The organism is Pseudomonas sp. ITEM 17296, assembly GCF_028895205.1.
Lineage (GTDB): Bacteria > Pseudomonadota > Gammaproteobacteria > Pseudomonadales > Pseudomonadaceae > Aquipseudomonas > Aquipseudomonas kermanshahensis.
The window spans coordinates 54,655-110,711 of record NZ_WJRS01000021.1 but is presented as its reverse complement, the minus strand read 5'-3'; the positions used below and the strand labels follow the sequence as shown (position 1 = coordinate 110,711).

The window sequence follows — 56,057 nt, the reverse complement described above, 5'->3', positions numbered from 1 at the left end:
TGAATCCACAGTAGATTTACTGCACTTGCACCGGCCTCTTCGCAGCACAAGGCTGCTCCTACACCGACCTCTTCGCAGCACAAGGCTGCTCCTACACCGGCCTCTTCGCAGCGCAAGGCTGCTCCTACAGGACTCGCGTTTGGCTTTACTTGGCCTGGTAGATGATCCCTGGGCTGCACTGCACCATCTGGTAATGGTCCGGCAACCCGTTCAGCGCCTCCGAGGCACCCAGGAACAGGTACCCGCCAGGCTTGAGCGTGCTATGGATGCGCAGCAGGATGTCCTTCTTCACCTGGGCCGAAAAGTAGATCAGCACGTTACGGCAGAACACGATGTCGAACTTGCCCAGGCTCGCGTAGCTGTCGAGCAGGTTGAACGAGCGGAACTCGACGCGGCTGCGAATGGCCGGCTTGACCGCCCAACGCCCCGGCCCTTTGGGGTCGAAGTAGCGCTGCAGGCGCTCTTGCGACAGGCCGCGGGCGATGGCCAGGCTGTCGTACTCGCCGGTCTTGCAGTTGTTCAACATGGTCCCGGACAGGTCGGTGGCGACAATCTGCGCGCCCATCTTCAACTGGCCCAGGTTGCTGCGCTCGAACTCGTCGATGGCCATCGAGATCGAGTAAGGCTCCTGCCCCGACGAGCACGCCGCCGACCACATGCGCAGGCGCTGGCCTGGGTTGGTCTTGATGAACTCGGGGATCACCTTGTTCTTCAACACCTCGAAGGGATAGCTATCGCGGAACCAGAGGGTTTCGTTGGTCGTCATCGCGTCGACCACCTGTTCGCGCAAACCGCTGCGCGGCTGGGCCTGGATGCGCTGCACCAGCTCGCCCAGGCTCTTGATGCCCTGTTGCTCCATCAGCTTGTTGAGACGGCTGGAGACCAGGTACTGCTTATTCTCGCCCAGCAGGATGCCACAGGCTTTCTCCAGGAAGACCCGGAACTGTTCGAAATCCAAATTACCCGTAGACACTCTTGCCGCCTCTTTTCAATCGCTGGTGCCGGGAGCGGGCTCCCGGCTGCTTCAATGCGTTGCCTTGATCCGGTCGACCACGCGCTGGGCCAGGTCGTCCGGCTTGAACTTGGCCAGGAAATCATCGGCGCCGACTTTTTTGACCATCGCCTGGTTGAATACCCCGGAGAGCGAAGTATGCAGGACGATGTGCAATTTTTGCATGCGCGGATCGCTGCGGATCTCTGCGGTGAGCGTATAGCCGTCCATTTCTGGCATTTCAATGTCCGAGATCATCATCAGGAACTCTTCTTCCGGCCGCTTGCCCTCCTCCACCAACTGGCGCAGGTAATTGAGCGCCTGGCGGCCGTCGTTGAGCGCCACCACCTCGACACCGACGGTTTGCAGGCAGCGGCTGACCTGCTTGCGCGCCACCGACGAATCGTCGACGGTCAGCACCCGCAGCAGTACGGCCTTGTCCTGCACCTCGGCATCGACCACCCCCGCAGACACCTGTTCGGACGACGGCGCCACTTCGGCCAACACCTTCTCCACGTCGATAATCTCGACCATGCGGTTGTCCACACGGGTGACAGCGGTCAGGTAATGGTCGCGGCCGGTGCCCTTGGGTGGCGGGTGGATTTCTTCCCAGTTCATGTTGACGATGCGCTCGACCGAGTGCACCAGGAAGCCCTGGGTCTTGGTGTTGTATTCGGTGATGATCACAAAACTGTTGCGCGTGTCTTCCTGCAGCGGCGCCAACCCGGTGGCCATCGACAGGTCGAGGATCGGGATGGTCGCCCCACGAATGTTGGCCACGCCGCGCACCACCGGGTGTGACTTGGGCAACAAGGTCAGCGCCGGGCACTGCAGCACCTCTCTGACCTTGAACACGTTGATGCCGTAGAGCTGACCGCCATTGAGGCGAAACAGCAACAATTCCAGGCGATTCTGCCCCACCAGCTGAGTGCGCTGGTTGACCGAATCCATAACACCCGCCATGCCAGACTCCTTAACGTTTCAGCCTTTCGTTGCAATTCAGGTACCGAGTCGGCACGGGCTTTGCTTTTTTGAGCGCCATGTACACGAAAACGACATTTTTCCGACGATTGACGCACCTGCTGACTGGCTCGCTGGCCACGCTGTGCCTGCTGGCGCCCGGCGTTCGCACGCTGGCGGACGCTTTTACCTTGCCTGAACAGCTTATCGGTGTCACCCAAGGGTTTCTTGAATTCACCGTAGAAGATTATCTGGCCAGCACCCAGACCGCCGGCCGTTACGAGATCCAGGTCAGCACCCTTGACCCGCGCTTGCGCATGCCGCTGTGCAGCCAGCCGCTGGACGCGTCGCTCGAAAGCCCCTCGCAGCCGCTGGGCCGGGTCACGGTGCGGGTCCGCTGCGACAGTGCCGCGCCGTGGACCGTGTTCGTGCCGGCAACGGTGCGGCTGTTCCGCGACGTGGTGGTGGTTACCCGCCCGCTCAAGCGGGACAACGTGGTAGGCGAAGGCGACGTGGCGCTGCGCGAGCGCGATGTCGGCACCCTCGGCCAAGGTTTTCTCAGCGAGCTGGACCAGGCGGTGGGCATGAAGATGCTACGCCCCACGGTCATCGACCAGGTTCTTACCCCACAGCACCTTGAGCAAGCGGAGGTGGTGCGCAAGGGCGACCAGGTGGTGATCATTGCCCGCAGCGGCAGCCTGAGCGTGCGCATGCCCGGCGAAGCGTTGAGCAAGGGCGGCCTGAGCGAACAGATCCGGGTGCGCAACCTGAATTCCAAACGGGTGATCAAGGCCAGGGTGACCGGCCCCGGCCAGGTCGAGGTGACAATGTAGCGGCATTGTGCTGGCGGTGTGGAACCGCTTTTCCTAAACTGTGTCAGAAAGCGGGTTCGCGGGCTTGCTGACAGGCGGCTACGCAATTGGGCCTAAAGTTTCTTTCGGGTTGGCCGAAAACAAGGCAAGCGTCCAAATACCCAGGGGTTTCTGATCATGGTCATCGACTTCAGTCGTTTGAATAACTCTCCGTCCGTTACGGGCGGCGTTCGCGGCAATGCTGCGGCCGGCAGCGCCGAAAAGGCCGCTGCCAGCCCGGAAGCGCCAAAAGGCACCAGCGCCAGCGGAGAGGCAGTACACCTCAGCCAAGAGGCACAGCAGTTGCAGAAGGTCAGCGATACGCTGCGCGACCAGCCCGTCGTCAACAGCGCCCGCGTGGCCCAGTTGAAACAGGCCATCGCCGATGGCAGCTACCAGGTCGATGCCGGCCGGGTTGCCAGCAAACTGCTCGATTTCGAAGCCCAGCGCTGACCGTTCGGCGCGCTGACTTCACGGACGCTTACTAAAGCCAAGAGTTAGCCATGCACGACACCACCTTGCTGCAACTGATCGAAGATGACATCGCGCCGATGCAGGAACTGCTCGACCTTCTTCAAAAAGAAGCGATTGCCCTGCATGGCCGCGACATGGCGCTGCTGGAACAGATCCTGGCCCGCAAGCAGTCATTGATCATCTTGCTTGAGCAGCATGGGCAGCGGCGCAGCCACTTGCTCACCAGCCTCGGCCTCAGCGCCGACCGCGCCGGTGTGCAGGCTGTGGCCGCGCAGTCACAGCATGGCGACGCGATGCTGCAACGGCTGGACATGCTCTCGCAGTTGATGGACACCTGCCAGCAGGTCAACGAGACCAACGGCCGGATCATCCAGGTGCAGCAACACATCACCAACAATCAGGTCAGAATCCTCATGGGTGGCGATTCTCCGTCGCTCTACGACAGCCGCGGCAGCACCTCGCTGCTGGCCAAGCCGCGCGCCCTCAGCCAAGTGTGATACTTCTATCAAGCCACGTCACATACTGGCAAAATGCCGTTACTTGCGTGTGTCGTTTTTGCCTGGAGAGTGATTAGCCGTGTTCAATGAAGCCGATGCCCCGCAGCCGCCAAAGGTGCTCAGTACGCCTTTGGAGATCGCGGCCAACCTGCGACAGCTGCAGGAAAGCCATGACCCCCTGATCATCACCTTCCCTGATCGCAGCCAGCGCTTCCAGAGCTACGTGGTGCATGTCGATCGCGACAGCAATACCCTGGCACTGGACGAGATGATCCCCCGCGACGGGGAAAAATTCATCGAGAACGGCGAACCGTTCCGCGTCGAGGGCTTCCACGATGGCGTGCGTATCGCCTGGGAATGCAATGCCCCGCTCACCATCAGTGAAGTCGACGGCCACCGCTGCTACCGCGGCGCGATGCCTGACGAAATGACCTACCATCAGCGCCGCAATGCCTTCCGGGCTGCGCTGAAGCTGTCGCAACTGGTCGACATCATCCTCGACGGCACCCACCTCAAAGGCAACGGCGCCCTGCGCGGCAAGCTGCTGGACATCTCGGCTACCGGCTGCAAATTGCGTTTCGACGGCAACGTCGAGGATCGCCTGCAACTGGGCCAGGTGTACGAGCGCTTCAAGGCTGGCAACCCGCTGGGCCTGGTGGACACCATGGTCGAACTGCGCCACCTGCATTTCGAAGAGCGTATCAACACCACCTTCGCGGGCGTGCGTTTCCATAACCTGAGCGGCCAGGCGCAGCGCAAGATCGAGAGTTTCGTCTACCAGCTGCAGCGCGAAGCGCGTCGGTTCGATAAAGACGATTATTGATCCGCCTGCCTGGCTTTCAGCGAAGGCCGAAGGGGCTGCTGCGCGGCCCCGATCGCTGTAGCCAGAAGGGATTCCCCATTACCGTTATTTGACCGACTGCATAGTGTGGCTTGCGCCGCGCCGACTTCAGGCGCCTTCAGGAGCCGGACACTATGATTCGTTCAACATTCACTGCCGCGCTGCATTGCCAATACGGCCAGGTCGGGGTGGTCGATACGCCTTTATGGACCCATCCGTTTTTTTCCGCTGACCAGGACGGTTGGTTGTGTACCGATGACAAGCGAGGCGACTCCGTCAGCTTCAAGCCGATCAAGTTCACCTTCACTTTCATCGAGGCAACCGAAGATCGTCTCTATTACAAGATCAACTGCGCGACTGGCGTGAAGTTTCTCAGCGGCCAACTCGAAAAGAACTCAAACGGCTGGCTGGGCTTGTATGGGTATGCGTGGGGGGATGACCTATTCAGCTGTATTTTTCCGCCCAACCTGTTGCGCCGGCTGCCTATCCTGCAGCAGACGTGGAAAATGGAGTTGCTCAGCACCTGGGATGGCAACCTGGAGAGCGCCGAGAATGTCGAGTTCTACCTGCGTGACAAAGAAGGCCACAGAGTCGCGCAAGTGGAGGCACGCTATTCAAGAAGCAGCCCACCGTTACGTAACTGGTTCTTGCACGCCGGTAATAAAAAGGGCGATATCTTGAGATTCCACCTGCACGACATCAAGGTTGAATGACTGCCGCGTGGCCCACCGATGAAGCGAGCAGCGCCCCTTCGTCGGTGACCACACCGCCTCAAACCGACCTGTCCACCTCGACTTCAGGCTTGACCCCACGCTCACTCGCCGCCTGCTCTTCTTCGGTATCCTCGGCCGCCACCGGCGTCTGCATCACATCCTGCACGGTCTGCTCATCGACCCGCGGGTCAAGCGCCGCCGACAACGGCGAACCAGCCGCTGGCATCGCCACGTGGCCCAATGGAGCGTCCTGCACCTGGTGCAGCCCGGTGACCGCTTTCGGCCGAATGCGCCACACCAGCACCAGCGCGAAGAACACGAAGAAGGCATAGAGCATCTGCGCGCCCAACACCTTCATCAGCACCCCAGCAGCCAGCGGCCCGATGCAGGCGCCGACACCATAGGTGACCAGTAGCATGGCCGTCAGCGAGACGCGGCGCTCGCTCTCCACATGGTCATTGGAAAACGCCACCGCCAACGGATACAGGCAAAACTGCAGCAACGAGATGACAAAGCCGATACCGAACAGCAGCTCCAGCGGCACGCTGGGCAAGATCGCCAAGGGCGCCGAGGCCAGCGCCAGCCCCACTGCGGCACTGCGGATCAGCACCGCGCGGTCGTAACGGTCAGACAGCCAGCCCAATGGCCACTGCACCACCAGCCCGGCAAAGATGCAGCTACCCATGAACAGACCGATCTGCTCGGTGCTCAACCCCTGGCTGGAGGCGTACAGCGGCGCGAGGCCGTAGAACGAGCCGACGATCAAGCCCGAACCCAGCACCGTACTGAGTGACTGCGGCACGCGCTTGATGAAAAATTTCGGCTCCATCGGCGCCGGCCGCAAAGGCGCCGGGTGGATGCGCCGGGTCATTGCCACCGGCACCAGGCACAGGGCAAAGCACATGGCAACCAGCATCAGCAGCTCAGGGCCGAGTTCAGGGTGCACCACCAGAATCAGTTGGCCGAGTACCAACCCGAGGTACGAGGCGATCATGTAGCCACTGAACACCGCACCTCGGTGCTTGGCGTCGGCCTGTTCGTTGAGCCAGCTCTCGATGACCATGTACTGGCACATCATCCCCAAGCCGACCACCATCCGCAGCCCGACCCAGGCCGGTAGCCAGTTGGTCATGCCATGGCCAAGCACCGCCGCACAGACAATGCCGGCGCAAGTCGCATAGGCGCGGATGTGCCCTACCCGGCCGATCAGCCGGTGGCCGACCTTGCCGCCCACGGCCAGGCCAAAGTAGTTGGCGGCCATCAACGCACCGACCCACAAGCTGTCGACATGATCGGCTGCCAGGCGCAGTGCCAGGTAGGTACTGAGCAGGCCCGAGCCGATAAGCATCATCAAGGCAGCGAAATACAGCGACTGAAACGGCTTCCAGATGTTTCGCATACGTCCCGTCGGGCTCCCTGGTCAGGTGGCGTTGGCTTGCTGGCTAGCATAAAAGCAATTTTGCCGCGGCGCAGTCCCCTGCCGGCGAAATAGCCAACGGGGGACGCGTCCAGTAGTGGTTGTGTCGCGATCAGGCCTGTGCCGCCAGCACACGCCGCTCCCAGGGTGTGATCTCGTCGAAGAAATCGCTCAGCTCCAGGGTCTTGGTGGCGACGTAGCCTTCGATGAACTCAGCCCCGAACAGTTCCCGCGCCAGTGCACTGCGCTTCAATCGTTCGAGTGCCGCGTGCAGCGTGCATGGCAGGCTCAGGTGCTCTGGCACAGCGAACTCACCCTGAATCGCCGGGGTCGGCTGCAGGCGTTGCTCGATGCCATGCAGCCCGGCAGCCAGGCTGGCGGCGATGGCCAGGTAGGGGTTGGCGTCGGCGCCCGGCAGGCGGTTTTCGACACGCCGGGCCACCGGCGCACTGGCCGGGATGCGCAGCCCTGCGGCACGGTTGTCCTCGGACCAACAGGCATTGTTGGGCGACGCGTAGGGGTGACAAAGCCGCTGATACGAATTGACGTTGGGCGCGAACAGCGCGGTGAAGTCGGCCATGCACGCCTGCTGGCCGCCAATGAAGTGGTAGAAGGTCTCGGTCGGCTGCCCCTGGTCATCGCTGAACACATTTCGGCCGCTGTCGATGTCCACCAGGCTCTGGTGGATGTGCATGGAACTGCCCGGCGTATGCGCCAATGGCTTGGCCATGCACACCACGGTCAGCCCATGCTTGAGCGCCACCTCCTTGAGCAGGTGTTTGAACAGGAACGTCTGGTCGGCCAGCAGCAGCGGGTCACCGTGCAAGAGGTTGATCTCGAACTGGCTGATGCCCATCTCGTGCATGAAGGTGTCACGCGGCAGGCCAAGCGCCGCCATGCAGCGGTAGACCTCATTGAAGAACGGCCGCAGGCCATTGTTGGAGCTGACACTGAACGCCGAATGGCCCAGCTCCCGGCGGCCATCCTTGCCCAGTGGCGGCAAGAACGGCTGCAGCGGGTCGGTGTTGGGGGCGAAGACGAAGAACTCGAGCTCTGTCGCAACCACCGGTGCCAGGCCCAACGCCGCATAGCGGGCGATGACCGCCTTGAGCTGACCGCGGGTGGACAACGCCGAAGACCTGCCATCCAGTTCGTTGGCATCGCAGATCGCCAAGGCCCGGCCGTCTTCGCTCCAGGGCAGGCGGTGAATGTGAGCGGGCTCGGCCACCAGCGCCAGGTCGCCATCATCACTGCCATAGAACCTTGCCGGCGGGTACCCCCCCATGATGCATTGCAGCAGTACACCGCGCGCCATCTGCAGGCGCCGACCTTCGAGGAAGCCCTCGGCGGTCATCACCTTGCCGCGCGGTACACCATTGAGGTCGGGGGTGACGCATTCGATTTCATCGATGCCCTGGAGGTGCTCGGCGAGGGTGCTCGGGCCTGGGGTGGTCATGACGCTTGTCCTTGTTGTTATAGGCTGGCAACAACATAGGCTGGGGGTGTTTAAAATATCAAGCACCTGATTCTGGATGGCCCCCATTCTGTTGGAGCAGCCTTGTATCTACAGCACGCCTCAGTACAGGTTAGGCTCCATCTCCAGCTCGACCCCGAATCGTTCGTGGATATCTGCCTGAATCCGTCGCGCCAGGTCATGCAGCTGCGCCCCGCTCGCCTGGCCATAATTGACCAGCACCAACGACTGCAACCGATGCACGCCGGCATCGCCATCGCGATAGCCCTTCCACCCCGCCTGCTCGATCAACCAGCCTGCCGCCAGCTTCACCTGGCCATCGGCCTGGAGATAAGCCACGACACCCGGGAACTGCCCCCGTATACGCTCGACAAGCGCGGCAGACACCACTGGGTTCTTGAAAAAGCTCCCGGCATTGCCCAACTCGGCTGGGTCCGGCAACTTCTCGCGGCGAATGCTGCAGATGGCATCACTGATCGCCTGCGCACTCGGCTGCGCTACGCCCTGCTCCACCAAACGCTGGCGCACAGGGCCATAGTCCAGGTGGGCTTGCAGCGTGTGGGTCAGCATGAAGCGCACGCGCAAGATCAGCCAGCGCCCAGGGTTACGCTTGAACAGGCTGTCGCGGTAGCCAAAGGCGCATTCTTCCAGCCCAAAGTCACGCAGCTGGCCGGTCTGGCGGTCCAGCGCGGTCAAGCCGGCGAACACGTTCTTGATCTCGACGCCATAGGCGCCCACGTTCTGCATGGGCGCAGCGCCCACCGTGCCCGGGATCAGGCTGAGGTTCTCCAGCCCGCAAAAACCTTGTGCCAGCGTCCACTGCACGAACGGGTGCCAGGGCTCGCCCGCCTCGGCTTCGACCACAACGTGCTCACCGTCATCGCTGAGCACGCGGCGGCCACGGCTGGCCATGTGCAGCACCAACGCGTCGACATCACCGGTCAGCAGCAGGTTGCTGCCACCGCCAATGACCAGCACCGGCACGCCTCGGCGGTGCGCTTCGGCCAGCGCCTCACGCACCTCGTCGTCATCATGCACCTGGCTGAAATGCCGGGCCCTGACGTCAATGCCAAAGGTGTTGTAAGGCTTGAGCGAAACGTGCTCCTGCCACAGCGCTGTCATAACCGCCCCTTGATTTCCACGACCAACGCTTTGCACGCTTCCTCAATCAGGTCCAGGACCTGCTCGAAACCCTCCGCGCCGCCGTAGTACGGGTCTGGCACTTCATCGAGTTTCGCGCCATAGCGGCGCAGGAACAGGTCGAGCTCGCCGGGCGCAGACTGCGGGCGCATGGCACGCAAATGGCTCAAGTTGCTTTCGTCCATGGCCAGGATCAAGTCGTACTCGGCAAAGTGGGCCACATTGACCTGCTGGGCGCGCTGCTGCGAAAGGTCGTAACCCCGCACCATGGCGGCCTTGCAAGTGCGGCTGTCGGGCGCCTTGCCGACATGCCAGTCACCGGTACCGGCGGACGCCACGTGCACCTGCTCGGCAAGCCCCGCGGCCTGCAACTGATGGCGCAGCACGCCTTCGGCGGTAGGCGAGCGACAGATGTTGCCCAGGCAAACGAACAGGACGCGCATCAGGCCTCCAGCAAGCGCCGTACGCGCTCCAGGTCTTCAGGGGTATCGACACCCACCGCGGGTGCCTCGAGGGCGTCTTCGACATGAATGCGCACGCCATGCCACAAGGCACGCAATTGCTCCAAGGCTTCGGTTTGCTCGAGCCAGCACGGGCCCCAACCGACGAAGTCCTGAAGGAAGCCCACGCGGTAGGCATACATGCCGATGTGGCGACGATAAGGCACGCCTTCCGGCAGTTGCTCGCGGTTGGCGGCGAAGGCATCACGCGCCCAGGGCAGCGGCGCACGGCTGAAGCTCAGGGCCAGGCCGTTCTTGTCGCAGACCACCTTGACCGCATTAGGGTTGAACACCACCTGTGGCTCGTGGATCGGCTCGGCCAAGGTCGCGATACCGGCTTCCGGGTGGGCCGCCAGGTTGGCCGCCACCTGGTCGATGATCACCGGCGGAATCAGCGGCTCGTCGCCCTGCACGTTGACCACGATGGCGTCGGCGGGCAGCCTGAGGTGCGCTGCCACTTCGGCCAGGCGGTCGGTACCGGATTCGTGGTCGGCGCGAGTCAGCAGCACTTCGGCGCCAAATGCCTGGCAGGCCTCGACGATGCTGGCGTCATCCGTGGCGATGACCACACGGCTGGCCGCGCTCTTGCGCGCCTGTTCCCAGACGTGCTGGACCATCGGCTTACCGGCGATCAGCGCCAGCGGCTTGCCCGGCAGGCGCGAAGAGCGCAGGCGGGCGGGGATCACTACCGTGTAGTCCAGGCTCATTTGTCCAGGCGCTCATCGTCGGTCAAGGTACGCGCTTCGCTTTCCAGCATCACCGGGATGCCGTCGCGAATCGGGTAAGCCAAACCCGCGCCCTTGCTGATCAGCTCGGTCTTGTCGGCGCTGAGCTTAAGCGGGCCCTTGGTGATCGGGCAGGCCAGGATATCGAGCAGTTTGGTGTCCATGGAAGCTTCCTTGAGGCCAGGTGGCCGGAAATTGAAAAGGGGCTCAGGGCGTTGGATGCCCAGGCAGCAGGCGCTGCAACTGGCTGTCGAACCAGGCGCTGAAGGCAGGCGACGGCTGCGCCTCGACGGCCAGGTACCACCAGTCGTCAGCGGCGAAGGCACGGCATTTGACCGCATCTTTCTCGGTCATCACCAACGGCAACGGCGGCGTGAACGACAGGCGCTCGGCGCTGAACTGCGCATGGTCGGCGAACGGGTGCGGCACCGGCTGCCAGTTTAGCCCTTGCAGGGTATTGAAGAAACGCTGCGGGTTACCGATGCCCGCCACCGCGTGCAGGCGCTGGCCAGGCGGGAAGAGATTCACGCCACGCCGCTCACCGCTGCGCACATTGACCAGTGCCGAGGGCTGCAAACTAAAGGCAAAGCCCGCGGGTGAGTCGGCGCGGGCACCGTTGAACAGCACCGCATCGGCTTCTTGCAGGCGCTCGGCCGGCTCGCGCAGCGGCCCGGCGGGCAGGCAGCGGCCATTGCCCAGGCCACGGGCGGCGTCGATCAGCACCAGCTCCAGGTCTCGCGCCAGGCGGTAGTGCTGCATGCCGTCATCGCACAGGACCAGGTCAAGCGGCTCACTGGCCAGCAGCGCCTGCACCGCACGCGAGCGGTCGGGATCGATCATCAACGGTACGCCCGTGCGCTGGACGATCAACAGCGGCTCGTCACCAGCCTGGTCGGCAGCCTGGTCGGCCTCAACGCGCCAAGGCAGGTGAGCTGGCTTGGCGCCATAACCGCGGCTGACCACACCGACCTTGAGCCCCTGCCGGCGGCAATGCTCGATCAGCCAGAGGATCATCGGCGTCTTGCCAGTGCCACCCACGGTAATGTTGCCCACCACGATCACCGGCACCGGCGCGCGGTAGCTGGCACTTTCGCCGCTGAGAAACCGCGCACGCTTGCGTGTCACCACGCGTCGGTACAGGGCTTCAAGCGGGCGCAGCAGCGCCAGGGCCGGGTGCCCGGCGTACCAGGCGGCGAGCAAACGGTCGGCAAAGGCCATCAAGGCGTCCCCTGGGCTGCCTCGACGGTGGTCATGCGCAACTGGCTGAAACCGAGCTTGCCGGCCGCATCCATCGCAGTCACCACGGCCTGGTGCGGTGTCTTGCCGTCGGCGCTGATCGCCAGCGGTAACGTGTGATCGCCGCCCGACTCACGCTCAATGGCCTCGCTCAAGGTGGCCAGGTCGCTTTTGGGCAGCAGGTTGTTGTTGACCGAATACACGCCCTCGGCGCTGATGGTGACTTCCACCAGCTTGCGCTCATCGGCCGGCGGCTGCTCGGCGCTGGCGGCCTCGGGCAGTTCGACGCGCAGTTGCGTCTCGCGGGTGAAAGTGGTGGTGACCACGAAGAACAGCAACAGGACGAACACCACGTCGATCAGCGACGCCAGGTTGATGTCGACGTTTTCCCGCTGGCGGTTGCGCCGAAACTTCACGCCTTGCCTCCGGCCACTTCGACTTCACGGTCGCCCTGGATCACTTCCACCAGTTTGATCGCCTCTTGTTCCATGCCAACCACCAGCTCATCGATGCGGCGCAGCAGGAAACGGTGGAAGAACACCGCCGGGATACCGATCATCAAGCCTGCTGCGGTGGTGACCAGGGCCTTGGAAATACCCCCGGCCAATACGGCAGCGTTGGCAGTCATCTGCGAGCCCATGAAGGCGCTGAAAATGTCGATCATGCCCAGCACGGTGCCCAGCAGGCCCAGCAACGGGGCCATCGCGGCAATGGTGCCGAGGGTGCTGATGTAGCGCTCCAACTCGTGGATGACGCGCGATGCGGCCTCCTCGATGCACTCTTTCATGATTTCGCGGCCATGGCGCGAGTTGGCGAGGCCTGCGGCAAGGATTTCGCCCAGCGGCGAATCGGCGCGCAGGGCCTTGAGCTTATCACTGGTGAGTTGCTTGTCCTTGATCCACATCCAGACCTGGCCCAGCAGGTGTGGCGGGGTCACGCGACTGGCGCGCAGGGTCCACAGGCGCTCGACGACGATAGCCATGGCAACGATGGAACTCAGAATGATCGGCAGCATCATCCAACCACCGGACTTGACCAATTCCCACACAGTAAACGCCCCTTCGGAAAAAGGCCGCCACTCTACCATAGGACCGCCGGGGGCTCATCTGCCGAAGGTCAGGGAATTGGCCGGACCCACTTACCGCCTTGGGGGCAGTCCAGATACAGCACCAAACCTGAAAGGAGTGCTGCACCTGTGGGAGCGGGCTTGCCCGCGAAAGGGCCCGATCAGCCACTGCCGTCTTCACGCCAGAAGCGCCGCTGCCCCCGCACACCCTCAACGTCACCCTGCCCCCCCAGCACCAAGCGCAACGCGCCCTCCACCGCTGTATCATGAATCGCCAGCCCATGCCGCCGATAGCGCTCGAGCACCTGGGCATGCGGATGCCCAAAACCATTGTTGCGCCCCCGCGAAATCAGCACCCCACGTGGCGCCGTGGCGCGGATGAATGCCTCGGTGGACGAGCTGCGACTGCCATGGTGCGGGGACTGCAGCCAATCGATGCGGGGTGTTTCAGTGGACGCCAGCCAGGCCCGTTCGGCAGCGGCTTCCAGATCGCCTGCCAACAGCAAGCGCTCCCCTTGCGCCTCGACCAGCAGCACGCATGAGCGGTCGTTGCTGCTCTGCCCTTCAGCCCAATGCCACAGGGAAAAACGCACGCCATCCCACTCCCATTCCTCACCCGTGACACACGGCTGCAGCCCAAGGCCCTCCAGCCCCTCGCCACCGAGCACCCGCTTGACCGGGATGCCCTGCGCAATGGCCAGCGCGCCCCCGGCATGGTCGGCATGGGCGTGGCTGATCAGCATCGCATCCAAGTGGCTTACGCCCAGTTTGCGCAGGGTCGGCAGCACCACCCGCTCCCCCGCGTCGTACTCCCCTTTTGCTGGCCCCGCATCGTAGAGCAAGCTGTGATGGCGGGTACGCAGCAGCACCGCGAGCCCCTGGCCGACGTCCAACTGCCAGACTTCTACCTGCCCCAAGGGCACCGACTCGCGCGGCACCCATAACGCCAACAGCATAAGCCCGCCCAACCCCCGCAAGGGCACGCCACGGGGTAGCAGCACCAGCAACGCACCCAGGCACACCACTGACCAGGCCCACAGCGGCAAGGCCGGCGGCACCCACGCTGGGCGCCAGCTCGCGGCCAGGGCCAGGACCCTGAACAGCACCTCCAGCAAGCCCCCGGCCAGCCACAGCAACGCTTCGCCGACACCCGCCACGGGCAACAGCAGCGTGCCCAGCAAAGCCAACGGCAACACCGCAAGGCTGACCCACGGCACCGCCAGCAAGTTGGCCAGGGGCGCACTCAGGCTCACTGGCAAGCCAGTGGCCAGCAGCACCGGCAGCAAGCCGATGGCGATCACCCACTGCGCACGCGTCCAGGCCTGCCAGGGCCGCCAGCCGCCCAAGCGGGCACTGAAGCAGTAGATCAAGGTCGCCACGGCAGCAAACGACAGCCAGAACCCCGGTAACAGCGCCGCCAAGGGTTCGAACAACAGCACCGCGACCAGCGCCAGCAGCAATGGCAGCATCGCGCCAAGGTGACGAAAGCGCAGACGCCAAAGCAACACTACCGCCAGCATCAGGCAGGCCCGCTGCACCGGCACACCGCCACCGGCAAGCCAGCCGTAGGCCAGCGCAGCGGCCATCGCCAGGCCGCAGGCCGAGGGCAGCCAGGGCAGCCGCGCGGGCCACAGGCCCCAGCGTGCCAACCCGGCAACCAGGCCATAGAGCAAACCCGCCACCAGGCCGATGTGCTGCCCGGAAATCACCAGCAGGTGCACCGTGCCTGTGGCCTGCAGCGTCTGCCAGTCCTCGCGGGGCAGGCCCGCACCGTCGCCCAGCACCAAGGCCACCAACGCCGCTTGCCGGCCATTGGCCTCGACCGCCAACAACCGTTGCCGCAGTTGGTCTCGCCAGCTGCCCGCTACAGCGCTCAATACCTGCCCGGCCTTGACCGTGCCAGTAGCCCCCACTCGCCGAGCCAGCAACTGTGCCACTCGATCAGGCCCATGGGGGTTGAGCAGGCCGGCAGGCCGCTGCAAGGTCACTGCCAACCGCCACTGTTCGCCCGCACGCACAGCCGGCCCGTTGAACCAGCTCAGTTGCAAGCGTTGCGGCAGTTCGCCGCGCCGTGAGTGGGGCTGTTCCAGTTCGAAGCGCACGCCATGCGCGGTACGGCTCGGCAGGCCGACAACCTTGCCCTCCAGCCACAACGTGCGGCCATCCAGTTCAGGCGCGAGTCGATCATCCAGCGCTCGCTGGGCCGACCCGCACGCCCAGCACAGGCCCAACAGAAACCAGCCTACTGGCCAAAACCGCGTGAACAGGCTGGCAACACCACCGACAAACAGCAGAAGTAGCCATCCGACCGATGGCAATATAGGGAGAAAGCCCAGGCAGAGCAGCCCGAGCGCGAGCGCAAACATCCCTGTGCGCATGAGGTAGAGCTCCGCTGCGAAATGACCTTCTCAGGCATAGCGCAAATGCCGGCAAAGCTTGCTCAACAATTGTCACAAACTCTAAACGAGGCCGTTAAGGAATCAAGGCATACTGCCCCGATCAACGCCCCGGGAGCCTACATGCCGCGCAGACTTTTCAAACGCTACATGCCGGATCCGACCAGCATTCGGGAACACAAGTCCTTACGCTTTTTCGGCACGTTGCTGCACGACCCGAACCTCTGGCACCTGAACCGGCACTCGGTGGCCCGGGCCATGGGCGTGGGCCTGTTCGCGGCGCTTATCCCCATCCCCATGCAGATGCTGCTGGCCGCTGCGCTGGCGATCCCGGTGCGCGGCAACCTGCCGATCGCGGTCAGCCTGGTGTGGCTGACCAACCCGCTGACCATGCCACCGGTGTTCTTCGTCACCTACATGACCGGCGCCTGGCTGCTGCAGATACCGCCGCGCACCCTGCCCGACGACCTGACCTTCGAATGGATCACCGACCAGCTGTCGACCCTGTGGCAACCCTTCCTGCTCGGCTCGGTGGTGTGTGGCGTGGTGCTGGGCATCCTGGCCTACTTCACCACCTTGCTGTACTGGCGTTGGTGGGTGGGCCGGCAGTGGCGCCGGCGCAAACTCAAAGGCTCAGGCGCGCATGCCGCGGCCGCTGACCAGCAGGCGGATGCACAGGGTGTACAGCACTGCGGTAGCCACCAACATAAAGGTGATCGCCGTCCCGATACTGATATCCGACACCCCTAGGATGCCGTAGCGGAACGAGTTGACCATGTGCAGCACCGGGTTGGCCAGTGACACGGTCTGCCAGAACGGCGGCAGCAGGTTGATCGAGTAGAACACCCCGCCCAGGTAAGTCAGCGGCGTCAGCACGAAGGTCGGGATGATCGAGATATCGTCGAAGTTGCGCGCGAACACCGCGTTGACGAAGCCCAGTAACGAGAAGATGGTTGCCGTCAGCAGCACCACGACCACGGTCACACCCAGGTGGTGCACCTGCAGGTCGGTGAAGAACATCGACAGGATGGTGACGATCACCCCGACCGCCAAGCCACGCAGCACGCCACCCAGCACATACCCCACGAGAATGGTGTGTGGCGACACCGGGGACACCATCAGCTCCTCGATGGAACGCTGGAACTTGCTGCCGAAGAAGCTCGACACCACGTTACCGTAGGAGTTGGTGATCACCGACATCATGATCAGCCCCGGCACGATGTACTGCATGTAGGTAAAGCCGCCCATGTCGCCGATCTGCCGGCCGATCAGGTTACCGAAAATGACGAAGTACAGGACCATGGTGATCGCTGGCGGCAGCAGGGTCTGCGGCCAGATGCGCAAAAAGCGCCGTACTTCGCGGTAGACGATGGTGTTGAGGGCCACCCAGTTGGTGCGCAGTTCCACACTCATACGGCCACCTTCGACAGGTTTTTTTCCACCAGGGACACGAACAGCTCCTCGAGTCGGTTGGTCTTGTTGCGCAGGCTTTGCACCTCGATGTTCTGCAGCGCCAGCTGGCCGAACAGCGCGGTGATGCCGATGTCCTTGTCCACCTGCACTTCCAGGGTATGCGGGGTGATCAAGCGGCACGGGTAACCCTGCAAGGCAGGGGCTGCCGGCAGGTCCTGCTTGAGGTCGAGGACGAAGGTTTCGACATGCAGCTTGCCCAGCAGCTGGCGCATGCTGGTGTTCTCGACGATGGTGCCGTGGTCGATGATGCCGATGTTGCGGCACAGCTGCTCGGCCTCTTCGAGGTAGTGCGTGGTCAGGATGATGGTGATGCCCTTCTGGTTGAGCTCGGTGAGGAAGCTCCACATCGAACGGCGCAGCTCGATGTCCACACCCGCGGTGGGCTCGTCGAGAATCAGCAGGCGCGGTTCGTGGATCAAGGCACGGGCGATCATCAGCCGGCGCTTCATGCCGCCCGACAGCGAGCGGGAAGGCACGTCACGCTTGTCCCACAGCCCCAGCTGGGTCAGGTACTGCTCGGCGCGCTCCTTGGCAAGCTTTGGCGGGATGCCGTAGTAGCCTGCCTGGGTGACGACGATGTCAAACACCTTCTCGAACTGGTTGAAGTTGAACTCTTGCGGCACCACGCCCAGGCAGCGCTTGAGAGCCGAGGGCTCGCGGTCCAGGTCGTGGCCGAATACGTTCACCGTGCCGCTGGTCTTGTTGACCAGGGTCGAAAGAATACCGATGGTGGTGGATTTGCCGGCGCCGTTGGGGCCGAGCAAGGCGAAGAAGTCGCCTTCGGCAACGTCCAGGTCGATGCCCTTGAGGGCCTGGAAGCCATTACCGTAGGTCTTGGTCAGCTGTCGAATGGACAGGGCGGAACTCATAGCGGGCCATTTACCGAGAAAAAAGGTTCAGGACACGCCAGGCAAAATCACTGGCGCAGTGAGTGCGGCCATGGTGCAAGGCCCGGCCACACAAGTACAGTCACATGTATTGATAATGACTATCGAGGCAGGTTCAAGTCAGCGCGGTCATCACGGCCGCCTGGTAGGCCGGGCGCTGCTTCAGGCGCGCGTACCAGGCCTCCAGGTGATACATGGCCGGGCGCTCGATAGGCATTTCGAACCAGGCGTAGATGAAGCTACCCAGTGGGATGTCGCCCATGCCGATCTGGTCACCGGACAGGTACGGCTGCTGGGCCAGGGTTTCGTCGGCGATGGCTAGCAATTGCGCGCACTGCTTGTGCGCGGCGTTGATCGCCACCCAGTCGCGCTGGTCTTCCGGCGTGCGCAGCAGGCCCCAGAACAGCGGGCGGAAGGGGGTAGCGAAGGACGAGGTGGTCCAGTCCATCCACTTGTCGGCCAAGGCGCGCTGGCGCGGGTCTTCCAGGTACCAGCCCTGATCGGCGCCGTACTCGGCGCACAGGTAGCGGACGATGGTGTTGGACTCCCACAGCGTCAGGTCGCCGTCTTCGAGCATCGGCACCAGGCCGTTGGGGTTGCGGACGCGGTAATGCGGCTCGTTGACCACGCCGAAGGCGCCGCCGGCGTCGATGGATTCGAAATCAAGGCCCAGCTCGTGGGCGATCCACAGCGCCTTGCGCACATTGCTCGAATTCTTGCGGCCCCAGATCTTCAGCATGGCAACGTCCTTATAAATGCGGAGGTGGTCCAGTCTACTCCAGAGTCTTATTGCCTGTACTGGCCTCTTCGCGGGCAAGCCCGCTCCCACAGGAAGCACCCCAATCTTCAAGCCCCGCGTAACCCTGTGGGAGCGGGCTTGCCCGCGAAAGGGCCGGCACAGGCCAACAATGATCTGAAACTCCCACCGCCACACCCTGTCACTGTTCTGAACAGGCCGTTCACAGCGGTGCGTCTAAGCTGTCTGGGACGGCTCAAGCCCTTGGTTCCAAGGAGGACCGATTATGTTGCTGTTGTGGTTGGTGGTACTGGTGATCGGCGCGGCATACCTCACGCACCGGCGCCTGGCGCCCTTGCAGATACTGGGCATCATGGCGGCCTACGTGCTGCTGATGGGTATTTTCAGCCGCGCACCCGGCTGGCTGCTGGCCCTGCTGTGGGTCGTGCTGGCCGTGAAAATCGCCTTGGTTGCCCTGCCGGAATGGCGGCGCAAGGTGTTCACCGGCCCGGTGTTCAAGTGGTTCCAGCATACCCTGCCGCCCATGTCGCAGACCGAGCGCGAAGCCATCGACGCCGGCACCGTCTGGTGGGATGGCGAACTGTTCAGCGGCCGCCCCGACTGGCGCACCTTGCTGGCCTACCCGGCACCGAAACTGACTGAAGAAGAACAGGCCTTCATCGACGGCCCCACTGAAGAATTGTGCGCCATGGTCAGCGACTGGCAGATCGGCCAGGACATGGATCTGCCCCCTGAAGCCTGGGCGCACATCAAAGCGCAGGGCTTCTTCGCCCTGATCATCCCCAAGGAATACGGCGGCAAGGGCTTTTCCGCCTACGCCCACTCTCAAGTAGCCATGAAACTGGCCACCCGCAGTGGTGACCTGGCGTCCACGGTGATGGTGCCCAACTCGCTCGGCCCGGCCGAACTGCTGCTGCACTACGGCACCGATGAACAACGCAGCCACTACCTGCCGCGCCTGGCGCGCGGCGACGAGATCCCCTGCTTCGCCCTGACCGGCCCACTGGCGGGCTCGGATGCCGGCGCCATGCCGGATACCGGCATCATCTGCAAAGGCCATTGGCAAGGCGAAGAAGTCATCGGGCTGCGCCTGAACTGGGAAAAACGCTACATCACCCTCGGCCCGGTCGCGACCCTGCTCGGCCTCGCGTTCAAGGCCTACGACCCAGAGCACTTGCTGGGCGACGAAGAGGACTTGGGCATCAGCCTGGCGCTGATTCCTACCGACACCCCGGGCGTGGAGATCGGCAAGCGCCACCTGCCGCTCGGCGCCGCCTTCATGAACGGCCCCAACAGCGGCAAGGACGTGTTCGTCCCGCTAGACATGCTGATCGGCGGCCAGGCCATGCTCGGCAAGGGCTGGATGATGCTGATGAACTGCCTGTCGGTGGGCCGCTCCATCTCGCTGCCAGCAGTGGGCACTGGTGCCGCCAAGTACACCAGCCTGGTGACGGGCCAGTACGCCAATATCCGCGAACAGTTCAACGTGCCGCTGGCAGCCTTCGAAGGCATCCAGGAGTCCTTGGCGCGCATTGGCGGCAATGCCTGGCTGATGGACAGCGCCCGATTGCTGACCGCCAAAGCAGTGGACCTGGGCGAAAAACCTTCGGTGCTGTCGGCGATCCTCAAGTATCACCTGACCGAACGTGGCCGCGAGTGCATCCAGCACGCCATGGACGTGCACGGCGGCAAGGGCATCATCATGGGCCCGAACAACTACCTGGGGCGCAATTGGCAGGGTGCGCCGATCTTCATCACCGTCGAGGGGGCCAACATCCTCTCGCGCAACCTGATGATCTTTGGCCAAGGCGCCATTCGCTGTCACCCGTTCGTGCTCAAGGAAATGGCGCTGGCCGGCCGCGAAGACCGTGAGCAGGCGCTGGTCGAGTTCGATGAGCTGCTAATGAAGCACATCATGTTCGCTGCCGGCAACGCCGCCAGCACCATCGTGCTCGGCCTGGGGCTGGGGCGCCTCGAACGGGTGCCAGGCGATGCCTTGAGCCAGGGCTATTTCCGTGCCTTGAATCGCCAGGCTGCAGCGTTTGCTCTGCTGGCAGATTTGTCGATGATGCTGCTGGGCGGTGCACTCAAGCGCCGCGAGCGCCTGAGCGCTCGCCTGGGTGACGTGCTGAGCTACCTGTATCTGTCCAGCGCGGCACTCAAGCGGTATCACGACCTCGGCTCGCCGGAGCACATGCAACCTCTTCTGCGCTGGGCTATGGAAGAGAGCCTGGGCAAGGCCGAGCAGGCGCTCGACCGGCTTCTCGACAACTTCCCCAACCGCTTCGTCGGCTGCACCCTGCGCGTGCTGGTCTTCCCCTTCGGCCGCTGCCACACCGGCCCCAGCGATGAACTGGACGCCGAAGTGGCGGAACTGATTGGCCGGCAGCAGGGTGACCCGGCGCTGGAAGAACTGCTGGCTGGGTGTTATCGACCACAAGCTGAGGGTGATCCGGTCGCTGCGCTGCAGCGTGCGAGCGACTTGCTGGATGACGCCGCACCTTTGCACAAGGCACTGCATCAGGCCCTGAAGGAAGGCAAGGTAAAACCGGCCGCAGGGCAATCGGCTATCGATGCTGCTGTCGAGGCTGGCGCACTGCAGCCTGCTGAGGCACAGCGCCTTCATGCCGCCGAACAGGCTCGGCGCGCAGTGATCGATGTCGATGCTTTCGATAAGGAGCAGCTGGGGCCTACACCCGGCAAGGTACGTTGAACGGTCGCGCAAAAGGGGCCGCACAGCGGTCCCTGCCAGCGTATACTCCGGCCCCGTTTTTCAGACACACCGAGGACCCTTTCATGGCCAACCCGCACCTGGAGTATCACCTGCAACTGCTGCAACACCTGCGCACCATCCTGGCTGCCCTCGGTGAAGCCGAGCAGGTGCCGGAAGAAAGCCACGCCCTATTCCTCGAGCGTTTCGACGAACTGCTCACCCTGCTGCCCCAGAACCCGCTGGAAAGCCAGTACCTCGGCCAGGACCTGCTCTGCCAAGTGATCCAGCGTTATCCGCAAATTGCTCACCTCGTGCCACGCGATTTGTTGTGGTTCTTTGGTGGTGATTGCCTGCACTTCATGCCCGACGATGAACTCGACCTCTACCAGCAACTGGAAGAGCGCCGCCATGAAGCTGAGCAAGAGGGTGAGCCATTCGACTGGCACTTGGAAAAGCAACTACTGAGTCAAACTGACAAAGGCAGTACGCACTAAACTGAAACACCTCCCCAGCGCCTTGCTTTGCATCAAGGCGCTCCGTTAAAAATCCTACAATCAATTAGTTTATTCCTACATCCTGCAAAACTCATGGCCGTTAGTATTTGCGTCGAGGCGTTACAGGCACGCTTCGTGCAATTTCCTCACCCTCACTAACCCCTTCAACCATGAGCCACAGTATGAAACGCAAACTAATCGCACTCCCCCTAGGCCTCTTTGCCAGCTTGATGGGCAGCTCCGCCTTCGCCAGTTCCGTTTTCTTCGAAGGCAGCATCACTGCTGAAACATGCCCGATCGAAATTGTTAACCCAGGCGATGGTAGCGTGGACAATCGGGTTGCAATGGGTGACGTCCCGCTGGGCAGGTTCGGTGGCGCCGCCGGCACCGAAGTACGTGGTGCCACTTTTGCCGTCCGCGTACCGGATAAAGGTAGCTGCGGCGTTACCGAAAACAATGCGAATGTCACCTTCAACGGTGACGCGGACGGCAGCGGAAGCTACTTCAAGGTCAACCCTGTGAGCGGCGCCGCCACGGGTGTCTCGATCGTGATCCGCGACAGCAGCAAGGCATCGGTCGCGCCTGGCGGAACGTCGGTTGACTATGCACTCAACGCCAATGGGCCCACCGACCTGAAGTTTGATGCCTACTACCGCTCCACCGCCGCTACGGTAACCGCAGGCCCAGCATCGGCTCACGTCCGCTATTCGGTTGCTTATAAGTAAGCAACGCGTGTCACCCGGTGCCTTGCGCACCTCGCTAAACCATCCAGGCGTTGATGATACGCCTGGGTGCAATGGGTAACCGTTATGATCAATCCACTCAGATTCACGGCTGGCTTACGTTTTGCCGCTTGTATTTCCCTGGCCATAAGCATGCTCGCCGCCCCTGCCATCAGCCACGCCGCTTTGACATTGAATAATACCCGCATTGTTTTCAATGGCGATAAGCGAAGCACGTCCGTCATCGTGAAAAACCCGTCCAAGAGTACGTACGCGGTACAAACCTGGATCAATACCGTCGCGGATGACACCACCACGGCTGTTCCGTTTGCCATCTCGCCCATCTTATTCAAACTCAACGCGGCCAACGAACAACTTATCCAAATAAGCGGTTTACCCCACACATTACCGAATGACCGCGAGTCACTGTTTTTTTTCAATATGCAAGAAATCCCCCAAGCCAGCACCGAGCCCGGCAACCAACTCAATATCGCCCTGCGCACGCGAATCAAACTGTTCTATCGGCCGCCAGCGCTGAAGGGCACGCCCGCGGGCCAGTTGAAGTCTCTGGTGTTCTCGCTGAGCGAGAAAAATGGCACCCCCTCTTTGCTGGTTCGCAACCCATCGCCGTTTCACATCACCTTCGTTCGACTCGAGGTCAGCGGCCAGGGGCAGCAGCACACCTTGAACAACACCGACATGCTGGAACCCTTCGCCGAGCATGCCTACCCGCTCACGGGAATCAAGCCCGCTCCAGGCTTGCAGGCACAGTTTTCCGTCATCAATGACTATGGCGGTTACACCGAACCTCTGACGCTGCCGATCCACCTGCCTAACTAGAGCCCGCCACCACGCAAGTCGCAAGGAATCGTCATGATGTTCCTCCCCTTATCACGCTGGCGTGCGTCACGCCATCAGCGCGGCGCATTGCTGTGCCTGCTAGGTAGCTCGGCATTGATACTGGTGCCCACTGTTAAAGCGGAGACCGGCTTCCAGAGCGGCTTTCTTCGCCAGGTGCCGGGCCAGTCCGAAGACGTAGGCGCCTGGTCATTGGGCATGTTGACCCGCGACCAGGACCTTGCACCAGGCCTCTACCGGGTGAGCGTGCACGTCAACCTTGAACCACAGGGCGAGCACGAACTGGATTTCCAGCCTACCGCCGAGGGTGAGCTGCAACCTTGCCTGCCCGCCAAGTTGCTGGGTGAATGGGGTTTGCGACTTGATGCACTGGCCAACATCGAGGATCAGCATCGCGCCTGCCTGGACCTGAAGGCTGTTGTCCCCGGCGCGCAAATCGACTTCAGGGCCAGCGAATTGCGGGTGGCCATTTCGATTCCGCAAATCGCCATGCGCCGAGACGCCAGCGGCCAGGCCGACCCCGCGCACTGGGACAGCGGTATCAACGCTGCCTTCGTCAGCTATCAAGCCTCAACGCTGCAAGGCCGCAGCCGTTACACGGGCAATTACAGCAGTGACGACCTGCACTTGAACAGCGGCGTCAACCTTGGCGAATGGCGCTTGCGCAGCACTCAGTCCTGGCGTCAGGACCAACAGGGTAACCGTGAATGGACCAGGGCCCAGACTTACGCGCAACGCGATATCCCCGGGACCCGCGCCAACCTAACAGTCGGGGAAACATTCACCGACAGCGATATATTCCGTGGCATTCCCATCTCTGGCATACGCGTGGCATCGGACATGAGCATGCTCGGCGACAATCAACGGGGCTATGCCCCTGTCATCCGTGGTGTCGCGCAGAGCCGAGCGAAGCTTGAGGTCTGGCAGAACGGCTATTCAATTTATTCCACGTATGTCAGCGCTGGCCCTTACGCCATTGACGACCTCAGTACTTCGGGCAGCGGCGAACTGGAAATTGTTCTGACCGAGTCAGACGGCCAGGTCCGGCGCTTCATTCAGCCCTTTTCGACCATCAGCAACCTGCTGAGGCCGGGTGTCTGGCGTTACAGTACGACGATTGGGCGCTATAACCCTTCCAGTGATGTAGACGCCCCCTTGCTCTGGCAAGGCACCTTGGCCATGGGCAGCCACTGGAACACGACGCTCTACGGCGGGTTGATGGCCAGCGACTACTACCGGGCGGGCAGCCTGGGCATCAGTAAGGACCTGGGTAGCCTGGGTGCCTTGGCTTTCGATTTGACGCAGTCGTTCAGCGAGGTCGACACCCCATATGAGCGTGACGCACAGGGTACGAGTTATGCCCTGAAATACGGTAAAGCCTTCACCAGCCAGACCAATCTGCGATTTGCCGGCTACCGTTATTCGACTGAGGGTTACCGCGACTTCGATGAAGCCGTGCGCCAGCGCAGCCAGGCATCAGGGTATACCGGCAGCAGCCGCAGCCGCCTGGAGGCATCGGTCCACCAGAGCATGGGCAAGAACAGCTCGCTCACCCTTACCCTGTCTCAGCAGGATTACTGGCAGCGCAGCGATACCCAGCGCCAATACCAGTTCAACTTCAGCACGCATCACCGCGGCGTAAACTACAACCTGTTTGCCTCTCAGTCGTTGACCGACCGATATGGTAGCGATCGTCAATTCGGCTTGAGCGTATCATTGCCGTTGCAGTTCGGTCACCGCGCCAATGCCACCTTCGATATGCAACACAATGCCCGGGGCCTTAGCCAACGCGCCTCCCTCGGTGGCGGCATCGCCGAGCGAGCGATGAGCTACAGCGCCAGCCTGAGCGAGGACGAAAGCAATCGCCGGACTGCGGCAGTGTCGCTTGGCTATCAAGCCCCCTATGCAACGTTGGCGGGTGGTTTTACCGAAGCTGAGGACTATCGCAATCTGTCGTTGAATGCCAGTGGGGCCGTGCTGCTGCACGCCGACGGCGTGGAGTTCGGCCCTTACCTGGGAGATACCGCGGCCCTGATCGAAGTGCCGGGTGTGGCCGATGTGGGCCTGCACAACGTACCCGGCACGCGCACCAACGCGCGTGGGTATGCGCTGCTGCCTTACCTGCAACCCTACAGGACCAACGCGGTTGTACTGGATATCGACCGGCTGGGGCCTGATGTGGAGATCGAAAACGGCGCAGCACAGGTGGTCCCCCGCCGAGGCGCGATCGTGAAAAGCCGCTTCGAAGCACGCCATGTCTCGCGGATGGTCCTGACCCTGCACGACGCCAGTGGCCAGCCACTGCCTTTCGGGGCCCAGGTAAAAGACCAGCAAGGCGAACTGCTCGGCATGGTAGGCCAAGCCGGCCAAGTAATGCTCACGCATCAGGCCTCCGATCGCCCGTTGCAGGTGAGCTGGGGTGACCGGCCGGACAACAACTGCCAGCTGGCCATCGACTCAGACGCCACGCCGCCCGTTGACGGCTATCGCCTGCAAACCCTGCCCTGTATTTAGCGACCAAGCTCGCAGCGCGGCCCTCGCATTCTGCCGCGCTGAGAGCTCCAGGACATCTATGAAAAACATCAAAACAACCTTGCGCCTGGCATTGCTGGCCGCAATGACATGGCCGGCGGCCGAGGCCATGGCCAGCGCGGACACCCGCTGCGAATTCGGGCCGCTCAAGAGCAACTTGCTCAAGGTATTCGTCCGCGACATGGGTACGTTGTACGTGCCACGGGACGCGCGGGTCGGCACGCTAATCGGCCCCGCTGACTCCTACGAGCAAACAGTCGACCAGAACAATTTGAGCCTGAGGTGTTTCAGCTACGGTGTGCGAATGGACTTCTACATGAATGCAGCCCGTGGCATCCACCCTCCAATGGCTCCCATTGATGGCCAAAATATGGACGGTCACGTTCTCAGGACCAACATTCCTGGTTTAGGTGCAATCGTAAAGGTACGGCGCCCCTTTAATGGAAGCACCGATCAGTGGATCCCGATTGGCCGCAACCCACCGCTGGTCCCTTTCGCGGCCCATTACGATACTACGGTGCTAGGTGGCGTAGCGCTGCTCAGATTCGCTCATGAGGTTACCTTGGTGAAGACCGGCGACCTGGCCCCTGGCGTCCACCAGCTGGATGGCCAACTGATTACCGGCCACCTCGACTTCCAAGGTATGGGCCAGGTAATGGAGTACACCCTCAGGGCAACGATCATTCAGAGCCAGTGCGAGGTCCTCAGCGACGCGGTCAGCGCCAACCCGGTGAAGCTCGGTGAATGGAGCACCAGCGACTTCACCGGCGCCGGTTACACCACCACCGCTACGCCGTTCCAGATCCGCCTGAGCAGTTGCCAGGTCGACCCCGACCCGGACAACGAAACCCTTGCGACCATCGAACTTGAGGGACGAGATGGCTCACAACCCATCGGGCCTGTGGGTGAGCATGTGTTCAGCCTGACCAGCGATTCCGACGCCCGAGGGATGGGAATCCAGATGCTTCACAACGGCCAGCCGATGCCATTGAATACCGAAATTGGGCTGAGGTCGGTGCAAGATGGCACCGTACCCTTGAACTTCGAGGCGCGCTTCTACCAAACAGAGCCAAGCAGCAACCTGCGTGCTGGCTTGGCCAAGGGCGCATTGAACTTCACCATCCGCTACCGCTAGCGGGTAAAAAGGCCGGCCCCTCTGGCCGGCCTGGTTTCACCTGGTTAATCCGGCTAAGCCTGTGTGGTACCCGACAGGATGTTTTCAGGGTCGTAGTGGTAACGACAGGCCTCCCCTTGCTGGGTTTCGACACTGATCAGGCGGTTGAGCTCGTCGTACACCAGCACGCGTTTCTGCTCATCGCTGATCAGGTTGCCATTGGCGTCATAATGCAAGTCGATAGCGGGTTGCGGGGCCGGCGGAACGATCTTGCTCAATTGCGCCGGGTCGACATTCCTGAACTCGTACAGTGTCCGCTGCGGCGTTCCCCCTGGGCTCTTGGTAATGACCGAGGTGATGTTGTCCAAGCCATCGAAACCGAACGTCTGCCATTCGATGATATTGCCGGAAGGATCGACCGGCGCCTCAGGGCCGGTGCAGTCATAACGCTGCAGCCGACCGCGCCGGTCGTACGCGTATTTTTCATGGCGCAACAGCTTGGCATCCTCTTCGTCTGCATCCTTGAGGCGCTCTTTGAGTATCCGGTGCGTCAGGCAATCGAACTCGTCATAGCCCTGCTCGAGCGTTTGCAGAATGTCGCCAAAATCGAAGGTGCGCAGCGTTTCCCGGTCGAACTCGTCGTATTCAAGCCGTGTGGTCAATTGCTGACCGGTAGTGACATCCTGGGTGGTGGTACTTTCCATACGCCCAAGATCGTCATAGGTGAACGATGCCGACAAGAGTATCTGATCAGCCAGCGGCTTGCGGCGCACTCGGTAACGGGAAGGGGTGGGCACAGGTTTACTCAGCGTGGTGCTTTCCAGGCGCCCAAAATCATCGTATTCGTAGACCTGGTTCTGACCCTGCACGTCCAGATAAGCGCGCATCCGCCGACGGTAGCTGTAGTCATAGGTCATGCTGAAGGTTTCACCCTCCAGAATACGCGTTTCGGTCTTGACCTCGCCGTTACTGAGGAAATAGGTGCGGTCCATGCTATGCCCGGGGTCTCTGGCGTCCCCTGGTTCTTCACAATGGGTCAGCTTGGCATTCTTGGGATCGTATACGTAAGAAGCGGGCTTTCCGCTGAGCACACGCGTTGTGGGCTCCTCGCCCAGTACGGGGACGTAGGTGTATTCGATCTTCCTGCCATCTGGGGCCGTCACCCAGCGCGGCTGCCGCTCACCCGGGTCGTACTCGAAGGTTTGCAGGCGCCCACCGGTCGTGGCGCTGATACGCCGCTCCAGGCCATCGAACGCCTGCTCGCCCAATAACTTGGCGTTCGCTTCGGTAGTGCCCACCTTGATGCTGACTGGCAGGTCGTTGCGGCTGTGCTTGGCATACGTGCGATAAACCCGATTATTACGGTCAGCCAATGTGTGGACGAGCAAACGGTCGAAGGCGTCATATACATACTCGTCGATCCGTTGGCCGGTGCCGCTGCCCTTGGCCTCCTTGCTAAGCCGTCCAAGCCCGTCGTAGCTATTGACCTGCAGACTGATGCTCGTCGTTCCATCTAGGGCAAAACGCTCGATTTTCGCTGGCTTTTCAAACAGGTTGTGCCATGTCTGCGTGATACCGCTGAGCCGTATTCCATCACGTTCACGCCAGTTGTGCTGAACCGGGCCATCGGGGCTTTGCACCTGGCTGACTTCCTCAACCTCCGTCACCCCATCGGGGCCAGTGACGGACCGCTGCTGGCCCCAGTCGTCGTAGGCGTAAGTGCTGGTCAACTCCAGCAGTTGGTCACCCAGCCAGTCGATTTCGGTTTCCTCGCTCAACTGGCCCAGCTGATCGTACTTCGCACGGTAGATCGGCCTCGAGCCCCCCGCGAACGTCTTGCTGTCATGGTCTTCACGTGTTTCTAGAATTGCCCGGCTGAGCCCGTCGAAGTACGTGCTGGTCTCGACCCCCTTGACGTCGTACGCCCATTGCTGGGCCTGTTCATTGTCATAAGCGCACAGGTGGTACTTGTAACGCCGGTACGCCTCGAAGTCCGTGCCCGGAGCAACGGTCTCACGCGTTACTCTACGTAGCGCGTCAAATTCGTAACGAATCTCGACGTTGTTGTCGTCACGGTTGAGCACCGTCTCACCGGTCTGGAGGTCGTGCTCCAGGGTGATGACCTTGGTTTGCCCATCGAAACCCTCGAGCGTCTCGGTGGTCTGCAACACGGCCTTCGCTACGGATGTACTGTAGGCGTAACGGGTGATCGTATCGTAAGCCTCGGACCCGTGGTAACTCACGGTTCTGGTACTGACTCGTCCGTACTGGTAAGTGGGTGCGGTTAACGCGTCATAGTATTCGAAACTGATTTTTTCGATGAAATCATCAGGCTTGCCGCCCGCCTCGAAAATGCTCTCACTTTCCACCAGCCACCAGGGTTGCGTCAGATAGCTGCCCCGCGGCGCCAGCGGCTTGTATGCATAGAGCTGGGTCAGGGTGGGCGCGGCCCCTTGCCCATTGGGGGCCGGCCGTACGGTTCGGGATTTCAAATGGCGCACGAAACCGTGTGGCTTGCCTTCCTCCTCGGCGCTGTACCAGACATTGGTTTCAAGCACCTGGTTGGGTTCCAGGCGGGTCAGCACATTTCCCTGATTATCGTAGCTGGTGACCTGCTTTTCCAACCGCTGTCTTACCACTGGAGGCTTGTTTGGCTCTTGGAAGGGCCCGGTCCAACGGCTGGTTACCTCGACCGGAAGCTGGAAGGCAGGCGGTTGCTGGTCGAAAGAGCCGTCAATTTCACCGTAGGCAGTGGTGACATCCAGCTTATTCTCACCTTGAGAGGTCTGTTGGGCCACCAGCAAGTGAAAACGATTGAACCTGCGCGTGATCGTTCGATCGTTATTCGACCCTTGTATCTCGCGCGTCTGGTAGGAATAGTCCTTCGCCACCTTGTAGAGATTATCCAGCCCTTCGTCATCCCAGGGGATCGTACTGCCGCCCCCGACGAAATTGTTCACGCCAGGGTATTCATACTTCACCACCATCGTCGGCTGCTCGAAACGCGGCGAGGTTTCATGGCGGGTTACCCGGGGCAGATTGGCACGCCCCGCGCTGGGTGGAAATTCATGCCCCAAGTCCTCGTAAAAGATGCTCTCGTGCCCCCCGTACGGGGTCGTGACCTCGTTCAGGCACAAGAAACCGCGCACGTCACGATAGGTAAAACGCCAACGAGCCTGGTTGGGGGTGGGCAGGATGATCTCGCTGACTCGGTTATCACTTTGGCTCAGGGTCATCACGTAACGCGCAAGCGGGTCACCATCATCGCCACCATAGGGGTAACAGAGAATATCGACCCGGCTGTTGCCTTGCCGCTCGAGGCTGAGGATTTCCTCAGTGCCGTCGGTAACAGTGCGCAAGCGCATATGGTTAGCCAGCGTCGGCTCGTATTTCAGGTAAAGCACAGGCCCAAGGGGCGAATGCAACTCGATGGGCAGAGAGACCTGTGCCTGCTGAGGGCCCATGGTCTCCAGCACTTCGACCAGGCCAGAACGGTGTTCAACGCGGTAACGCTTGGCACCATTCTGGCCTGGCGGTTCATGGTAGAGGTCGAACTGCCTGAGTTTCTGCTCACTCATTTCCAGACGGCCGGTGACCGTGGACTCACCGGTAATCTTGTACGTTTCGCCGCTGCGCAACGTTACTATATTGTTGCGCACTTGGGTGAGTTGCAGGTTCCAGCCCCTGCCAAAGCCCGAGTCTTCAACGTTCAAGGGACTGTAGAACAAACCCAGGTTGAAGTCCGGACCCTGCAGGTCGTTACCTTTCAACTCAGGCAGCTTGATGGATACCGTGTATTGGCCTGTGCGCGAGTCGACACCCGATTCGATGTAAGAGGAAAAATTAAAAGCATTGGAATGTACGGAAGTTGATGCACTCATTCTAAGTAGCCCTCAAGCCATAATCAAACTTCTTTATTCACTTCCGAGGAGAACGAATAACCGCACAGGACAACTTTCCCGCAATAGTTCCGTGATCATACTCACCCGTCGTCCTCATGACACCCGGCACGATAATTGTATCGACAGCATCCTTGAGCTTACGAATATCAAACCAAAGCGAAGAGGTGGGATGCTTGATTGCGCGAACATCGAACCACCAATCCCCGCTGTAAGAACATGACCTCTCAGAGATCAGTGTCACAATGGTACTGGAGGGGACGTTTTCGAATTTAACGTATGTCGCCACGTCGTTGCCACAGCCGTCCATCTTGAACTGCTTGGCATCCGCCCCTGCAGCCGGCACGGTTACAGAACATTGTTTGCCGCCAGGGTGTTGATCGCCATCCATCCTTTGCGCGAACTTTATGATTGCTGCGGCCTGCGTTTCACTTGCCTGCACCGTTTGCCCAACACCGCCGCCAATAAGAAGGCCCGCAAACAGCATGCTTAACACGTGAGCATTAGTTTTCATCACAACCCCCTGCACTTCGGTCAGTCAAGCGAATCGTCGTAACGTCTTCTGCACGTGGACGTGAAGGCACGCTGTGCACCAGCACATTCCGGTCACCAATGGTGTCGGCCGGCAGATAATCAATTTGAATCAGGTGCAGGTTGCCCCGTGCGTCACGTAACTGCACACGCAACGGCTTGGTCATCTTGGCAAATGCGTCAAGATCACGTGCATCGCTTAATGAGCGATTCCAATTGCGGAAGTTCGCAATCACCAGCAATCCGGCCTCATATTCCGTCGCCACCGGCCGCTCGAAGTCCAGTCGCCCCAACACCGCTGCCATGCCACCGTCGAAAGACACTTTCTGCGGTTCCGCCACCCCCTGGTTCTGGAACAAATACCCCGTGTAACTGTGGAACACTTCGTTACCCGCGCTGCTTTCCCAGCGAACCATTGAAGTATTGACGTCGCGCTCCCTGTCACTTTGCCGAGCCTTTACAAACTCGGCGGTATAGAACGTTCCCGCCTTGTAATCCAGCATCCAGTAATCGTCGGTGACCGGGTACTTATCGAAATCTTCATGTTCCGGGTCCGCCCCACCCAAGTCCCCGCCCCCGCCCGCCACGCGCTTGCGAATGAAGGTGTAATCACTGGATTTGTAAGGCTGCGGTGTGCGGACCTGAACTTCAATGGTGGCATTGGTGTGTGAAGTGTCATTGGAGTAGAACCACTCGCCACTCGCGGCCTGAAAGCCCGCGTAAAACACCTGCGAACTGGATGTTCCACGCCGCTGTAGGTAGAAGATCTGCCTGATGGTGCGGTTTTCCGGCACCCGTTCGGTAACAGGCTGCGCTGCTGTCTCGACAGCCACGGGGCTGGTTTCGTTGCCCAGCAAAAAAATGTTTCTTTTCAAGCTGGTGCGCCAGACACTTCCGTAAACAGAACCAATGCCTTCCTCGTTGTCACACAGGCTGGGGATTTTCTGTCCCGCCCGATCGAACAGCGTCATTGACGCGATTTCTGCCGGGCTGAGTTTGTAATCCTTGCCATCCACCTGTTCGGTTTCCACGGTAACTTCCACCTCCAGCTGCTGATAGCCGTTGGAGTCAATCATCCCGCGTGTGCCCTGGCTGCTCTTGCCGACGGTGATGTCGAACCGTTGCAGCGACTTCCAACTGGCCTGCGCCTGCAGTGCGGACGTTTTCAGCACGCTGTAGCCTGTGGCGAATACCACACCGTTGCGCACCACTTCACAGGCCACCACATTGCTTTGCGGTTTGTGCTGCGCCGATGCGGTGAACTGACCCGATGGCGTCACGCTGCCAGCGCCGCCCAACACCCGCCAACGTCTGGGTTCATTAGGCATAATGCGTTGGACGTCGTTCAGCTGGATACTGCCACCATAAGCGAGCTTCGGCACGAAAGGGGGTGCGAGCGTCACCAGTGGCTGGCTATTCACCATGATCAGCGCAGCGTTCCTCTGCTCACTCGCCGCGGCCTGTACCTGCTGCACAGTCAGGATCCGTCTCAATGCTCTACGATGAGGGGAAAACCGCGCATGCCTGTCGCCAAGGGTCGCCAACTCACCCATAGGTGGCTCAAGCAGTTCCCAGCCGACGGGCTCTTCACCCGCATTCCATACGTCCACCCCCGCTGCATGACGTGCAGGGCGGAAAGCAACGGCACTGGGCGTTACCAACAAGCCCTCGAATGTAACCAAGAGACGGGCTGCAGCGCTGTAAGTGTTGTCGCCCTCGTCGTACTCAGCGATAACGATGATGGTCTGGATCTCCTCCGCCATGTCTTCCTGGGAGGGGGCGGTGTACAGGCCATTGTTATCGATTTTGCCGTGGCCTTCCGGGGTACTGCTTTGTGGGCTAACTGCGCTCCAACGCGAAGCGCTGAGCGGCTTGCCCTCGCCGTCGTGCAGCACGAACTGCTGCTGATTGCCTGCAGCTATCACTGCTCGCTGCGCCGGCTCAACCGTCAAGCTCGTGCGCAGCGGATCGATATTGCCAAACACGGCCCGGTCCAGCGGTGCATGATCTTCTTTTTTTACAAACGCATTGAGCTCGGGGAACAACAGGCTTGCGAGCAACTCCAGGCCCTCGTCGGACGCATGGCCGAGCATGTCTTTGTTCAGTACAAGCGTCGCCGAGTAGTCGCCATCGGGCAGCAGGTACGGAAAACTGTCATCAGGTGACTGCCCGTCAACTGTGTTGTCACGCAGACGAATGAATACCAGTACCGCCCCATCCCCTTGATTGCTCGCACCACGCACGCGTGCACCTGGGGCAGCCTGGGTACGCAGAATGAAACGCTTGGGTGTCAGCGGTTCGTACCCTTCGAAGTCCACCGTTCCAAGATCGAACATTGCGCAACGGGCAGGCCTTTCGTGCATCCAGCTTTCCAGTGCCTTGATAAGCACCTCGTTAAAGTTTTCATCCTCCTCCAGCAGGTTGGTCCTGAAAGACGCACCTTTGGCCAGATTCAACGTAACTCGGCCATAGGGATCTACCTCACCGAGTACCGTTTCGAGGTCTACCTCCATTTTCAGCCAATACCCCGCTGCCTCAGTAATCTTGATATCGCTGATCAAAGCCCCAGTAGTAATGACCGTACCTTTGATAATGTTCATGGCCACCGTGGCTTTGGCGTCGCTCATCGATGCGCTGTCGAAAGACAGCAACGGCGAACCAAACTCCAGACCTTGTAATCTCAGAGAGTCACCCACGCCCTGCCCTGGCAGCGAGTCACTGTAGGGCGGCAGGTACGTGTTTTCCTTAAGTCGCGTCAAGTATTGCTGCTCCAGCAAATGGTTCAGCCGCTGGCGACTGTAGGCAGCAACTGCCCCCCAACCCAGCGTCACCGACCCCTTACGCATGTGTGCAAGCAACTGCGCCAATGAATTAGACATGGCATTACCCTCCGAAAGACTGTTGCGAGCGCACGCGCAGGCCTGCCGGACTGGCAGCGCGGCGCGTGGCATCGAAATACTGCGACAAAGGCAGCGTCAGGATCAGGTGGCCTTCAAACACGAAGTCGAACCCTGGTAACACCCACTTGGCCAGGAGCAGCGCGAAAGGCGCACCGGCGTCAGGATCAGGGGGCGTGAAGACGCCAATAGCATCGATCTCGCCTGTGCCCTCAATCGGCAGAGTCCACTCCACGCCTTGCATGACTTGGCCGTTGACCCACCCTTGCAACTGCAAGGCGCCATTGGGCAACTGACGGTCAATTTCAATCATGAGCTCCGGCCTGCGCTGGCGCACCAGCACATGGACCAAGCGCGACTCGCCCGTCTGCGCGTCCTCTACTTTGATCTGGTCGAGCACATAGGTCTGGTTGGCAGCTACCAGGCCACCTGCGGTGTAACTGCACCGCTTGCCCTCTTCGTCGGGCTGCACCGAACCCCGCCCCTCTGCCTCGGGGTCGAGCACCGACCACGTCAAATCCCCCCCCAGCGTGCCAGCCGTGAGGGTCAACTGATCGTCGATGTAACACACGCGAATCAAGGGGTTGACGGTCAATGCAGCGAGCAACACGGTAACCCTGCTCATGCTGCGCTGGCCGGTGAACGGGTCCGTGGCGATGACCCGCGCGCGCACCTGCTGCCCGCCCATTGCATGGGCTGGCGGCGCGCGGTATTCACCCTGAGCATCGATCCGCCCAATATCACCCTGGGCACCGGGCAACGCCTCAAGGCTCCAGACCAGCCCCTCACGCGCGGGTTCGACGGTAAAGGTATGGCGCTTGCCGGGTGCAATCACCACGGGTGGGTCAACAACACGGAAAAATGCAGCGCTGTTCTGGTTCGCGAACAACGCCATACCCGCGGGAAACTCAAAGTGGAAAGGGACGAACCGATGATCAGGGGCCAGCGTCACGCCGTTGCTCACCTGCTCCGGCACCATCGCCGTCAGTTTTTTGGCCAACCCTTCCAGCACTGCTTGCTTGATGACGAAGGCGACGAACGCATTGATCTCTCGTTTCGTCTGCGCTGACAGGCCATCGGGTAGGCCATTGACCGGTGTTACCTCGGCTGCCTGCTCCCAAGGCCACAACACATGGCCCAGCAGCATGCACCCAGCGTCTTCCTCTGGCGTTGCAGGGTTGTCCAAGTGGAACAACGTGCGCAGATCGAACTTGAAGCTCGCTGTATGGGTTTGCCACCAGTTGTCGCGTTTGCTCCTGTAACGCAGTGTCAAGGTACAGAACGACTGCCAATGCTGGCGCACTTCATCGTGGTCGAACTCAATGTTAAGCGGCGACTGGAAAGCGCCTTCGGGCGCCTGTCCGCGGGCGCTCTCAGTGGCGGGAGTGCAGCAACAGCAGCATGCCTGCCCATGCTGGCTGAGGGAACGGTTGCCCCCTGCGGCGTCTGAAGGCGCAGCCCCCCCCACCGGAATAACGAACTCATCGCACTCGAACTGGTAATCGTTGCTCTCATAGGTACTGGAGTGAACACGCAACTGACCGGCCTTGGCGTCCATACGCGCTAGCGTTTTATCCGCGTCCAGGTGCGACTCGAACACCCCGCCTTCAAGCATCTCTTCAAGCCCTGTAGCGTAAGCAGCCCTGTGCAACAAGCGCGAAGACAGCAGCAGGGTGGAGGTGACCGGTTGCGCCAGATCATCCGGCAGCAGGAAAGGGTAATTGTTCTGCTCGGTAGGGAAGTTGCCCAACGGGCCATTTTCCAGGCCTGCGAACACCACCATCGCCGCTTTGCCGTCTAATTTGCTGACATGTGTACGGACCGCACTGTCACGCACCTGCAGGTACGGATTGCCAGCCAGCGCCTGGAAGTCCACCAACGGATATACTCGACGGGCGATATCCAGCCCACTGACGAAGTCTTTGAAAAAGCGCCCGGCAGCCAGCCGCTGGGGCAATCCACCGCCCAGGTCAAGCTCAGTCTCCACACCCTCTTTCAAGTCGGCCTGCACACCTTGCGAGTTGGCTGTCAATGCCAGCTCTTGCTTGACCTGCAACGGATCCAGCTGGTCGTGCATCGCCACGCCGAGAAGGCCGTCGGCCTTGTCCATGATAAAGTGCATGCCGCCTTCCAGTGCGATGGTTTGCCGCACGTTGGGTGATGCATACGCCGCCTCGATATCCCCTAACCGTGGCGGCCCCATGCGGTAGCCAGTCAGTACGTGGGTAACACCGCTACCCGGCACAGCGATTTCGCCTTCAAGATCGCCCAGCGCGCTGCTCTCGCGACTGTAGTGCGCCAGTTCCACAAGGTCGTTGGCCTGCTCGGGACGCATGGCGAACGTGAGGTCCCAGTTCAAATGGCTGGGGTGCTGCTTCATCCATGCCAGGATGACTGACAGATAGTTACTAGACATGATATGGCCCTGTTCAACTGATGTGCTGTAAGGCATTCGTGTGTTTGAACGCTGCTCAGTTACCGGCGTGTGACACGCTCTGCGGCCTGTTCAAGTGTCTGATAGGCAGCGATGTGCTCGCCCAGAGGCAGCGGCAATACGATGAAACCGTCGAAGGTGAACGGGAAACCGGGCATCGGCTCCCAGTAGGCACGCACCACACAGAACGGAGCAGTGCTGGACCCGACTGACTGGTAATAGGGTTTACCTTCGCCGTCTATTCCGACCGTGCCAGGGCCATGGAGCACGGTCAGCTCGCTCACCCCAACGTTGCCACCTGCACTGATGGACAGCCAAACCCTGCCCAGGCTCGCATCGCGCTTGTCCACAAGCACGTCAGAGGGGCGCGTTTGAGTCATCTGGGTAATGATGCACAGGCTGCGACGCTCACCGGAGACGCTGTTGCTGACCTCTACCTCCTCAACCACAAATGACTTGCCCTGCAGGTTTGGGCCAGGCATGTAGGTGTTGGTGGCACCGAATGCATGAGCGAGGGAGCCATGAGGTTGCGCGCCCAGAATTCTCCAGTTCAATTCGCCCTCGGACACATGACCGGCCTTGAGGGTCACCCCTTCATCCCCAACCTGGCAAAGCTCCACCAGTGGGCTCACACTGAGCGCGTTTTTCACCACAGTGACCAACGCGGAACTGGAGAAACCTGTGGCTGGCGCGGTGGCGGTGATGCGCACACGGGTAAAGTCACCTCGGATACCACTGGCACCGGGAGCCAGGTAAAGCCCATTAGTAACGCGGTCGAAATTGCCCGCATCGTCAGCAGAGCCTTCCACTGACTCGACGGACCACTCGATCCTCTGTTGCGCAGGCACGACAGAGAGCTGTAGCTTGTCCCCCTGGAGCATGACTTTTTCGAGTGGCGAGACGGTAAACGTAGTCAATTTCGGGTTGACGCTACCGAAGCTCACCACGTCGCGAGGCAAGTAAAGATCGCGCCCCGCAATGGCACCGCCGAAGTTAAGCTGGATCGTTTTCTCTACCACCTCATTCATATACAAATCGGTGGCAAGGTCTTTTGCGAGTGCGGCCCGCAACAGAGGGATAGACGTGCCACGTACAACACTTTCCACTGCCGCGTACACACTTTTCCTCATCCAAACAGCGTGCGCTACACTGGTACCAAATTGATTACCCTCCACCGGAGGCACTGGCCAGCCTCTCTCAAGATTATACAAATCCCACGTATTCGGAAAATCAATGTTGATGCCTGCCAACTTCAACATACCGCCTTGCTGATCATCAATGTTCCAAGTAATTTTTATAATTAATCGAGACTCCGCCGACCACCCCCCCAGCATAAAACTCGGGTGCGTTCCTGGGTTCCAAGGGTCCGCATACCCCCAAGAATCCCAATACCGGGTTACCTCAACATCCAGCCAAGCCGTTTTATCAAACTCCAAGACCGCCTGACCATTAGCAATATGAATTTTCAGATTTCCCGCCAACGGCATCGTCCCCGCTGGCACCCGCATATTCATCTCACTGAAAAACCACCCATAACCGCTATCGGCGTAGTCACCTTCAAAAAATGCGCTATCGGCCCCACCTGAAAACTTTAGTTGCCCATCCGTGAACGTTGCGGTTGCTGCCGCGCCATCATTCGCGTACTCAACGTTGAATTCTGCCGCCTCGAAAAGGGTCCGCGGCATATTCCGAAGAATAGTTGCGAGCGCAACCCTATTTTTCCCGAACATCACCGCCGCGGAATATTCACTGCTGTCGCCAGGTATCAAATAACGATAGTCTTTCCCAGGTGTAGAATCTTGTTCGCTACGGCCACCGACCATGCGAATCGTCCCCAGCAACGCCCCGTCCGTATCAGCATCCCCCTCGATATCCATCGGCGAACTCGTTACCGAAGGATTGCGCTGGGTATACAATTGAAACGACTCCGGCCGCAGCAAGTCATCATCACCGTGCTCGATATGCCCCAGTGACCAGACGCGTTTTTCATCCGGCAACGCTTTGAACCACTCTTTAAAAAAGTCGCCACCCAACTCTCGAATACGCCTGGAATCGGAAAACGTCATGACAAAATCGTCACTATTGCGCAGGTCCAAGGTCAACGCGCCGCCGTCATCGACATGCCCCGGCACCTCACTCAACTGCAGATTCAAACGCAACTCTGGGCCCACCAAAGGTTCGATCCGATCAATACGCTGGGGGTACCAGTTGGCGCCAGCCTGCTTCAACCCTACCTGATTGCCGCCCACCATCTTCATACGCAGGCTGGCGCGGGAGCTGGTAATATCGGTGTTATCGAAAGACAGCCTAGGGTGATCCAGAATAAAATTCTGCATGAACACCTTGTAACCATTGTCTGCCTCGGTCTCACCATTCACCGGCGGCAGGTACGAACTGGTCTTGAAGCGCCTGATATACTCTTGAGTCAGCAGCCTGTCTGCCTTGGCTTTATCAATTGCAAAAACAGAGTCATTGCCCAGCAGTCGATCACCCGTCTCCAACCACTTCAGCAAGCTCGCCTTGGAATTAGTCGACATGATTCACCTCACGCAAGAGTTGGATTTCAAGCAATCAATTCGATATCGACGGAACGAAAGTTCCGCCAGGTGTCGCCATCATCAAAACTGGCAGACACCGTCAACCTGAACTTTCTGTTCAGTTGCAACCCTTGAAGAAATGCTTTGGGCAAGTACGCCTCGACACGGCCATCGTAATACTCGTCAGCACTCACCTCGGTTGAGCGCGGGCGCAGGATATGCTTGGCACTTTTACGGCTTTTCGGCACACCTTCGGCTTCGATCCCCAGCAGCTGCCCTTCTGCCATGAATGCCCATGCCCCCAAAGTGCAAAGCGCGCCGCCAGACGGCACTATGCCCAACGACAGTTGCTCGTTCTCAACCCCCGCCACCTGTATGAGCGGGTAGCTCTGCTGGCCGTAATCGGCCACCTTCAGGTCGAATTTCTGTGAGCTGCGGGGCAATTCGCCAGTTTTGGTAACGGTGTAATAGACATCAAGGCGCCTGCCCATGTTGGCGGCGATGGCCGTTCGCGGCACCCTGAACAGGCGCAGGTCACCAGAGACGGGCTGTGGCACGATGACCGAGCCCGTGCTGCCATGCCCCTCCCAGTGCACACTGACCTGCGGTGCCGGCAACTCCCCCTCACCCAACTCTGCATCCGCCGGAATACGCACTTCGGCGCCGCCATTGAGGTTACGCGGGTGGACAGTGCCCTGATGCGGCTCATCGTTCCATTCCTGCACGGCATCTTTGATGACGGGCAGTGGCAGGTTCATGGGGCGCTGCAAGGCCACGGTCAGCCCCTCCGAGCGCTTTTGTGCCCCAGGGCGTCCGTACTCATAGCTGAAGGTAATTTGCTTGCCACGGTTGACCTCGCTCTGCAGCCACGCACGGTCCAGATGAAACGCCAGGTGTTGGCTGTCGAGCGAACTGACATCTGCTCGCACGCTGCGCAGGCTCACCTCCGGGCCTTCTACATAGAGCATCAGGGAATCGCCCAGGCGTAGGTCTGGGTAAGGCTCGGCCAGCAGCCAGATACCGTCCTTATAAGCATCGCCATCGGGGTCGAGCGTGTCTCCTACATGCCCCGGAATACTGGGCGCCGCCAGCAGAGGCGTGGCAGGAGGGTCACTTGGATCGGGCCAGACAATGTCGAAACGTTGCTCAGGCGAACGGCTTACCGAGCCACCGGTATATTCGATGCGGTAGCGCAAAACCCCGAAGCCGAACATGTAGTTTTCGACATCACCACGTTCCAAGTGCCAAAGCAACGGCTGGCCGAGGTCAGCGTTGCTGACTTCATGCAGCAATTCGATCGGTTCGCCAGGCATGAACTCGCCGTAATAAGGCTCCCACACCAGGAATACCTTGTCCCCTTCAGCCATGGAGACATACGGCGGAGTCGCCAGTTGCAGGCCCTCATCCTTGAGTTGAGTAACATCAATGATCAAGTCATGGGCACCCTGCAGGTGCGCGACCGGCAAGGCCCACAGGCCGTCGGCCATTCGGTTAATGTAAAAGTGCCTGCGCTTCGACTCCACCACAAAAATGCCGTTGCTATCAGGAAGTTGGAACGAATAGAACACCGTACCGCCTCGCAACTTCGAAAGGCGATTGAATTCGATCGGGAACAGCCAGCGCTGTTGAGCGTCAAGTACATCCACCTCATAAGCACTGAAAATATCATCAACAGAGCCATCTTCCATCAGGCCACGCCAGTTGATCTTCACGTAATCTCCCGCAGTGATACCGCTGTAGGTTATCCAGGTATCCAATGGGCCTGATGCCAGCGCATCCAGATCAACCGAATTTGTCCTCACGTCGAGGTGCGCAACGTCCGGCATATCTGGCGTATTCATGAAAGTGTCCTCTGTGGCCAATAACCAATCATGGGAATTGGCGACAGGTATATCACCCCACTCACGCCCCCACACCTGGCAAAAATGCTAGGTGCCAGCGAGGCATACTTCGACTAGTGTCTGCTCATATTCCGGGCACAACGGTCGTGCGCCCAACCTCTTTCACCACGTGTAAAGCGAGCACTTCCACCATGAGCACGGAATCTTCATTACACTCCAACGCCCTGAACTTCATGAGCTTTATGGAAAGTGGCGTAGACACCCGCACTGGGCAATACACTTTGTCTATCGCGCTGCCGGAACTTGGCGCCAACTACTTCCAAGGCCCGGATGTACCCCTCACAATAACCTTCAACCCGCTCAACATCATCGACTCGGGGTGGGGCAAAGGTTGGAACCTGTTACTGACGCAGTTCACTGAACACAACCAGGTCATCACCACCCATACCGGTGAAACATTCAAAGTTACGGGTACTTCGGGCGATCGCCTGTACATGCCCGAACAAAAACTGCCTCACTTCCATTTCTATCGGGAGCCCGCAGGGCCTGGCGGCAACGCACGTTATCGCGTTGTCCACCGCTCGGGCATGGTGGAAATCCTCGAAGTGATGGGCAGCCTGCTCGGGCGCATCGCCCTGCCCGTCGAGGTGTATTCCCCTACCGGGCACAGGCTCAACTTCGCATACAAACCGTTCAACGCTGCCTACATGATGCTCAGCACGATCACCGACGGGCGTGGGCAGATCTTGTTGGAGGTTGAACGTGCCAATGGCCGCATCGAACTTCGCGAGCGGCCGTATGAGGGCGGTGATGGCCAGCCCGTTGCCCGTTATGTGATGAACCTGGTCAACGGCGACTGGGTGAAGTCTATTGTGCTGCCAACCCCGGAACAGGCCAGCTGGCGCCTGGAATACCGGCAAGTATTGGGCCATCTGTGCCTTGAGAAAATAGAGACGCCGACCGGTGCGCGCGAGTACTTGCAATACCGCGACGGCGGCCACCTGTTCCCTGCCGGCAGCCGTCGCGACCCGTTGCCCCGTGTCACCCGTCACATCGTCGAACCCGGCCTGGGGCAACCCTCGTTTATGAGTGACTATACCTACCCAAACTCAGCCAACTTCCTGGGCCACGGCATTCAGGTACCCTGGGCCGACGATGGCAGAGATAACCTCTACAAGCACACGGGTAATTATGAATACAAGTCTGTGGAGACGCTGTGTGACGCCGATGCCAAGCCCCTGCGCAGCATCACCCGCACCTTCAACCGTTTTCACCTGTTGACCTCGACCAGGACCGTCCAGAACGAAAGCGTTCACGAGGCCAGCACCACCTACAACCTCCGGGATGTGCCGTTCGACCAGCAACCGCCCACCCTGCAACTGCCCATCAAAGAGCAGACACGCTGGTCGAAGACCTATGACGTGACACGCAGCCGCCTGGAAACCGTCGAGACAACCTACGACACCCACGGCAACGTGACCCTGCGCAAGCTCGCCAACGGCGTGACCGAAACCAGTACCTGGTATAGCACCGAGGAGCAGGATGGCTACCCAGGCGACGCCAATGGTTTTGTTCGTCACCTCAAAAGTAAAACGACCACCCCTGCCAGCACTGGCAAGGGGGCGGCCCCTACCCTCACTCACCACTACCGATACAGCGCTCTGCCACCCCTGGCAGGTAATGCCACAAAGCTCAATCCCATGGTGGTCGAGCATAGCGAAACGCTGGTGCAACAGGGTAACGAAGCGCAACCGCTGGAGCACACCACATACAGTTACATAGACGCACCCAGCGCCAGCTTGCTGCATGGCCGGCGCTATCAGCAGGTCGTCAAGCGCAACAAGCTCGAGACCACAACCCAGTATCAGTTCACAGCGATGGTCGACCCGCTCAGCCTGCACCCGACCCTGCAAACCATCGAAACCCTGATCGGTTATGACGGCACAACGCAATCAACCCTACAGCGACGCTCGTTACTGCTTGGCGAAACACTCTTCGAGCGTGATCAAAGCGGCGTTGAAACCCAGCGTGACTTCGATGTTCTGCGCCGTACCACCTGTGAAAAGGTATCGCCCGGAACACGCTATGAAGCCAGCAGGCATTACGTTTACTCCCTCTGCGCGGCCAACGGCGACATTGCCAGCCAGCAGGTGAAAAACGCGCGAGGGGTCAGCACGCTGACCGAACTGGACGGCCTGGGCAGGCCTGTTACCGAGAAACGGGACAATGTGCTTGAGGCACGCCCAGGTATGTTCTTCGAAATATCAGCCTTCAAGCATGACGCCTTCGGCAACAGAGTTGAAACAACCAGCACAGATTGGCTGCAAGGCAGCAAGTCGCTGACCCTGACGACCCGCTTCCAATACGATGACTGGGGCGAGCAGAGCTGCACCATAGGCCCGGATGGTGTTGAAGAGCACAACGTACTTTGCCCCATCGGCACGCCCACCCACAAAGGCCCCATCCGTCGCACCTGGCGCGAAGGTGGCGAGCTGAAAACACGTAATGTAGTGGTTTCACGGCACGGCAAAAAAGCCAAGTTCACCCAAAAAGCGCGCGCGGTCAGCGCCCGGACCGAAACCTGGCTGAACCTGTTCGACAAGCCGGTGCTGCGCAAGCGCCTGAACGCGCTGGGCGAGCTGCTCGCCGAGCGCAGTTACCGCTACGACGGCCTGGGGCGAACGCTCGAAGAAAAGGACGAGCGCGGCCATTCCACCACGTTCAGTTACGACGCCTGGGGCCGCATGCTCGGCACTCACTTGCCCGACAACACCCAGCTCACGCGCACCTATGCCGCACATGCTTCCGACGACTTACCGGCTAGCCTTGTGGTGAAACCGGCCAACGTCCTGCAGCCCGCTCGGCAAATTGGCGCGCAATACCATGACGGGCTCAACCGGCTGATGGGTGCCACCACCGGTAACCGTACCGAGTATTTCCTGTTCCGTGATGGCGAACCGATGCCCCGTCAGCGCATCAGCCCTGCCGGTGAAACCCTCGAACTGGACTACAACTTGCAACTGACCAACGAACCCATCAGCAGTGATGCGCCGGACGATCGCGCCAGCTTCAACTATCACGACTCCAGCGCGCGGCTGCTGAGCTGCAACAACAGACAAGGCAAACGGCGCTTCGACTACAACATCGCCAACCAGTTGGTCGCAGAGCACTGGGATGACAACGGCAGCGGTAAAACCTGGAGCAGAACGCACCTCAGCACGCTTCACGACCGGCTCATGACAACCACTGAAGCCAATGGCGTGAAGACCGAGCACAGCTATGACGACGCCACTGGCCGCCTTGCGTCTACCCGCCAGGGGCTAATGCAGGCTAGCTTTACCTACGATGATCTGGGCCTTGTATCGCATATCAGCAGCCATGACCTGAGCACCGGTAACGTGGTGGAAACCGCAATCACGTACGACGATCAGGACCGCGAGGACAAGCGTACCTGGCGCCAGGCCGGGCATGCCGAACGCACCCAGGAGCAGGTCTGGGGCGATGATGACCTGCTGCAGAGCCGGCATTTGAAAGCCGCCGCGGTGTCGTTGTTGCAAGAGGACTTCGGGTACGACAAGCGCTCGCGCCTTGTCACCCACACCTGTACTGGCCTTGAGCTGCCCCAAGACCCGCAAGGCCGCAGCATAACGCGGCAGACATTCACGTTCGATGCCTACGACAACATCAGCGTAACCCTCACAATGTTCGCCGGCGGGCCTCGCCCTGAGCAGGCAAGGTTCACCTATGCCGAAAGCGACCCGTGCCAGCTACAACGCGTCGAGTACAACCCACCGCGTACGGAGCCCAACCCCCGCTTGACCTACGACAAAAATGGCAACCTGACCCGCGACGAGCGCGGCCGCCCGGCCCGTTACGACAGCCAGAACCGGCTGCTTGGCCTCAACCAGGCGGGTGACCTCGACAGCTACGGCCACGACGCCAACGGCCTGTTGATCACCGCCCTGCAAGCGGGCAAGCCGACCCTGCTGCTGCATGACGGCCTGCAGTTGCGCATGGCCGTGCGTGATGGCCTGGAAACACTGTTCCTGCACCAGGGCGAGCAGCCGCTGGGCCAACAGCAATCTGGCGTTGGCGCGCAACCACCCGTGCTGCTGCATACCAGCGCCAGCCACAGCGTGGTTGCCGAAAGCCAGGCAGGCAGCCTGGGCGCCATCCGCTACTCGGCGTACGGCGAGCGCCACACCGACGGCCCTGCTCACAGCGCGCTGGGCTACAACGGGGAAGCACTCGACCCGGACAGTGGCTGGTACCTGCTGGGCAATGGCTACCGCGCCTACAACCCTGCGCTCATGCGCTTCAACAGCCCAGATGCGCTCAGCCCGTTCGGTGAAGGGGGATTGAATTACTACGGGTATTGCCAGGGCAACCCGGTGACGTTCCGCGACCCGACCGGGCATTACAGCATCGGTAACACGGGGCAGACCCGGTCGCTGGAGGACCTGGCGAGGAACCAGAGCTCGCGCGGTTTCAGGCCAGATGCCATGTTCTGGACCAGTACAGGGATATCGGCTACCGCGATCCTGTTAGGCCTCGTCGCAGCTGCTGCCTTGTTGGCTCCCCCACTCGCGGCAATCGGCTTAACCGTAGCCACACCAACAATGACATTGAGCGCTGCCATGAATGCAACCGCAACGGCGGTTGGTATGTCCACGACTGCAATGCTCGTAGGCGCAGCTGTGGGGGCTACAGCTGCAGGGCTAGGAACCGCGGGTTTCATTATCAGCACCGAAGCGACATTGTCTGGCAGCCAAGACAGACAAGGAATCGCAGCGGCTCTCGGCATAGCGGCGACAATCGTGGGGTTGCCGCTGATGGTCGCCGGTACTTTCCAGCTTGCCAAAACGGCAGTTAAGGCAATTATGGAAGTTTCGAGGAATGCCCAGGCAACAGCATCTGCCGCAGCCACCGTATCTGCTACACCCGCTGCATTCGCCGCAGTCAACACACACGGGGTCCCCACCGCAATTCCAAGGATCAGCGCAAGTGCCGTGTTTTTGCGGGCCAAGGGTTTTAACATTCCTAGCACACGCCTCTAGAAAATTGTCATTACCGCCGTTGGAAGTGTCGAGTGCTGCCCAGGCATCAGCATCCGCCGTAACGACCCGGAGCGTGTTGCAAACTCCGTATTTTTACGACGAGATTTTATTCGACACGAACTCGCTGGCCTCGGAATTAGAATAAATTGAAGCCGCTAGCAAATAATTCACCGCCAACATCACCCTGAATTTCCCGGCGGTGTTGCACAAGCCACTAACAGCAAAACAAGTACTTGCATCCCCGGAGAGTGACTATGAACAATTCAAAATCAACTTCTCTCAAATTCTTCCGTGCCGAAAAAGCCCGGCGCAACTTTCTGAAACTACAAAACGCACCCTCAACGCCTGCGCTGGCTGACCTCACAAAACCCAACGTCCTGGACATCGTCGATATCAATGACGGCACACTGCACAAAGACGCGCTGAAGAAAAACCTGACCGTACAAATTCCTCAGTGGCATTTTTTGCCGCCGCCCGGTAGCGGCCCTTCAGACTTTTCAACCTTGCAGTTGCAATTCACCTTGACCGGCGCCGAACATACCTTTGTGGCTATTGGCCCTGTAAAAAGATTCGACCCACCCATTGTCCCTGAAGACTTCCCACTTACGCTCGAGTTCCCCCAGGAATCCATTCCACGCAATGGCAAACTCTGGGTGCGCTATGAACTCATAGACCATTTAGGCGACAAATACGTTTCTCTCCCTATCGAGTTGATCTGTGACAGCGTCGCCCCATGGGGGGACGACCCCGCGCCCCCACTCCTGCCGCCCAACGAAATCATCAACGAACGCTATTTGGTCAACCACCCAGAAGGCATCGAGTTGGACTTGCCTGACTACCAGGACCGGGCACCAGGTGACACTTATCATGTCTTCTACCTGAAAGAATGGTCCGAAGAAGATACCGATTATGAAAACCCAGCCGCTGCAGGCGCCGTTACCGACGACCTCAAGGTCATCTTACCGGCAGACTCAGTCCGCCTATTGGGCGATGGCAGGTTCTATATCGTGTACTACCTCTTCGATAAAGCACGCAACCGCAGTCGCATCCGTTTGCCTGCCACGATCGACGTGGTAGTCACGCCAGAGCCTGCCAACCTGCCACGACCGGAAGTGCCTTTGGCCACGAACGATGGCGTGCTGAGCTTGGATGAGGCTCACGCAGGTGTGACCGTCGAAATAGGGCTGTACACCAACCGCAATGACAATGACAAAATCTTGGTGACCTGGGGCTCGACAGTACTTCAGGCAGAACAGGTAGGCACACGTCCAATCCCGATCAAGATTGCCGTCCCAATCCAGGTATTGCGTGACGAATACGGTAAAGCCACCGGGGTAGTGCCCACCAACGTCAGCTACAAAGTGCTGCGCCATCACGCCCCTTATGGGCCGGCAGACGATGACTTCAATGTCGACTTGTCCATCGCCGGCCCCGAACGCCCAGACCCAGACCCAACCTGGCCAGTCAACCCCGCCCTGCTTGCGCCAACGATTACCAGCTTCACAGGACTTGAAAACGAGATTGCACTACCAGACCGTGGCCAAGATGCCACCCTGACGTTCGACGTATACCCCGACGCCGCAAACGGCCAGGTAGTGGACTTCTACTGGAAAGGCACCCTGGTGACCGAGGCTCGCTGGGTGGTAGATCAAGCCACCGGCACCGAAAAGAGCGTCACGATTCCCTGGAGCTATATCGAGCGTGCAGGCAACGACCCGGCACTGCCCGTGCACTACACCGTACGTGCCAGCCTCACAGCAATCAACGAGCAGGAATCGTCCCCTCGGTACGTGCATGTAACGGCTATCGACATGACGCCGGACGATCTTGCGTTCCATGGCCTTACCGACCGAGGCTGGCTGAGCTGCCCGTCGATCTGGGACCCCGTCGACCCCGCCGCAGCCCCGGCAATCAGGGTTTGGGTACCCCCCTGCAGCGGCTTATTCATAGAAGAGGAGACCACCATAACGCTGTCTTGGTTGATGTATAACGAAACTGTGGGCGGTGACCTGATCGCTGGGGTGGAGAAGCAGGAAACCCTGACATTGACCGCAGACCAGATCAGTAACGGCTTCATCTGGAGGGTCGAGCCCTACCTCCAGCATATCCAGCCCATTTTCAAGGCCAACCCCCAAGGTGGGCGCGCGCAGGTGAGTTACGTCATCAACACCATCCCCCCCCGTATATCCAGACCAACCGAGAACAGGATCAGCATGTCCGATCAGAGCACCAACGGTTCTTGCGACTTGACCAGGCCGTGATCCTGCACCAGCAACGGCCTGCATCCAGGGCCGTTGCCTGGTGACGAATTTTCCATCCATTGAGTAGGAGTTTTCCTACATTTTTCGCGGCCAACCGTGACTAACCTCGCGGCTTAACAGATCCGTCCCTCACAAATAAGAGAAGGGTCTTACAGGAAAACATTCACTTTGATGGTGCCCCCATGCCAAGTCGCCCTCCCTTCCCTGCCCGCCGCCGTTCACCAGCGGCCGGGTTTATGCTGTTCGGCCCCCTGCTGTTCGCCACCTCTGCCTGGGGCGAAACCCTGATCAGCGACGATACCCAGCTCGGTGCAGGCAGCACGCTGGATAGCTACCGGGTGATCGGCCCAGCCACCCTTACCGCCGAGGGTGCGACGACCCTGCAGATCGCCGCCGAGGCAGGCTCCACCGTGAACCTGTCCGACAGCCAGGTCACCGCCGAAACCAACGCCAATGGCCTGTCGCTCAGAAGCGCCAGCGCCACCGTGCAACGTACCACCATCAGCAGCAACACCCGCGGCCTTGGCTTGAGCAACGGTTCGACCGCCGTGATCAGCGACAGCGTGGTCGAGGGCGGCGTCCAGGGCGCAACCATCAACGCCAGCACTGCCGAACTGCAACGCAGCGCGCTGAGGGGTACTGATGATGCCAGCGAGGGGGTACGCATGGTGGCGGGCACCCTGACTGCCAAAGAGGGCAGCACCCTCAGTGGTGGCAGCTATGGTGCGCGCATCCTTGAAGACAATGGCCGCGGCGGCTCGACGCTGGTCGTGGACAACAGCCTGGTCGAAGGGCGCAACGGCCCAGCAATCATGGTAGGCCGCGGTGCAGGCTTCGCAGCTTCCGCGCAGATCGACGTGCTCAACGGCGCTACCTTGAGCGGTGGCAACGGCGTATTGCTAGAGGTGGCGGACGACGCTTCCGCCAACCTGCGGGTCAATGACAGCCACTTGCACGGCGATATCGTCGCGGCCGCCGGCGGCACCGCGAACGTGTTGCTGGAGAACCGCGCCACCCTCACGGGCCGCCTGGATAATGTCGCCAGCCTGGGGATCAACAGCGGCGCCGAGTGGGTCCTGATCGAGAACAGCCACACCAGCGACCTCACCCTCAATGAAGGTGCAGTGCGCTTCGGCGGGCCAGGGGACTTCTTCACCCTGTCGGTGGACAAGCTGGCAGGCAACGGCACCTTTATCATGGAGGCAGACTTCAGCACCGCTCAGTCGGACTTCCTCGAGGTGACCGGCACCGCCAGCGGCACTCATCAGCTGCTGATCAGCCCCAGCGGCAATGACCCGCTTGCCGACAACAGCCTGCATGTGGTGCACACCGCCGCGGGCGATGCGCAGTTCTCACTGGCGGGGGGCGCTGTGGACCTGGGTGCGTACTCCTACGACCTGGTGCAACGAGACAGCAACGATTGGTACCTGGACGTAACTACCCGCACGGTCAGCCCAGGCACACAGTCGGTCATGGCACTGGCCAATGTGGCACCCACCATCTGGTATGGCGAGCTGGGCACCTTGCGCAGCCGCATGGGCGAGGTGCGCCGTGACCCGCGCAAGGCCGGTGGCTGGGTACGCACCTACGCCAACCAGTACAACGTTTCGGGCACCTCTGGCGCCGCTTACCAGCAACAGCAGCAAGGGCTGTCGATCGGTACCGACACACCCGTGGCAGCCGGCGACGGTAACTGGCTGGTCGGGGTCACGGCTGGCTACAGCAACTCCGACCTCAACCTCACCCGGGGCTCGTCGGCCAGCGTCGACAGCTACCATGCCGGCGCTTATGCCACCTGGCTGGATCCCGACAGCGGCTACTACTTCGACGCCGTGGCTCGGCTCAACCGGTTCAAGAACCAGGCTGACGTGCGCATGAGCGACGACAGCAAGGCCAAGGGCGATTATGCCGCCCTGGGCGCCGGCGTATCGCTGGAAGTGGGGCGCCAACTGGCCCTGGCAGATGGCTGGTTCGTCGAACCCTTCGCGCAATTGTCCGGGCTTGTGGTGCAAGGCAAGGACTACACCCTGGATAACGGCATGCGTGCCGAAAGCGAACGCACCCGTTCGGTGCTGGGCAAAGTGGGCAGCACCGTCGGGCGCACCTTCACAGCCGGCGAAGGGCGCAGCGTGCAACCTTACCTGCGGGTTGCCGCCGTTCACGAATTCGTCAATGACAACCAGGTGAAAGTGAACGACAACCGCTTCGGCACCGACCTGTCAGGCTCGCGCGGCGAAGTGGGTGTCGGGATGGCAGTCGCCTGGGACGATAAATGGCAAGCACACGCCGACTTCGACTACAGCAACGGCAGCAAGATAGAGCAGCCGTGGGGCGTTAATTTCGGCGTGCGTTACAACTGGTGACAACGAAGGGAAGGCCCAAGCGCCTTCCCTTTTTCATTTATGCATCAGAGGAAGGGAAGGTCGATGACACAGAAAAAAAGCTCCGTTGAAGCGAAATCGTCTACCAGGAAGGCACCTGCCAAGAAAGCGACCGCCAAAGACACAGCCCTCCTCGTACCTCCAAACGTGCCAGAACTGGTGCCCGATATAGAAGGAGGAATACCGAACACGGTGTCGTTCCGGGCAACCTATCTGCCCTTGCGGGTAGAATTCCCCCTGTGGGCTCACTCGAACCCCAGCGTGACGGACGAAGAATATCTATACCTGTACTGGAACGGCGTACTGGTTGAAAAGAAGACCTTCAACCAGGCCATCAAACCTGAAGAACTCTTTATCCTTGTACCCGTTCGCACGATGGTCGAAGGCCCGCACCAATTGCACTACGAGGTCACCATCTTCAATGACACCCATGCGGCTTCGCGGCCGCTGGATATCTACATCGACAAGACCCCCCCCTTGCTGAACCCGGATGACGACAGGCTTGAGTTTTCCGATTACGTCATCCGCCAGGGGGTCACTGAAGATTACCTCGCGGCCAATGGTGACAAGGTAGAAGCCACTGTCCCTCCCATCCTGGGTGCGGAGGTGGGCGACACCGTGAAGTGGTACTGGAGCGACGACCCCGTAGGCCAGCACATGGTCGGCATGATGACACTTGCCAGCGACCACATTGAAACCCTGGGCGCGCAAAGTATCAGCAAACCGGTCACGCTTATCTATCCCGGTGATTTCATTCGCCAGTCCAGGAACGGTACCCGCTTCGCCCGCTATGAAGTGCAGGACCGGGCCGGTACGGCGCCCCAGCGTGCACTGGCACGCTCGCTCAGCTCAGACCCTTCTCCCCCGCCACGCGTGCTACCGCCACCACGCATCAAAGAAGCCAAAGGCAACGAGTACTTCAGCACGCTGGTTCCGAGAGACGCAGTCAATGGCGTGACATTCGTCATCCCGGACGATGCGGACATCAGGCCGAATGAAACCGTCACCGCATTCTGGGGCGAACCAGGAACACTGGGGGGGACCTCCGCCAGCATGCCACCAGGCGTGCGTGAGGTCCGTATCCCACGTGTGCATATCCCGCCGCACATGAACAATCGGGCCGAGTTGCGTTACCAAATCAATAAACCCGATGTGCCGGTCTCTCCCTCACATCATGTTACGGTACGGGCGATCGAAGGCCTACCGATCGTGCAGTGCAGCAAAATCCAGAATGGCGCGATTAACCTGCGCTCAATGGGGGAAAGCGCTACGTTCACATTGGGAGACTGGCAACTCCGGCACACGTCGCAATTCGTCAACGCATGGATTGAAGGGGTGGAGCGCGGCGACGTCTCCAAGGTCATCAGGCTTGCCATCGCCAATGAACTCCCGGTATCCACCGAGGCCGGCATCCTGACACTGGGCGCGGTGAGCAAGACCGACCTGATGAAACTGGCGCTGAACTATCAGTTCCACGTATCGGTAGAGGTCTCGTTCGACGATAAAGTGAGCTGGCTGAAATTCCCCTATGCGGCGGCTACGCTTGAGGACCGGCCGATTTTGTAGTAGACCTTTTAAAAGGTAAAAAAAAACGCCACTCGAAAGAGTGGCGTTTTTCATGTTTGGAGCGGGAAACGAGACTCGAACTCGCGACCCCGACCTTGGCAAGGTCGTGCTCTACCAACTGAGCTATTCCCGCATTGTGAAGCTTTTACCGCTAATCGGCGTGAAGCGCCTTGACGACCTTCACCACCACTGTACCGCATAGACGCCACAGTATTTAAACTGGAGCGGGAAACGAGACTCGAACTCGCGACCCCGACCTTGGCAAGGTCGTGCTCTACCAACTGAGCTATTCCCGCAAATGGCGTCCCCTAGGGGACTCGAACCCCTGTTACCGCCGTGAAAGGGCGGTGTCCTAGGCCACTAGACGAAGGGGACACACAACACTTTTCAGTGCGCCAGATATTGAACCTCACGATTCAACCTGGGCTTTCTTTTCCTGCCCCGCCGTTAAGCGTTGCCGGAGAAACTGGAGCGGGAAACGAGACTCGAACTCGCGACCCCGACCTTGGCAAGGTCGTGCTCTACCAACTGAGCTATTCCCGCAATATGGCGTCCCCTAGGGGACTCGAACCCCTGTTACCGCCGTGAAAGGGCGGTGTCCTAGGCCACTAGACGAAGGGGACACGCTGCAAGCATTTACATGCTGCTTTCACTCCCTGCCGCGTTTCGCTGTGTGCTTTACGCTGCAAGTGGCGCGCATTCTATGGATGCTTCGAAGATGCGTCAACCCCTTTGTAGAAATTTATTTAAATCAATGACTTCCGGGTGTGCCGAGCGCTGTTTCAGGCAGCCCGCAGGGGTTTGGCGTTGATTTTCTGGCGTCAAGTCAGCATTAATGTGCCAGCATCCAGCCATGGCACAGTTTGCCGATAGAAAAGAGAATGCCTGTCAGGGCCTCTCGCGAGCAAGCTCGCGCCTACACTCAATAATGCAAACCTATTCATGAGGCATTAACGGTGACACCACTTCTGATCACTCTGCTCATCGTGGCGGGTATCGCGTTGCTGATCGTGATCGGCTACCTCAACAATGTGGTCGAGAACAGCAAGCTGGAACGCGCACGGTTGAAGATCGAGCTGGCCGACCGCTTGCGCCGCTGCGGCGAAATCACCGAGACCTTCCCTGGCCAGTTCATGACACCGGCCCTCAAGCTGCTGCTGGCCCGCCTGGAGCTGAACCTCAACCAGCGCCAGCTGACGGTGGACAAGCACAATGCTGAACTCAAAGCGCGCATCGCCGAGCTGGAAGGCCAGATCGCCCTGGGCGAAAAGATCCCGGTGAACAACCCGCCTAACCCGATCCAGACCGAGGCCAAGGCCAAGGACGTGCGTTTTCTGCTCGAAGCGCTGCACACGCAGGTCGCCCGCGCCGCACAGGAGGGCTTCCTGCCTGCCAACGAGGCCAAGCAGTGGGTCAAGGAGATCCGTCATATCCTGGTGCTGCTGCATATCGAGTTCTTCAACAACCTTGGCCAGCTGGCCTTGCAGAAAGCTCAGCCGGGCCAGGCACGCCTCGCCTTCGAGCGGGGTGTGCAGTATTTGCGCAAGCAGCCTGAGCCGAAGGTGTATGAAGAGCAGCTAACCTACTTGGAGAAACTGCTGGCACGGGCCAACGCCCAGGTGATGGACCGCATGGCACCGGCGGAGGACGAGCACAACGAACTGACCGACGGGCTCAAGACCGACGAGGAAGAGACCTGGAAGAAGAAGGCGATGTACGACTGATTGCTAAACCTGCACTGGCCTCTTCGCGGGCAAGCCCGCTCCCACAGGGACCGCGCCGCCCCCTGTGGGAGCGGGCTTGCCCGCGAAGAGGCCGGAACAGGCAACCCAATTATCAGCAGTCGGTCAATTCCAGAAAGATCGCCGCCAACCGCTCCAACCCCACCTGGTCCGCCTCACTGAAGCGCCCCACCTTCGGGCTGTCCAGGTCCAGCACCCCAATCAACCTGCCCGCCTTCACCAACGGAATCACCAGCTCGCTGTTGGACGCGCTGTCACAAGCGATATGCCCCGGGAACGCATGCACGTCTTCCACCCGCTGGGTTTGCCGCGTGGCCGCAGCCGCGCCACACACACCCTTGCTGAACGGAATGCGCACACACGCCACCTGCCCCTGGAACGGCCCGAGCACCAGCTCTTCGTTGCGGTTCAGGTAAAACCCCGCCCAGTTCAGGTCGTCCACCTGGTTATAAAGAAACGCCGAAAACTGCGCGGCGTTGGCGATGAAGTCACGCTCGTCGGCAAACAGCGCCTGCACTTGCGCGGCCAGCAGGTTATAGCCATCGAGGCCGGCGCCACTGGCATTGAGGTCGATCATTTACTTTTGCTCCAGCAATTGCAGCCCGACCCAGTAGCGGGCGAACTGATAGGCACAACGGCCATTACGGTTGCCGCGGCCAGTGGCCCAGCGCACGGCGAGGATGTCCAGGGCTTCGTCACGCTGCCAGTTCAACCCGGCAGGGCGCGCCAACTGGCCGATCCAGTGTTCGACCACATTAAGGAAGTGGTCCTGGGTGAAGGGGTAGAACGACAGCCACAGGCCAAAGCGGTCAGACAGGGCGATCTTGTCTTCCACGGCTTCGCTGGGGTGCAGCTCGCCGTCGACGCGTTTCCAGTTCTCGTTGTCGCTTTCTTTTTCCGGCACCAGGTGGCGACGGTTGGAGGTGGCGTACAGCAAGACATTGTCGGGGGCTTGCTCCAGCGAACCGTCGAGCACACTCTTGAGCACCCGGTAGTCGCCCTCCCCGGCTTCGAACGACAGGTCGTCGCAGAACAGGATGAAGCGCTGCGGTAGCTTTTGCAGTTGCTCGACCACCCGCGGCAGGTCGGCCAGGTGGTCGCGCTCGATTTCGATCAGGCGCAGGCCGGCACCTTCGTGCTCGGCCAGCAAGGCGCGCACCAGCGACGACTTGCCGGTGCCACGCGAACCCCACAGCAAGGCGTGGTTGGCGGGCAGGCCATTGATGAACTGGTGGGTGTTGCGGCCCAGCTGGTCACGTTGCTGGTCGACCCCGATCAGGTCGCTCAGGCGGATGTCCAGGCTGACTTCAAGGGGCATCAGGTAACCGGTGCGGCCATCGCGCTGCCAGCGGGCGGCCAAGGTGGTGTGCCAGTCGATGTCCGGGCGTGGTGCGGGCAACAGCGGCTCAAGGCGCGCCAGTACCGATTCGGCGCGGTCCAGAAAAGCAATCAAGCGAGCGTCCATGACGACTCCTACAAATTCAGATTCTGGGATGCAGTGCCGGCCTCTCCGCGGGTAAACCCGCTCCTACAGGTACTGCACAGCGCTGAAGGCTGCGAAATAACCTGTGGGAGCGGGTTTACCCGCGAAGAGGCCAGCACTGCATACAAGCAATCAAGGTTGAATGTGTGACAGACCCGCCAGCAGCCGGGGCTATTCGGCTATGCTTGCGCAGCGCAAGGGACGTGAAACCGGCTCGGGACTCATGGATATCAAGTTCACCAATCGCCTGTCATACAAGCAAGCCCGGCTGACAGTCCTGGTCGGCTTCATCCTGGGAACATTGCTCAGTCTCATCCAGATCGGCATCGATTATGCCAGCGAAGACGCATCCATCAACCGTGAAGTGCGTGCACTGCTGCAAATCAGCCACAACCCGGCTTCGCGCATCGCCTACAACATCGATGCCGAACTGGCCCTGGAGCTGACCCGCGGCCTGCTGCAATCGCCAGCGGTGATCCGCGCCCGGCTGATCGACAACAACGATACCGTGCTGGCCGACGTCGAGCGCCCACGCCTTGAAGACCGCTACCGCCCGCTCAGCGACTTCCTGTTCGGCGAGCAGCGCCAGCTTCAAGA

41 protein-coding genes and 5 tRNA genes (1 of these 46 running past the window's edge) are annotated in these 56,057 nt (G+C 60.4%); 18 read left to right on the top strand and 28 right to left on the bottom strand.

The window, feature by feature from the left end; all coding sequences use genetic code 11:
• Positions 1-145: 145 nt before the first annotated feature.
• Complete coding sequence (cheR, locus tag GIB19_RS21010; protein WP_274887856.1) at positions 146-973, bottom strand: protein-glutamate O-methyltransferase CheR; 828 nt, start codon at positions 971-973, stop codon at positions 146-148.
• A gap of 51 nt (positions 974-1,024) precedes the next feature.
• A complete protein-coding gene (locus GIB19_RS21005; RefSeq protein WP_099428629.1) occupies positions 1,025-1,954 on the bottom strand; it encodes a chemotaxis protein CheV in 930 nt (309 codons plus the stop codon).
• A gap of 77 nt (positions 1,955-2,031) precedes the next feature.
• On the opposite strand from GIB19_RS21005, the gene flgA reads away from it, so the two are divergent.
• From flgA to GIB19_RS20980, 5 genes are all read left to right on the top strand, one after another.
• Positions 2,032-2,784, top strand: coding sequence for a flagellar basal body P-ring formation chaperone FlgA (gene flgA, locus GIB19_RS21000; protein WP_274887855.1), 753 nt, complete (start codon positions 2,032-2,034; stop codon positions 2,782-2,784).
• A 156-nt stretch (positions 2,785-2,940) separates the two neighbouring features.
• Complete coding sequence (gene flgM, locus GIB19_RS20995; RefSeq protein ID WP_265969590.1) at positions 2,941-3,255, top strand: flagellar biosynthesis anti-sigma factor FlgM; 315 nt, start codon at positions 2,941-2,943, stop codon at positions 3,253-3,255.
• A gap of 50 nt (positions 3,256-3,305) precedes the next feature.
• Positions 3,306-3,773 (top strand): flagella synthesis protein FlgN, encoded by a 468-nt coding sequence (locus GIB19_RS20990; protein ID WP_099428626.1) that lies wholly within the window; start codon positions 3,306-3,308, stop codon positions 3,771-3,773.
• A 79-nt stretch (positions 3,774-3,852) separates the two neighbouring features.
• Positions 3,853-4,596: a flagellar brake protein gene (locus tag GIB19_RS20985; protein ID WP_027593059.1), complete on the top strand. Its 744-nt coding sequence runs from the start codon at positions 3,853-3,855 to the stop codon at positions 4,594-4,596.
• A 152-nt stretch (positions 4,597-4,748) separates the two neighbouring features.
• Positions 4,749-5,327 (top strand): hypothetical protein, encoded by a 579-nt coding sequence (locus GIB19_RS20980; RefSeq protein WP_099428625.1) that lies wholly within the window; start codon positions 4,749-4,751, stop codon positions 5,325-5,327.
• Between the two features lie 58 nt (positions 5,328-5,385).
• Here the strand turns inward: GIB19_RS20980 and GIB19_RS20975 are convergent, their stop codons facing one another.
• The 10 genes from GIB19_RS20975 to GIB19_RS20930 form a co-directional block, all read right to left on the bottom strand.
• Entirely contained in the window at positions 5,386-6,726 is a 1,341-nt protein-coding gene (locus GIB19_RS20975; RefSeq protein ID WP_027593061.1) for an MFS transporter, read from the bottom strand.
• Between the two features lie 130 nt (positions 6,727-6,856).
• Entirely contained in the window at positions 6,857-8,098 is a 1,242-nt protein-coding gene (locus tag GIB19_RS20970) for a glutamine synthetase family protein (RefSeq protein ID WP_265969592.1), read from the bottom strand.
• A gap of 222 nt (positions 8,099-8,320) precedes the next feature.
• Positions 8,321-9,340, bottom strand: a complete 1,020-nt coding sequence (gene murB / locus GIB19_RS20965) for a UDP-N-acetylmuramate dehydrogenase (RefSeq protein WP_099428623.1) — start codon at positions 9,338-9,340, stop codon at positions 8,321-8,323.
• Positions 9,337-9,801, bottom strand: coding sequence for a low molecular weight protein-tyrosine-phosphatase (locus tag GIB19_RS20960; protein WP_099428622.1), 465 nt, complete (start codon positions 9,799-9,801; stop codon positions 9,337-9,339). The genes murB and GIB19_RS20960 overlap by 4 nt, the downstream gene beginning before the upstream one ends.
• Positions 9,801-10,565 (bottom strand): 3-deoxy-manno-octulosonate cytidylyltransferase, encoded by a 765-nt coding sequence (kdsB, locus tag GIB19_RS20955; RefSeq protein ID WP_099428621.1) that lies wholly within the window; start codon positions 10,563-10,565, stop codon positions 9,801-9,803. Before kdsB ends, GIB19_RS20960 begins: the two co-directional genes overlap by 1 nt.
• Positions 10,562-10,747 carry a Trm112 family protein gene (locus GIB19_RS20950; protein ID WP_003247142.1) on the bottom strand — a complete coding sequence of 62 codons (186 nt, stop codon included), beginning with the start codon at positions 10,745-10,747 and terminating at the stop codon, positions 10,562-10,564. Before GIB19_RS20950 ends, kdsB begins: the two co-directional genes overlap by 4 nt.
• 43 nt (positions 10,748-10,790) lie before the next feature.
• Positions 10,791-11,801 (bottom strand): tetraacyldisaccharide 4'-kinase, encoded by a 1,011-nt coding sequence (gene lpxK, locus GIB19_RS20945; protein WP_027596068.1) that lies wholly within the window; start codon positions 11,799-11,801, stop codon positions 10,791-10,793.
• Positions 11,801-12,235 (bottom strand): ExbD/TolR family protein, encoded by a 435-nt coding sequence (locus GIB19_RS20940; protein ID WP_027596067.1) that lies wholly within the window; start codon positions 12,233-12,235, stop codon positions 11,801-11,803. The genes lpxK and GIB19_RS20940 overlap by 1 nt, the downstream gene beginning before the upstream one ends.
• Positions 12,232-12,867: a MotA/TolQ/ExbB proton channel family protein gene (locus tag GIB19_RS20935; RefSeq protein WP_027596066.1), complete on the bottom strand. Its 636-nt coding sequence runs from the start codon at positions 12,865-12,867 to the stop codon at positions 12,232-12,234. Before GIB19_RS20935 ends, GIB19_RS20940 begins: the two co-directional genes overlap by 4 nt.
• 179 nt (positions 12,868-13,046) lie before the next feature.
• Entirely contained in the window at positions 13,047-15,263 is a 2,217-nt protein-coding gene (locus GIB19_RS20930; protein WP_274887854.1) for a DNA internalization-related competence protein ComEC/Rec2, read from the bottom strand.
• 141 nt (positions 15,264-15,404) lie between these two features.
• Here GIB19_RS20930 and GIB19_RS20925 point away from each other — a divergent pair, with 141 nt between their 5' ends.
• Positions 15,405-16,031, top strand: coding sequence for a DUF2062 domain-containing protein (locus GIB19_RS20925; RefSeq protein WP_157767026.1), 627 nt, complete (start codon positions 15,405-15,407; stop codon positions 16,029-16,031).
• Here the strand turns inward: GIB19_RS20925 and GIB19_RS20920 are convergent.
• The 3 genes from GIB19_RS20920 to GIB19_RS20910 all read right to left on the bottom strand — a co-directional run bounded on the left by GIB19_RS20920 (position 15,915) and on the right by GIB19_RS20910 (position 18,380).
• On the bottom strand, positions 15,915-16,694 hold the full coding sequence (locus GIB19_RS20920; RefSeq protein WP_016500910.1) for an ABC transporter permease: 780 nt from the start codon (positions 16,692-16,694) through the stop codon (positions 15,915-15,917). The genes GIB19_RS20925 and GIB19_RS20920 overlap by 117 nt on opposite strands.
• Complete coding sequence (locus tag GIB19_RS20915; RefSeq protein WP_274887853.1) at positions 16,691-17,623, bottom strand: ABC transporter ATP-binding protein; 933 nt, start codon at positions 17,621-17,623, stop codon at positions 16,691-16,693. Before GIB19_RS20915 ends, GIB19_RS20920 begins: the two co-directional genes overlap by 4 nt.
• Positions 17,624-17,756: 133 nt before the next feature.
• Positions 17,757-18,380: a glutathione S-transferase gene (locus GIB19_RS20910; RefSeq protein ID WP_274887852.1), complete on the bottom strand. Its 624-nt coding sequence runs from the start codon at positions 18,378-18,380 to the stop codon at positions 17,757-17,759.
• A 283-nt stretch (positions 18,381-18,663) separates the two neighbouring features.
• On the opposite strand from GIB19_RS20910, the gene GIB19_RS20905 reads away from it, so the two are divergent.
• The 6 genes from GIB19_RS20905 to GIB19_RS20880 all read left to right on the top strand — a co-directional run bounded on the left by GIB19_RS20905 (position 18,664) and on the right by GIB19_RS20880 (position 26,852).
• Positions 18,664-21,111: an acyl-CoA dehydrogenase gene (locus GIB19_RS20905; RefSeq protein ID WP_274887851.1), complete on the top strand. Its 2,448-nt coding sequence runs from the start codon at positions 18,664-18,666 to the stop codon at positions 21,109-21,111.
• A gap of 83 nt (positions 21,112-21,194) precedes the next feature.
• On the top strand, positions 21,195-21,605 hold the full coding sequence (locus tag GIB19_RS20900) for a PA2817 family protein (RefSeq protein WP_027596061.1): 411 nt from the start codon (positions 21,195-21,197) through the stop codon (positions 21,603-21,605).
• Positions 21,606-21,787: 182 nt separating this feature from the next.
• Positions 21,788-22,330 carry a fimbrial protein gene (locus GIB19_RS20895; protein WP_099428615.1) on the top strand — a complete coding sequence of 181 codons (543 nt, stop codon included), beginning with the start codon at positions 21,788-21,790 and terminating at the stop codon, positions 22,328-22,330.
• Positions 22,331-22,414: 84 nt separating this feature from the next.
• On the top strand, positions 22,415-23,167 hold the full coding sequence (locus GIB19_RS20890; RefSeq protein WP_099428614.1) for a fimbrial biogenesis chaperone: 753 nt from the start codon (positions 22,415-22,417) through the stop codon (positions 23,165-23,167).
• A gap of 36 nt (positions 23,168-23,203) precedes the next feature.
• Entirely contained in the window at positions 23,204-25,699 is a 2,496-nt protein-coding gene (locus GIB19_RS20885; protein ID WP_099430873.1) for a fimbria/pilus outer membrane usher protein, read from the top strand.
• A 58-nt stretch (positions 25,700-25,757) separates the two neighbouring features.
• The gene (locus GIB19_RS20880; protein WP_274887850.1) at positions 25,758-26,852 is read left to right on the top strand and encodes a fimbrial protein; all 1,095 of its coding nucleotides are present in this window, start codon (positions 25,758-25,760) and stop codon (positions 26,850-26,852) included.
• 53 nt (positions 26,853-26,905) lie between these two features.
• Here the strand turns inward: GIB19_RS20880 and GIB19_RS20875 are convergent, their stop codons facing one another.
• From GIB19_RS20875 to GIB19_RS20850, 6 genes are read right to left on the bottom strand one after another with little or no spacing between them, the layout of a single operon-like run.
• Complete coding sequence (locus GIB19_RS20875; protein WP_099428612.1) at positions 26,906-30,712, bottom strand: RHS repeat domain-containing protein; 3,807 nt, start codon at positions 30,710-30,712, stop codon at positions 26,906-26,908.
• A gap of 37 nt (positions 30,713-30,749) precedes the next feature.
• Positions 30,750-31,244 (bottom strand): hypothetical protein, encoded by a 495-nt coding sequence (locus GIB19_RS20870; RefSeq protein ID WP_099428611.1) that lies wholly within the window; start codon positions 31,242-31,244, stop codon positions 30,750-30,752.
• On the bottom strand, positions 31,234-34,140 hold the full coding sequence (locus tag GIB19_RS20865; RefSeq protein ID WP_099428610.1) for a hypothetical protein: 2,907 nt from the start codon (positions 34,138-34,140) through the stop codon (positions 31,234-31,236). Before GIB19_RS20865 ends, GIB19_RS20870 begins: the two co-directional genes overlap by 11 nt.
• A 4-nt stretch (positions 34,141-34,144) precedes the next feature.
• Entirely contained in the window at positions 34,145-36,574 is a 2,430-nt protein-coding gene (locus GIB19_RS20860) for a hypothetical protein (protein WP_099428609.1), read from the bottom strand.
• A gap of 59 nt (positions 36,575-36,633) precedes the next feature.
• Positions 36,634-39,129, bottom strand: a complete 2,496-nt coding sequence (locus GIB19_RS20855; protein WP_099428608.1) for a hypothetical protein — start codon at positions 39,127-39,129, stop codon at positions 36,634-36,636.
• A 26-nt stretch (positions 39,130-39,155) separates the two neighbouring features.
• Positions 39,156-40,970, bottom strand: coding sequence for a hypothetical protein (locus GIB19_RS20850; RefSeq protein ID WP_099428607.1), 1,815 nt, complete (start codon positions 40,968-40,970; stop codon positions 39,156-39,158).
• Positions 40,971-41,161: 191 nt separating this feature from the next.
• Here GIB19_RS20850 and GIB19_RS20845 point away from each other — a divergent pair, with 191 nt between their 5' ends.
• The 4 genes from GIB19_RS20845 (at position 41,162) to GIB19_RS20830 (ending at position 52,235) form a co-directional block, all read left to right on the top strand.
• Positions 41,162-46,027: an RHS repeat-associated core domain-containing protein gene (locus GIB19_RS20845; protein WP_274887849.1), complete on the top strand. Its 4,866-nt coding sequence runs from the start codon at positions 41,162-41,164 to the stop codon at positions 46,025-46,027.
• 254 nt (positions 46,028-46,281) lie between these two features.
• Positions 46,282-48,288 (top strand): hypothetical protein, encoded by a 2,007-nt coding sequence (locus tag GIB19_RS20840; RefSeq protein ID WP_274887848.1) that lies wholly within the window; start codon positions 46,282-46,284, stop codon positions 48,286-48,288.
• A gap of 182 nt (positions 48,289-48,470) precedes the next feature.
• Positions 48,471-50,651 (top strand): autotransporter outer membrane beta-barrel domain-containing protein, encoded by a 2,181-nt coding sequence (locus tag GIB19_RS20835; RefSeq protein WP_225876687.1) that lies wholly within the window; start codon positions 48,471-48,473, stop codon positions 50,649-50,651.
• Between the two features lie 63 nt (positions 50,652-50,714).
• Positions 50,715-52,235, top strand: a complete 1,521-nt coding sequence (locus tag GIB19_RS20830) for a hypothetical protein (RefSeq protein ID WP_274887847.1) — start codon at positions 50,715-50,717, stop codon at positions 52,233-52,235.
• A 57-nt stretch (positions 52,236-52,292) separates the two neighbouring features.
• Here GIB19_RS20830 and GIB19_RS20825 read toward each other — a convergent pair.
• The 5 genes from GIB19_RS20825 to GIB19_RS20805 form a co-directional block, all read right to left on the bottom strand.
• A tRNA-Gly gene (locus tag GIB19_RS20825) sits at positions 52,293-52,368 on the bottom strand.
• Positions 52,369-52,455: 87 nt separating this feature from the next.
• Positions 52,456-52,531 (bottom strand) — tRNA-Gly (locus GIB19_RS20820).
• Positions 52,532-52,534: 3 nt separating this feature from the next.
• A tRNA-Glu gene (locus GIB19_RS20815) sits at positions 52,535-52,610 on the bottom strand.
• 92 nt (positions 52,611-52,702) lie between these two features.
• Positions 52,703-52,778, bottom strand: a tRNA-Gly gene (locus GIB19_RS20810).
• Positions 52,779-52,782: 4 nt separating this feature from the next.
• Positions 52,783-52,858, bottom strand: a tRNA-Glu gene (locus tag GIB19_RS20805).
• A gap of 333 nt (positions 52,859-53,191) precedes the next feature.
• On the opposite strand from GIB19_RS20805, the gene GIB19_RS20800 reads away from it, so the two are divergent.
• Entirely contained in the window at positions 53,192-53,959 is a 768-nt protein-coding gene (locus GIB19_RS20800; RefSeq protein ID WP_027596055.1) for a hypothetical protein, read from the top strand.
• A gap of 112 nt (positions 53,960-54,071) precedes the next feature.
• Here the strand turns inward: GIB19_RS20800 and GIB19_RS20795 are convergent, their stop codons facing one another.
• Together GIB19_RS20795 and GIB19_RS20790 are read right to left on the bottom strand one after the other, a co-directional pair.
• Positions 54,072-54,554, bottom strand: a complete 483-nt coding sequence (locus tag GIB19_RS20795; RefSeq protein WP_027596054.1) for a GAF domain-containing protein — start codon at positions 54,552-54,554, stop codon at positions 54,072-54,074.
• Positions 54,555-55,442 (bottom strand): ATP-binding protein, encoded by an 888-nt coding sequence (locus GIB19_RS20790; protein ID WP_027596053.1) that lies wholly within the window; start codon positions 55,440-55,442, stop codon positions 54,555-54,557.
• A gap of 199 nt (positions 55,443-55,641) precedes the next feature.
• Between GIB19_RS20790 and GIB19_RS20785 the strand changes: the two genes are divergently transcribed.
• Positions 55,642-56,057, top strand: the start of a protein-coding gene (locus GIB19_RS20785; RefSeq protein ID WP_274887846.1) for a hybrid sensor histidine kinase/response regulator. The gene runs 1,942 nt beyond the window's last position; the window shows 416 of its 2,358 coding nt (coding positions 1-416); its start codon is at positions 55,642-55,644; its stop codon lies beyond the right edge, outside the window.

What these genes read in the sequence shown, in the direction of transcription:
- GIB19_RS20990 (WP_099428626.1), top strand. Translation starts at nt 3,306, where the DNA reads ATGCACGACACCACCTTGCTGCAACTGATCGAAGATGACATCGCGCCG.
- GIB19_RS20910 (WP_274887852.1), bottom strand. Translation starts at nt 18,380, where the DNA reads ATGCTGAAGATCTGGGGCCGCAAGAATTCGAGCAATGTGCGCAAGGCG.
- GIB19_RS20835 (WP_225876687.1), top strand. Translation starts at nt 48,471, where the DNA reads ATGCCAAGTCGCCCTCCCTTCCCTGCCCGCCGCCGTTCACCAGCGGCC.
- GIB19_RS20925 (WP_157767026.1), top strand. Translation starts at nt 15,405, where the DNA reads ATGCCGCGCAGACTTTTCAAACGCTACATGCCGGATCCGACCAGCATT.
- GIB19_RS20950 (WP_003247142.1), bottom strand. Translation starts at nt 10,747, where the DNA reads ATGGACACCAAACTGCTCGATATCCTGGCCTGCCCGATCACCAAGGGC.
- GIB19_RS20920 (WP_016500910.1), bottom strand. Translation starts at nt 16,694, where the DNA reads ATGAGTGTGGAACTGCGCACCAACTGGGTGGCCCTCAACACCATCGTC.
- GIB19_RS20795 (WP_027596054.1), bottom strand. Translation starts at nt 54,554, where the DNA reads ATGATCGACCTCAATGCCAGTGGCGCCGGCCTCGATGGCTATAACCTG.
- GIB19_RS20895 (WP_099428615.1), top strand. Translation starts at nt 21,788, where the DNA reads ATGAAACGCAAACTAATCGCACTCCCCCTAGGCCTCTTTGCCAGCTTG.
- GIB19_RS20860 (WP_099428609.1), bottom strand. Translation starts at nt 36,574, where the DNA reads ATGTCTAGTAACTATCTGTCAGTCATCCTGGCATGGATGAAGCAGCAC.
- GIB19_RS20915 (WP_274887853.1), bottom strand. Translation starts at nt 17,623, where the DNA reads ATGAGTTCCGCCCTGTCCATTCGACAGCTGACCAAGACCTACGGTAAT.
- GIB19_RS21005 (WP_099428629.1), bottom strand. Translation starts at nt 1,954, where the DNA reads ATGGCGGGTGTTATGGATTCGGTCAACCAGCGCACTCAGCTGGTGGGG.
- GIB19_RS20980 (WP_099428625.1), top strand. Translation starts at nt 4,749, where the DNA reads ATGATTCGTTCAACATTCACTGCCGCGCTGCATTGCCAATACGGCCAG.
- GIB19_RS20880 (WP_274887850.1), top strand. Translation starts at nt 25,758, where the DNA reads ATGAAAAACATCAAAACAACCTTGCGCCTGGCATTGCTGGCCGCAATG.
- GIB19_RS20905 (WP_274887851.1), top strand. Translation starts at nt 18,664, where the DNA reads ATGTTGCTGTTGTGGTTGGTGGTACTGGTGATCGGCGCGGCATACCTC.
- GIB19_RS20840 (WP_274887848.1), top strand. Translation starts at nt 46,282, where the DNA reads ATGAACAATTCAAAATCAACTTCTCTCAAATTCTTCCGTGCCGAAAAA.
- GIB19_RS20900 (WP_027596061.1), top strand. Translation starts at nt 21,195, where the DNA reads ATGGCCAACCCGCACCTGGAGTATCACCTGCAACTGCTGCAACACCTG.
- GIB19_RS20970 (WP_265969592.1), bottom strand. Translation starts at nt 8,098, where the DNA reads ATGACCGCCGAGGGCTTCCTCGAAGGTCGGCGCCTGCAGATGGCGCGC.
- GIB19_RS20885 (WP_099430873.1), top strand. Translation starts at nt 23,204, where the DNA reads ATGTTCCTCCCCTTATCACGCTGGCGTGCGTCACGCCATCAGCGCGGC.
- GIB19_RS20865 (WP_099428610.1), bottom strand. Translation starts at nt 34,140, where the DNA reads ATGTCTAATTCATTGGCGCAGTTGCTTGCACACATGCGTAAGGGGTCG.
- GIB19_RS20930 (WP_274887854.1), bottom strand. Translation starts at nt 15,263, where the DNA reads ATGCGCACAGGGATGTTTGCGCTCGCGCTCGGGCTGCTCTGCCTGGGC.
- GIB19_RS20850 (WP_099428607.1), bottom strand. Translation starts at nt 40,970, where the DNA reads ATGAATACGCCAGATATGCCGGACGTTGCGCACCTCGACGTGAGGACA.
- GIB19_RS20830 (WP_274887847.1), top strand. Translation starts at nt 50,715, where the DNA reads ATGACACAGAAAAAAAGCTCCGTTGAAGCGAAATCGTCTACCAGGAAG.
- kdsB (WP_099428621.1), bottom strand. Translation starts at nt 10,565, where the DNA reads ATGAGCCTGGACTACACGGTAGTGATCCCCGCCCGCCTGCGCTCTTCG.
- GIB19_RS20855 (WP_099428608.1), bottom strand. Translation starts at nt 39,129, where the DNA reads ATGTCGACTAATTCCAAGGCGAGCTTGCTGAAGTGGTTGGAGACGGGT.
- GIB19_RS20845 (WP_274887849.1), top strand. Translation starts at nt 41,162, where the DNA reads ATGAGCACGGAATCTTCATTACACTCCAACGCCCTGAACTTCATGAGC.
- murB (WP_099428623.1), bottom strand. Translation starts at nt 9,340, where the DNA reads ATGACAGCGCTGTGGCAGGAGCACGTTTCGCTCAAGCCTTACAACACC.
- GIB19_RS20790 (WP_027596053.1), bottom strand. Translation starts at nt 55,442, where the DNA reads ATGGACGCTCGCTTGATTGCTTTTCTGGACCGCGCCGAATCGGTACTG.
- GIB19_RS20975 (WP_027593061.1), bottom strand. Translation starts at nt 6,726, where the DNA reads ATGCGAAACATCTGGAAGCCGTTTCAGTCGCTGTATTTCGCTGCCTTG.
- flgA (WP_274887855.1), top strand. Translation starts at nt 2,032, where the DNA reads ATGTACACGAAAACGACATTTTTCCGACGATTGACGCACCTGCTGACT.
- GIB19_RS20875 (WP_099428612.1), bottom strand. Translation starts at nt 30,712, where the DNA reads ATGAGTGCATCAACTTCCGTACATTCCAATGCTTTTAATTTTTCCTCT.
- GIB19_RS20890 (WP_099428614.1), top strand. Translation starts at nt 22,415, where the DNA reads ATGATCAATCCACTCAGATTCACGGCTGGCTTACGTTTTGCCGCTTGT.
- GIB19_RS20960 (WP_099428622.1), bottom strand. Translation starts at nt 9,801, where the DNA reads ATGCGCGTCCTGTTCGTTTGCCTGGGCAACATCTGTCGCTCGCCTACC.
- flgM (WP_265969590.1), top strand. Translation starts at nt 2,941, where the DNA reads ATGGTCATCGACTTCAGTCGTTTGAATAACTCTCCGTCCGTTACGGGC.
- lpxK (WP_027596068.1), bottom strand. Translation starts at nt 11,801, where the DNA reads ATGGCCTTTGCCGACCGTTTGCTCGCCGCCTGGTACGCCGGGCACCCG.
- GIB19_RS20870 (WP_099428611.1), bottom strand. Translation starts at nt 31,244, where the DNA reads ATGAAAACTAATGCTCACGTGTTAAGCATGCTGTTTGCGGGCCTTCTT.